Origin of the sequence: Curtobacterium phoenicis (genome assembly GCF_047238015.1) — a bacterium.
GTDB lineage: Bacteria > Actinomycetota > Actinomycetes > Actinomycetales > Microbacteriaceae > Curtobacterium.
The window spans coordinates 1,707,776-1,763,914 of sequence record NZ_JBDFLZ010000002.1 but is presented as its reverse complement, the minus strand read 5'-3'; the positions used below and the strand labels follow the sequence as shown (position 1 = coordinate 1,763,914).

Below are 56,139 nucleotides of genomic sequence, written 5' to 3'. Positions count from 1 at the left end.
GGCACCGGCCGTCAGCGCCACGGCGGTCAGGAGCAGCAGCACCTTCGCACGGTCCGGTCGGAGGCCGAGCGCCGAGGCGACCTCGTCACCGAGGGCGAGCACCGTCAGACGGGACGACTGCACGAGCGCGAGCGCCATGAGCACGACGAACGCGATGCCGAGCACTCCGACGAGGTCCCGGTCGACGGCGTTCAGGCTGCCCGAGAGCCACAGGAGCGCGGTGCCCGCCTGCGTCACGGTGCCGCTGGTCAGCATCCAGCCCGTCACCGCCAGGCAGATCGCGGCGACGCCGATGCCGACCAGGACCACCCGGTTCCCGGTGATCCCCCGCTGCCAGGACAGCGCCGCGACCACGAGCGACACCACGATGGCCCCGAGGAGCACGGAGCCGAACAGCACGGTGCCGGACGCCCCGAACAGCACGATCGCGGTGATGCCGGCGGCGCTCGCCCCCGAGGTGATGCCGATGACGTCCGGGCTCGCGATCGGGTTCCGCACCACGCTCTGCACGATCGCTCCGGCGACACCGAGGGCGGCGCCGACGAACACCGCGCCGAACACCCGGGGGCCGCGGAGCTGGCCGATCACGAAGTCCGCGATCGCGTCCCCGTGCCCGAACGCCGCGGCGGCGACCTGCACGGGCGACAGCGGGATCTCGCCGACACCGAGGCCGGTGAGCACGAGCGCGACGAGCACGACGAGCAGCACACCGAGCACGAGCAGCTCGCGGCGTGCTCCGACGAGCCGGCGGTTCCGGGACTCCACGGCCGTCACAGTCCCCGCACCGCCCGGGACCGGACGAGCGCGATGAACACCGGCGCACCGATGAGCGCCGTGACGATGCCGACCTGCAGCTCCCCCGGGTACGCGACGACGCGACCGATCACGTCGGCGGCGAGCAGGAGGGCAGGCGCGACGAGCGCGGAGAGCAGGATCGTCCACCGGTTGTCGGGTCCGGTCAGGCGTCGGACGGCGTGCGGGACGGCGAGGCCGACGAACGCGATCGGTCCGGCGGCGGCCACGGCCGAGCCGGCGAGCAGCACGGTCACGACGCCGCCGACGACCCGGACGAGCACGACCCGCTGCCCGAGCGACGCCGCGAGCTCGTCGCCGAGCGCGAGGGTGTTGAGCGACCGACCGAGGCCGACCGCGACGACGAGGCCGACGAGCACCGGGACGACGATGACCCCGGCGGTGCCGAGGTCCTTCCCGGCGAGCGCGCCGACCTGCCAGAACCGGAGCTGGTCGAGCAGGGACTGGTTCGTCACGAGGACCGCGGTCGTCACCGAGGACAGCGCCGCGGCCACCACTGCCCCGGACAGGGCGAGCCCGACCGGTGAGAGCCCGCGCCGGGCGACCGCGGCGATCCCGTAGACGAGCAGCGCCGCGAGTCCGGCGCCGACGAACGCGAACGGCAGGTACGCGCCGGTGCCGCTGATGCCGAACACCGCGATCCCGGTCACCACCGCGAGGGACGCCCCGGAGTTGATGCCGAGCACGCTCGGGTCGGCGAGCGGGTTCCGGGTGACGCCCTGCATCACGGCACCGGCGACCCCGAGGGCGGCGCCGGCGAGGAGCCCGACGACGGTGCGGGGCACGCGGTTGCCGAGGACGATGAGGCCGATCTCGTCGCGGCGTCCGGGGTGCAGGACGGTGTCGAGGACGGTCCCGAGCGGGATCGGCCGCGAACCGAACGCCACGGACAGCGCGACCGCGACCCCGAGGACCACGACCGCCAGCGCGGTGGCGCGGACGAGCCGGCCGACGGAGCTGGGCGCGGGAGCGAGGACGGGAGCTGCCATGGGGTGCAGCAACCCTAACGCGCAGGCCTCCGCGCCGGACGTCCGGGCGTTCGGCGGTCCCCGAGCCAGTCGTGAGCGTGCGCAGTGCTCGTTCATAGGGTCTCCTTGGGGAACGGGCCTGTACTGGCATCCATCGACGCCCGACCGGGCCGTCGAGGACGACCGGAGAGCACCGATGAACGAGACCCCGAACCCTGACGTCACCCCTGACGGGACGAACGGCGCGACGACCGACGGCCCCGACGCCCGCACGCAGGGCGGCTGGGAGGCACCGCACGCCGACCGGTCGACCCTCCGCCCGGCCTACGCGTTCGACGGCAGCGGGCCGTACCTGTACGCACCCGACGGGTCCGGTCCCTACGCCTACACGCACGACGGCCGCGGCCCGTACCTGGTCGGCAGCCCCGCCCTCGACGGGCAGCACTGGTCGAACGGGCAGGCGTGGTCGAACGGGCACGGCTGGTCGAACGCACAGGGCTGGGCGACCGGCGCCGCTGCCGCGAACCACGGCGGGTACGGCGCCGCGCCGGCGAAGCGGTCCCGACGCCTCGGACTGGTGATCGGTTCCGGCATCGCGGCGCTCGCGATCCTCGGTGCCGCTGGTGGGACGGCCCTCGGGCTCTCCTCGCAGCACACCTCGACGACGTCGAGCCAGTCGCAGGGCACCACCACGCTCCCCGGCTCCGGCGCCGGCAGCACCGACGGCAGCGGCACGAACGGCTTCACGGTGCCCGGCAACGGCAACGGCACCGGCACCAGCGACGGCAGCGACGGCACGAGCACGCAGTCCGCCGCCTCCGCCGCGACCGCCGCCCAGAAGAAGGGCGTCGTCACGATCAACACGGTGCTGAACTACGACGAGTCGTCGCAGGCCGCCGGCACGGGGATGATCCTCAGCTCGAACGGCACGGTCCTGACGAACAACCACGTCGTGCAGGGCGCGACGAGCATCGTCGTCACCGACGAGACGACCGGCAAGCAGTACAAGGCGGACGTCGTCGGCACGGACGCCACCCACGACGTCGCGGTGCTGAAGCTGGAGGACGCGTCCGGGCTGTCGACCGTGACGCTCGACGACGACGGCGGCGCGAAGACGGGCGACTCGGTCACCGACGTCGGCAACGCCGAGGGAACGGGCAACCTCGTCGCCGCGGAGGGCACCGTCACCGCGACCGACCAGGACATCCAGGTGCAGAGCGACTCGGGCTCCGGCACCGAGTCCCTCACGGGCATGATCCAGGTCGCCGCGGACATCGTCTCCGGCGACTCGGGTGGCCCGGTGCTCGACAGCGAGGGCGAGGTCGTCGGCATGGCGACCGCGGCGTCCTCGGGTTCGGCGGACGTCACGGGCTTCGCGATCCCGATCTCGACCGCGAAGTCGATCGCGGACCAGATCCTCGCGGGTGAGTCGTCGTCGACGATCACGATCGGGCTGCCCGCGTTCCTCGGTGTCGAGGTGAGCGGGACCGCCACGACCGGCGGCGTCGCGGTGGCCGGGACCGTCGAGGGTTCGGGCGCGGCGAAGGCGGGCCTCGGCGCCGGTGACGTGATCACGGCGCTCGACGGCACCGCCGTGTCGACCTCGGACGCGCTGACGAAGGCGATCCAGGCGCACAGCGTCGGTGACCGGGTGACCGTGACCTACACGGACAGCGTCGGGACCTCCCACACGGTGACGATCACGCTGACCGCCGGGCCGGCCGCCTAGCCGCCGCGGGGCTCAGGCCCCGAGCACCGCCCGCACCACCGACCGGAACACGTTGGCCGGAGCGTCCGCCGAGAAGGTGGTCGCTCCGGCTTCCGTGCGCCCGACCCGGGCGAAGCCGTGCCCGTCGGCGTGGACGATCGTCACGGGGTGCTGCGCCCCCGGTCGCCGCAGGTGCGAGACCGTCCAGGGCGCTGCCCAGAACCGCGCGAGGCGCGGGTCGCCCTCGACGAGGTCCGACGGCAGGTCCGGAGCGGTGTCGCCGCCGTCCAGGCGGCGTGCCACCAGGTCTGCCCGGACCGCACCCGTGCGGAACGGGAAGGTCCACACCGGGCGGACACCGAGCCTCCCGGCCATCAGCGCGACCACCTGCTCGGCCGGGACGGCGGCGACCACCTGCTCGGCCGTCCCGTCGACGACGGTGCCGCCCCAGGCCTGGAGGCGCGACTCGCCGCTGTCGGGCAGCCGCTGTTCCAGGGTGGTCGGCTGGGTGTCCTCGGCCCAGGGGCCGAGGAGGGACTGCGTGGCCTCCGGCAGCGTGCCGAGGCGTCCGACCAATCCGGCGTCGATGAGCTCGCGGCCGGCGGGGCTGCGGAGGAGGCCGGGGTTCCAGCGTCGTCCGGCGAGGCTCCGGAGGGTCGTGACGGCCTCGGGGGTGAGTCGTGGGCCGTCGAGTCCGGCGGCAGCGTGAGCGTCCGGGAGGGTCTCGAGGTCACGACGCGGGCGTGCCTCGGTCGGCTCGGTCGCACGGACGGTGTCGAGCACGGCGAACACGAGGTCGTCCGTCGCGAGCATGCGGGCGAGCGGCCGCTCGATCGTGAGGTCGACTCGGTGTCGTCCGGTGACGAACACGAGGTGTGCTCCGGCGACGGCGCCGTCCTCGTCGGGCCGGACGTACTCCACGAGCCGTGCGGGAGCGGCGGCGGTCGTCCAGACGTCGACGCCGACGAGCAGCAGGCCGTCGACCGAACCGGGGAGGCGCTCGAGGAGGCTCGTGTGCTCCTCGGCGATGGTGCGGTCGCTCGGGCGGGAGCGGACGGTGAGCACCACGTCGTCGCCGGCGACCCGGAGGTCGGCCTGCGGGGCGTCCTCGCGGCGCCAGGCGTCCGGCCGGCGGAGCGTGAGGCGTGCCGTGCGGTCCTCGGTGCCGAGCGGGACGGGGACTGCCATGCCTCCGAGGCTACGGGGGCGTCCCCGGGAGGTCGGGTGCGGCGCGCCGGGCGCAGGCCGCAGCGACACGCTGCGCGCGGTCGCGCGCTCGCGTTCAGCGGCGTCGGGCGGGCGGGGGCGGCACGGGCTTCGCGGCCACGACGTCGGCGAGCGCCACCTCGACGGCGCCGCGGCGGGTGTCGATCGTCACCGTGGTGTCCGTCCTCCCGACCAGCTCGCCGAGGGCGTCCCGCGCGCCGTCCTCGTGGTGCGCGCGGACGACGAGCCGGTCGCCGAGCTCGGCGTCGTGCAGCACACCGAGCGCGAGGGCGCGTGCGAGGGCGGCGGGGTCGGTGGTCACGCTGCCCAGGGTAGGGCGGGCGCGGCGTCGTAGGGTGTCGGGATGGAGAAGGCACGGGTCGACAGCTGGATCTGGGCGGTCCGCATCACCAAGACCCGCTCCGCCGCCACGGCCGCGTGCAAGGCCGGCCACGTCCGGGTGAACGGGGAGCGTGCGAAGCCCGCGCAGCCGATCGGCCCCGGCGACGAGGTCCGGGTGCGCCAGAACGGCTTCGACCGCATCGTCGTGGTGCGCGGGATCATCCTCAAGCGGACGAGCGCCCCCGAGGCGGCGAAGCACTTCGACGACAGGACCCCGCCGCGACTCCCCCGCGAGGAGGCCGGGTTCGTGCCGCAGCGCGACCGGGGTGCCGGACGGCCGAGCAAGCGGGAGCGCCGCGACCTCGAGAAGCTCCGCGGCTACTGACGCCTGCCGCTGCTCAGACGAAGCGGACGGTCTGCTGCAGGCGGTCGCGGACGTCGAACACGTCGACCGACCCGACGGGCGAGAGGGCGCCGGAGAGCACGTACGCCAGGGCGCTGCGCTTGACGACGAACGCGGTGGGCTTCCGCTGCGAGCCGACGAGCTGGACGTCCTCGTCGACCGCGGAGTCCGGCACGACGAGGATGCGGCCGGTGAAGCGCACGCGGGTCTGCTTCTGCACGGCACGGGCGGCGCGGACGAGTTCCTTGACGGGGCGCTCTCCCGGCGCGAGGGTCTCGCCGACGATCTCGCCGCCGTCGACCTGCACGGGGCCGCCCCAGTCGATGGACTCGAGCGCCCACAGTCCGGAGCTCGTGAGCACGGCGTGGTCGAGCTTGCCATCGGGTCCGGCGTCGAGGTCGTGCCAGACGGTGACGCCGATGCCCATGTCCGCGACGATCGACGCCGTCGCCTCCTCCGCGAGCGCCTCCGCGAGCAGCCGTCGGATGTGCCGGGGTGCGGAGCGGATGAGCGCGGGGTCGTACGGGTCCTCGATGGGGTCCCCCAGGCCGACCCACTCGCGTTCGGCCTGCAGGAAGACCTCGCGCGACCGGCCGCCGGGGTGTCCGTGGGAGCGGGCACGGGGGCGGGAGTCCCGACGAGCCGACGGGGGTGCGTAGGCGTCGCGCGGCGATCCGTGCCTCCAGGCCGAGGAGCCGGATGCTGCCGATCCGGCCTCGTGCGTCGGGGCGGAGCCCGGGCGGGAGCCGGCGTCGTAGGCGCGGCGGGCGGCGGGGGTGCCGATGCGTTCCCAGGCGAGCTGGACGCGTCGGAAGGACTGGGGGTCGCCGCCGAGGTCGGGGTGGGACGCGCGGGCAGCCTTCCGGTAGGCGCGGCGGAGCTCGTCGTCGTCGGCGGTGGCGGGGACGCCGAGGACCTCGTACGGGGTGGCGTCGGCCGGGCTGTCGGTCATGGCCCTGCGACATTACCCGAGGGAGCGTCGGGGTCAGCCGCACACGCGCTACGTGCTGGCTGGGGACCGCGGGCCCACCCGGGCGCGCGGTGCGGGTCAGGCGACGGCGAACGTCACCGGGGCGCCGAGCCAGCGAGCGTACCGGTCGGCGGCGGCCTCGAGCGAGCGGACCGCTGCAGGGTCGAGCGGGGCGAACGGGGTGACCGTCACGCGGACGCCGGAGGAGCGCTCCGCCCGGGTCCACGTCCCCACGACGACGCCGCGGACGACGGCCATCGGCAGGAAGATGCCGTTGCCGCCCGGCACGACGCGGTCCTGGTGCGCGACGGGCAGCTGTGCGGAGCGGTCCGCGTAGCCGAGCAGGTACTCGTCGAACCCGGGGAGCAGGTGACCGGTGGGGACACCGCCGACGGACGGGCGGTCGGCGAGGGCGAGGAACCCTCCGCCGAGGTGCTCGACGGCGTCCCCGGCGGCCGCGATGCCACGGCGGACGTCCCCGAGCGGGAGCTTCGTCCACGCGGCCGTGTCGGTCTCGGTGACCGGTCCCCGTCCTCGCAGGTGCCCGGTGACGACCCGACGGAGGGCCTCGTCGCGGTCGGGCACCGGTTCGGTCGCCGGTGCCCACTCGTCGAGCAGCACGATGCCCTGGCCGACCCGGGCGGTGGGGCCCCAGACGACCAGTCCGTCGAGGGCGAGGCGCAGCAGGAGGTGGTAGCCGCGGCCTCCGGCGGGGTCGATGCCGACGGCGCGCCAGTGGTCGAAGAGCTCGTCGCGGACGAGGGAGCGGCCACCGCCGAGTGCGCCGACGGTGGCGTCCCGGGCCGTGCTGACGAGTGCTTCGTCGATCCCCAGCTCGGCGGCGCGGCGGACGATCGAGCGGACGGTGCGGTCGGCCGTGAGCGAGGCGATCAGCCGGAGGTCTTCCGGGCGGAGGGCGTGCAGGGTGCCGCGCATCGGCCAACCCCGGACGAGCTCGCCGCGGTCGAAGGCGGCCCGGACGTCCTCGCGGGTGCTCCCCGGTGCGCGGACCCCGATCGCCCAGAGCACCTGACCGAGGTCCTGCCCCTGCACGGCCGTCATGCGTGCGACCGCGGCCGTCGGCGTCCTGCCGGGGACGCCGATGCCCTGCGCGGCCAGACGTTCGGCCCGGAGTCGCGCAGGGGTCGGCGTCACGGACACGAGCGGCAGCGCTTCTCCGTGGTCAGGCGACCGCGGCGGCGATCACTTCCGCGTGCTCCTCGATGAACGCCACGTCGGCGCGGTAGAGCTCGACGTGCCCGTGCGCCAGGTCGCTGACGAACTTCGGGTCGCCGGCCGCGGCCTCGGTCTCGATGGTGGTCACGAGTGCCACGAGCGAGGACACCATGGTGTCGACGAGGACCGACCGTGAACGCGCGTCGAGGCCGTACGCCCGGCAGAACTCGGCGGCCCTCCCGAGCCGGAGGTCGAGCGACGCCGTGCCTCCCTCGACGATCCCGGTCGTGAACGGCGCGAAGCGGTACACGGCACTCGCGACGTCCCAGACCCGAGGGCCGGGGTGCGCCGTGTCGAAGTCGATGATGCCGACGGCCGCGATGCCGTCGTAGACGCAGTTGTAGGGCGCGAAGTCACCGTGCACGATCGTCTCGACGGGGGCGCGCTCCGCCTGGGACCACACGTCGGCGTCGCTGCGGGGGAAGTCGGCCGCGGCGTCGTGGTAGTGCCGGAGCATGCGGGCCGTGGTGACGAGCGCGGCCTCGCTCGCAATGTCCTGGGTCCAGGGGTAGTCCCCCGCGGTGCCCGGGACGAACGACACCGTCTCGAGGGCGTCCCCGAGGGAGATCGGCTCCGGCACACCCACGAACCCGTGCCCGTGCACGTGTTCGAGCAGCCGGTGGACGGTGGGCGTCCACGGGCCCGCCGGGCGGTGGACCCGGTCGTCTGCCCTGGTGATGCGTTCCATCAGGGAACCTCCTGTCGGACGTCGTCGTTGACGTCGGGGCCAGCGTATCGGCGGAGTCCGAGGCGCGCCGCAATCGATGTCGGGCCGTCACGGGACCGTCATCCGCTCGAAATGCGTGCAGCGTTGCATGCAAGGCGTAGTCTGAGTGACCGTGACGTCTCCGATCAGCACCGCGGCCGCGTCCGACCGCGCCTACGACCACGTCAAGCGCGCCGTCATCCGCGGCGACCTCCCCGGCGGGGCCGCGATCAGTGAGAACGCGCTCTGCCAGGAGATCGGCGTGTCGCGGACACCGGTGCACGAGGCGTTCCTGCGCCTCGCCGCCGAGGGCCTCATCACCCTCGAGTCCCGGAAGGGTGCCGTCGTGCGCCCGATGTCCCCGAACGAGGCGGTCGACGTGCTCGAGATGCGGGAGGCGATCGAGTCGACCGCCGCGACCCGGGTCGTCACCGACGGTCGTGCGGCGGAGGTCCTGCCGAGGCTGCGGTCGATGCTCGCCGAGCAGGAGGACGCGGTCGCCGCCGGTGACGTGGACCACTTCGTCGAGGTGGACGCCGAGTTCCACGGGGCGGTCATCGAGGCCTCGCGGAACGGGATCGCGATCATGTTCGCGCGGACCCTGCGCGACCGCCAACAGCGGCTCCGGCACCACCTCATGCGGCTCCGGCCCGAACAGCTGCAGGCGTCGCTCGACGACCACCGCGCCCTCGCCGCCGCGCTCGGCGCCGGCGACGCCACCGGGTACGCCGAGGTCCTGAGCGCCCACGTCGCGTCACACCGGGGCGCCCTGTGAGCACGGCCGACGCGACCACCGGCAGCGTGCCCACCACCGGCAGCGTGCCCACCGCCCGCAGCGCGCCGACCACCGGGTCGGTCGCCCAGCCGCGGGAGCGCAGTCGCGTCCTGCCGTGGGTCGCCGCCTGGGGTGCCGTGTTCGTGTGTTCCTGGGGCGGCAACCAGTTCTCGCCGCTGCTGCTCATGTACGAGCAGCGGCAGCACTACTCGTCCGTGCTCGTGAACGTGTTCCTCGGCGTCTACGTCCTCGGGCTCGCCCCGGCGCTGCTCGTCGCGGGATCGCTGTCCGACCGGCACGGCCGCCGTCCGCTCCTGCTCGTGGGCATCGGCACCGCCGTCTTCGGGAGCGGACTCCTGGCACTCGGGCCGTTCGGTCCCGCGTTCCTCGCCGCCGGGAGGCTCTTCTCCGGCGTCACGGTCGGCATCGCGATGGCGGTCGGCAACAGCTGGGTGAAGGAGCTCTCGCAGGGCCGCTTCGACACCCGCGCGGACGCCGGCGCCGGAGCCCGACGCGCCTCGCTCGCGTTCACCCTGGGGTCCGCGTCCGGAGCGCTCGTCGCCGGGGTCATCGCCCAGTGGGGTCCGATCCCGGAGGTCCTGCCGTTCCTCGTGCACATCGCGGTCGCCGTGCCGTTCGCCGTCATCGTCTGGCGCGTCCCGGAGACGAACACGACCGGAGGGCTCCCCGGTCCCTGGTGGCGCCAGCTGCGCGTCCCGAGCGCGGGTCACCGTCGCTTCACCCGCGTCGTGCTCGTCGCGGCGCCGTGGATCTTCGGCTCTGCGGCGATCGGCTACGGCTACCTCCCGACGCAGCTCGCCGACGCGACCGGCACGTGGGGGCTCGTGTTCGCCACCGCCGCGACCGTCGTCGCCCTCGGCGTCTCGAGCGCGGTACAGCCGGTCGCGAAGCGCGTGCACTCCGTGACGTCCGCGCGGGGCCTCGTCGTGGCCCTGGCGCTCATGACGGTCGGCATCGCGGTCGTCGCCCTCGCGATCGTCCGGCAGTCGGTCTGGATCGGGCTCGGCGCGAACGTCGTCATCGGCGCGGGCATCGGTCTCGCGCTCGTGTCGTCACTGCTCGAGGTCCAGCGGATCGCCGGCCCGCGCGACCTCGCCGGGTTGACCGGGGTCTTCTACGCTGCGGCGTACGCGGGCTTCCTCGTGCCCGCCGTGATCGCCGCGGTCGCGGGGTTCGTGGCCGTCCCGGTGGTCCTCGCCGTGGTCGTCGTGCTCGGCGTGGTCTCGTGGGTCGCGATCGCGGTGTCGTCCGGGAGGCACGTCCCGGCCTGAGCACGCCGACCCGCGCCGGCGGTCGGTCACCGACACAGCCGCGGCAGTACCGGGACGCCGTCTTGCGTTCCGCAGGTGGCGGTTCCGGTGGGCGATCCCCGTGCTCCGCCCACCGGGACTGCCCCGCCCCGTACACCCCCGCGGTCCTCCAGCGGGTCGCGACACGGACGGCTGCTGACGCGGCCGACACATGCCCTCTTCTTCGCGAGTGGCCGATCCGGTGCACGATCTCCGGGGTTCGTGCACTGGATCGGCCACGGCGCAGAGCGGAGTCGCGTCCGCACCGTCCCGGCCTGCCGAGCCGTGCGTCGCGACGACCCACGATGGGGCGGCGCGCTGCGGAGCGACAGGGGCCGGCGCAGCCTTCGCCGGGGCGACACGCGGCGGGTCAGTCCCGTGGGGGGATCGGCAGGCCAGTGCCGCGGGCGGATCGGCAGGCCAGTGCCGCGGGCGGATCGGCAGGCCAGTGCCGCGGGCGGATCGGCAGGCCAGTGCCGCAGGTCGGTGCGTCCGGTCAGCACGGCACGTCAGCGCGACCGGCCGACGCGACCGACCGACGCGGTTCGTCAGCGCAGTGCGTCAGCGCGGCAGCGCGTCCCGCAGCCACGCCGGGCCGCGGACACCCGCGCCGAGCGCCGCGACGCGGGAGCGCAGCTCCCGGTCCGCCGTCACGACGACCACGGGCGCGTCGCCCGCCGCGAGTGCCTGCTCGGTCGCGCCGACGATCGCGTCGTCACCCGACGCCGGTGCGCGCACCACCTCGACGGGTCGGGGGGCCGTGTCGGGGGTGGGTCGTGCCTCCCGGGCGTCTCCTTCGAGCACCACAGTCCATCGCGGCCACCAGCGGGCGAACGGGAGGTCGAGCTCGTCCGAGGCGACGCCGTCCGCGGCGAGCGCCGCGACGCCGTCGACGAGGCGGGCCGCGGCGCCGGCGCGGTCCTTCCACCAACCGTCGGGTCGGCTGCCGACGACGTTCGCGGCGTCGACGACGACCCGTGGCGTGGTGTCGAGGGACGCGCGGAGCGCCGGCCACGAGGCACCGAAGCCGGGGTGGAGCGGCAGGTCGCCGACCTCGTCGACGGGGACCCAGGACAGCGCGAGGCTCTCGCGGTCGGCGATCACCGGCTCGAACGGCCGGGAGGCGCGCCCCACGACGGTCGTGTAGGTCCAGAACCCGAGGTCGAGCACCGCGGTGTGGCGGAGGTCGATGCCGTCCTCGGGGACGCCCGCCTCCTCCGCGGACTCGCGGAGTGCTCCGGTGACGGCGTCCTCGCCCTGGTGTCGGGCGCCGCCGGGGATGCCCCAGGTACCACCGTGGTGGCTCCACTCGACGCGGTGCTGCAGGAGCACCCGACCGGAGCCGTCGTCGACGAGGAGGCCCGCTGCGCCGAAGCGACCCCACGCCTTGGTGCCGTCGGGGCCGATCGCCCACGCGTCCCCAGGGTCACGAGGGCCCGGCGGCGGCCCGGGCGGCGTCGAGCCGTCCGCACCGGGGAGGCGGTTCACACCAGGGTCTTCGGGCACCGTCCCACCTTCCCACACGGGCCTGTCCGTGTGACCGCTCCGGGTCACGGAGCGTCGTGTACGGTGACGATCGAGACACGGGGTGCCGCGACCGCGGCTGAGATCACACCCGTCGAACCTGCTCGAGCTCGTACTCGCGAAGGGATCGTCCATGCGCACTGCTGCGCCCGTACCCACCACCGCTGCGCCGGACCTCGTGCTCTGGTGCGCCGACCTGCTCGAGGCCGTCCGCGCCCGGGCACCGCTCGTCCAGTGCGTCACGAACACCGTGGTGCAGAACGTGACGGCGAACGTGCTCCTCGCCGTCGGGGCCTCCCCCGCCATGGTCGACGTCCGCACCGAGGCCGGCCCGTTCGCCCGGGTCGCCGACGCGCTGCTCGTGAACACCGGCACGCCGCACGAGGAGGCCGCGGACGCCGCCGTCGAGGCAGCGACCGCGGCCGCCGGCACCGGGACGCCCTGGGTGCTCGACCCCGTGGCGGTCGGATCGCTCCCCGTCCGGACGGCCCTCGCGCGTGCGCTGCTGGCGCTCCGGCCGACCGTCCTGCGGGGGAACGCCTCGGAGGTGCTCGCCCTGCTCGACGGCACGACAGGTGGCCGCGGGACCGACGCCACGGCAGCCGCGGACGACGCGAGGGCCGCCTGCCGCGGATCGGCCGGGAGGCACGCCGGGGCCATCGCCGTGTCGGGTCCGGTCGACCTGGTGGTCACCCCCGACGGGACCGCCGTCCGGGTGGCGAACGGCACCGACCTGCTGACCCGGATCACGGGCGGCGGGTGTGCGCTCGGTGCGGTGGTCGCCGCGTTCGCGTCGGTGACCGTCGACCCCGGTGACGCCGCCGTGGCCGCGACCGTGGCGTACACGGTGGCAGCCGAACTCGCCGCGCGGGACGCCGGCGGTCCGGGGACGTTCCAGCCGCTGTTCCTCGACCGGCTCGCGTCCCTCACCCCGGAGGACGTCGTCGAACGGTCCCGTGTGCGCGTCGAGGACGGCACGGCCGCGGCCGACCCCAGCGCTGCCGGGCCGGCTCGGAGCGTCCGGTGATCCCGGCTGCTCACACGGCTCGGGACGGCCTCGGGGTGTACCTTGTGACGGACACCGTGCTGGCCGGTCGACACGGCCGCGGGGTCCTGGGTGTCGTCCGGGCCGCGGTCGACGCCGGGGTCCGCACTGTGCAGGTGCGGGACAAGCACGCGTCGGCGCGGGAGCTCCTCGGTCTGGCGGCCGCCGTGGCCGACGCCGTGGGTGACCGGGCGACGGTGGTGGTCGACGACCGGCTCGACGTGGTGCTCGCCGCACGACACGCCGGACACCGCGTCGCGGGCGTCCACCTCGGCCAGTCGGACGTGCCGGTGGGAGTCGCACGCGCCCTGCTCGGACCTGCGGCGCACGTGGGTCTGACCGCGAACACGCCGGAGCACCTCGCGGCCGTCGGTGCCCTGCCGGCCGGCACGGTCGACCTGCTCGGTGTGGGCGTCGTGCACCCCACCACGACGAAGACCGACCACCCCGCGCCGCTCGGCGTCGACGGGTTCGGCCGGATCGCCGCCGCCACCGATCTGCCGTGCGTCGCGATCGGCGGCGTCGGCCTCGACGACGTCCCGTCGCTCCGCGCCGCCGGAGCGGCGGGGGTGGCCGTCGTGTCCGGCATCTGCGCGGCCGCCGACCCCGGGGCGGCCGCTGCCGCATACGTGACCGCGTGGCGGACCGCAGCGGACCAGCCGGCTGCACCGCGCCTCCAGGGAGGTGTCCGATGACCGTCCCGAGGGTCCTGACGATCGCCGGGACCGACCCGACGGGCGGCGCCGGACTCCAGGCGGACCTCAAGGCGATCGCCGCCCACGACGGCTACGGCATGGGCGTCGTGACCGCGCTCGTCGCGCAGAACACCACCGGCGTCCGCGCCGTCCACTTGCCGGCGACGACGTTCCTGCGCGAACAGCTCGACGCCGTGTCGGACGACGTGACGATCGACGCCGTCAAGGTCGGGATGCTCGGGACCGCCGAGGTCGTGTCGACGGTCACGACGTGGCTCGCCGAGCACCGGCCGCCGGTCGTCGTGGTGGACCCCGTGATGGTGGCCACGAGCGGCGACCGGTTGCTCTCCGTCGACGCCGAGACCGCGCTCGCGGGGCTCTTCGCGCACGCCGACCTGCTCACGCCGAACCGGGCGGAGCTCGGTGTGCTCGCCGACCTCGCACGGCGGACGTCCGGCGCGGGTGCGACCGCCGCCGAGGGCGACACACCCGACCTCGCGGCGGGCGACGGGCCCGGTGGCGGTGTGCTCGGGGACGCGGCGCTCGTCGCCCGGGCCTGGGAGGTGCTCGTGCTCGCGAAGGGCGGCCACGACGACGGCCCGACCTCGGACGACGTGCTCGTCGGCCCGGACGGGCGCTCGCGGGTGTTCCGCGGACCGCGGGTCCGGACGGCGAACACCCACGGCACCGGCTGCTCCCTGTCGAGCGCGATCGCCACGCTCGCCGCACGGCACGGTGACTGGGAGCTCGCGGTCGGGGTGGCCAAGCGGTGGCTCACGACCGCGCTCGAGCACGCCGACGCGCTCGACGTCGGCGCCGGCAACGGTCCCGTCGACCACGGTGCCGCGGTGCGAGCCGCACTGCCGCGCGTCCCGTGGACCGCGACGTGGTGGGAGGACGTCGCCGACGTGCGCGAGGCGACCCTGGACGGTGCGTTCCTCCGTCGCCTGGCCGACGGGACCCTGTCGTCCGCCGTGTTCGACGCGTACCTCGCACAGGACGTGCACTACCTCCGGGCGTACCAGCGTCACCTCGCGACCCTGGCCGACCGGTCGTCCGGACCGGCAGCAGCGTTCTGGCGCACTGCCGCCGAGGGGTGCGCGGCCGAGGCACGCGACCTGCACCACCGGCGTCTCGGGGACACGCACGCGGACGATCCGGTGCACCCCGTGTGCGCCGGCTACCTCGCGCACCTGCAGGACGCGGCGGACTCCGGCTCGACCGCCGTGCTCGCGGCCGCCGTGCTGCCCTGCTTCCGTGTCTACGCCTGGGTCGGGACGCGGTTGGGCATCGCGCCCGCGGACCACCCCTACGCGGACTGGGTCACGGCGTACGGCGACCCGGGCTTCGCCGCGGCGAGCGCCGAGGCCACCGAGCAGGTGGAACGCCTGGCCGCTGCGGCGACACCCGAGGAACGCGGGCGGATGGCGCGTGCCCACCGTCGGTCGACCGCGTGGGAGGAGGCGTTCTTCCGGATGGCGGTGTGACCGTCGACGGCCGGGCCGCGACCGTCGACGCCCGGCGCCGTCAGCGCGGGGGCAGTCGGACGAGCTCGACGGTCAGCTCCCGGCCGTCGACCGTCCCGCGCATCCACGTGTGGTCCGGCTGGCGGCGGCGGTCGGTCGGCGAGCCGGGGTTGAGCAGGCGGAGTCCGGTGTCCGCGACGGTGTCCCAGGGGATGTGCGAGTGGCCGAACACCAACACGTCGACGTCCGGGAACGCGGCGGCGGCGCGGCGCTCCCGACCGGTCGCGGCGCCGGTCTCGTGCACGGCCGCGAAGCGGAGGTCCTCGACGGCGAAGCGGGCCACGAGCGGGAGCCGGTCGTCGAACTCGGGGCCGTCGTTGTTGCCGCGGACCCCGACGAACCGTCGGGACCGGCCGGCGACGGCGTCGAGGGTCGCCAGGTCCACCCAGTCCCCCGCGTGCACGACGAGGTCCGCTGCGTCGATGTCGTCCCAGAGCCCTGCCGGGAGGTCCTTCGCGCGCTTCGGGAGGTGGGTGTCGGACAGCAGGACGAACGCGGTCGTCACGACGATTCGCCGCGCGCCGGCATCGGCAGGCCCGCCTCGTCGGCGGTGCCGAGGCGTTCGAGCAGTCCGGCGAGCAGGGCGATGTCGTCGTCGGACCAATCGGCGAGGCGTTCCTCGAGGGCGTCGCGGTGCAGTCGGACCGACCGCTCGAGTGCGGCGCAGCCGGCCTCGGTCGCGACGAGCGGCTTCGCGTTGCCGGTGCCGCCGTCGGTCGTCCGCACGAGGCCCGCCGCCAGGAGCCCGGAGAGCTGCCGGGAGATCGTCGACCGGTTCAGTCGCAGGTAGCGGGCGATGTCGATGGCCATGCAGCCGGGGTGCTCGACGATGAAGTCCACGAGGGACTGGTCCACGATGCTGAGCACCTTGTCCGACCCGCGCGCCCGGATGCTGGCCCGCCTGGTGATGCGGGAGAGCTCGGTGTAGGCGCGTCCGACGTCGGCGTTCCGGACATCGGACCTCGGGTGGTCCATGGTGGCTCCTGCCTCTCGAGGCCCTCTCGCACCGGCTCGTCCCGGTACCGTGCGGTCAGAGGATACCGATCGGTCGCTGACCGGCCGTCCAGGCCCCGCCGTCCGCCGGTCCGGACGAGGGCAGCCCCGCCGTCTCAGCTACCGGCGGCCGCGGCCTGCAGCGCCGCGATGTCGAGCTTCCGCATCTGCATCATGGCCTGGTACACGCGGGCGTTCGCGGACGGGTCGCCCGAGCCGGTCATGAGCTCGCCCATCATCGAGGGGGTGACCTGCCACGCCACACCCCACCGGTCGAAGAGCCAGCCGCACATCGACGGCCGTCCACCGTCGGCGAGCAGCGCGTCCCACACCCGGTCGAGCTCCTCCTGCGTGTCGACGTCGACCTGGAACGACACCGCATCGCTGTGCGGGTGTCCGGGGCCGCCGTTCATCGCACGGAACCCCCGACCGAGCAGCGTGAACTCGACCACGAGCGCGTCGCCGTCAGGGGTCTCGGCGACGCTGTCGATCCGCGAGTCGGGGAACAGCGACACGTACAGCTCGGCCGCCTGTCGGGCCTGGTCGTCGTACCAGAGGAACGGGGTGATCGCCGTCACGGTCTGCTCCTGCTCTCGGTGCCGTCCGGTCCGGTCAGTCCGCGACGCCGCGGCTGAGGAGGTCCGCTCGTTCCGGGTGTTCGTCGAACCACTGCCCGACGAACCAACACATCGGGACGACGCGCTTGTCGGTGGTCCGCTCGACCTCGTCGATCGTGTGCGCGACGAGTGCCGCCGCGTAGCCGTGTCCCCGGTGCTTCGGCACGGTGTACGTGTGCGGGAAGGCGATCGCGTCGCCGTTCTCGCGGTAGTCGAGGACGCTGACGAGCTCGCCGTCGACGTACATGGCGTAGCGTTTCTCGTCGGCCTCGTGGCGGAACTCCTCGGTCATGCCGCCATCATGCTCCACCGACGGCGTCCTGCCCGCTCTGCTGCGGTCCAGCGTGGGAATGCGTCCCGTCGCCGCGCGTTGCGTCCTGCATGACCACGATCGGCATCATTGGAGCAGGCAACATCGGATCCCAGCTGGCACGCCTCGCCGTGCAGCACGGCCACGAGGTGGTGATCGCCAACTCTCGCGGCCCGGAGACCCTCACGGACCTCGTGGACGAGCTCGGCCCGACGGCCAGGGCAGCCACCCGCGACGAGGCTGCGGCCGCCGGCGACATCGTCGTCGTCACGGTCCCGCTCGCCGCGATCGAGACGATCCCCGCCGAGCCGCTCGCCGGCAAGGTCGTCATCGACACGAACAACTACTACCCGCAGCGGGACGGGCACATCGCCGAGCTCGACGACGAGACCACGACGACCGCGGAGATGCTCCAGGCGCACCTGCCCTCGTCGCACGTCGTCAAGGCGTTCAACCACATCGGTGCGGCCGACCTCACCGGACACGCGAGCCCGTCCGGCACCCCCGACCGCCGCGCACTCGTGATCGCGGGCGACGACGAGGACGCCAAGCGCACCGTCACGGACCTCATCGACGCGTTCGGGTTCGACGTCGTCGACGCCGGTCCGCTCGCCGAGGGCTGGCGGATCCAGCGGGACACCCCCGGCTACGGACCGCGGCTGACCGCGGCGGAGCTCCGCGAGGCGCTCGCGTCCGCGAAGCGCTACCGCGACATGTAGGCGGTCGCCACCTGACGGACCGGAGGCTCGGTGCCAGCTGGCACCGAGCCTCCGGTCCGTCGTCCGCTCGCGTCACGGACGCGGCGACGCGCCGTCGAAGATCACCGTCATCTCGGCCACGTCGTCCTCGGAGGGCGACCACGCCGTCCCGGCCTCCGCGTTCTGCGTGATCTGCTCCGGCTTCGTGGCACCGGCGATCACGCTCGACAGGCCCGGCTGCGCGAGGAGCCACGCGAAGGTGCCCTGCAGCATCGTGACGCCGCGCGCGTCGCAGAACCGCTGGAACTCGTCGAGCACGTCCCACGGCGCGTCCGCGAGCAGCTGCGGCTTCGCGGTGCTGAGGCGCCCGTCCGCAGGGCCGCCCGCCTTCGTGTACTTGCCGGTGAGCAGGCCGTTGTACAGCGGGAAGTACGGCAGGAACCCGAGCGCGTAGGCCCGGACCGCCGGCAGCACCTCGTCCTCGACGGCACGGGCGAGCGGGCTGTACTCGTTCTGCGCGGACACGAACGGCGTCGTGCCGGCGATCGATGCGGTGAGCTCGGCCTCGGCGATCTGCCACCCCGCGAAGTTCGAGTGGCCGACGTAGCGGATCTTGCCCTCGCGGACGAGGTCGTCGAGGACGGAGAGCGTCTCCTCGATCGGGGTCACCGGGTCCGGGCGGTGCATCTGGTAGAGGTCGATCCAGTCCGTCCCGAGGCGCCGGAGCGACGACTCCACCGCGAGCCGCACGTACCGCCGGGAGCCGCGCACGCCCCAGTCCGGCCCGTTCGCGCCCTGCATGTCGAGGCCGAACTTCGTCGCGAGCACGATCTCGTCGCGGCGCCCGGCGACGGCCTTCCCGAGCATCTCCTCGCTGAGGCCGGGCCGTCCGCCGTAGACGTCGGCGGTGTCGAAGAGGGTGATCCCCGCGTCCAGGGCGGCACCGACCACGGCGTCCGTCCCCTCCTGCGACTCGGAGGCGGTGCCCGGCCGCCCGAAGTTGTTGCAGCCGAGGCCGACGGTGGACACGACGAGCCCAGAGGGCCCGAGCGGACGGTGTTCGATTCCGGTCATGCCCCGACCGTACCGACCGCTCCCGTCCGCGGCCCCGAACTGGGGATGCGCTCGGCCGGGAGGGTCCCGATACAACTGACGATGGATCAGACCAGCGGAGGGAGCAGCAGTGGCGTCGCATCGCATGCCGGATTCGGACCGGCCACGGCGGCCGGTCCCCGCCTGGGTCACCGCGCAACCGGAGGACGCCCTGGAGGCACGCCCCGCCTCCGCCACGTCGGCCGATGCCGAGCGGGTGGCCGCGTCCACGGCCGCGGTCGTCGCGGAGGCCGCGCCGGGCAGCGTCGCGGCCGCACCCGCCGCCGCTGCGGCAGCGCCGGGCGCGACCGTCATCGCGCCGGGCACGCCGGTCGCCGCGCCCGGCACGCCGGTCACCGCGCCGGGCACGACCGCCCTCGGGCAGGACACGCACGTCCTCGGGAAGAGCGTGCCGGCAGCCACGGACGCCCGGCCGGACCACGTCGCCGCTGTCGACGCGCCGGCTGCGCACCCCGACTCCTCGGGATCTCCGCTCGCCGCCGTCGTCGTGCCGGACTTCCCGCCGGACGAGGACCTCCTGCCGCCGGCGCCGACGTCCCCCGCGGTGCACACCCTCCCCTTCGACCAGCTCGTGCGCCCGACGACCGCCCCCGTGTCGCCGGTCGACGCCGCCCCGCTCACGCCGCCCGCGGCCGCAGCGCCCGCGGCGCCACCGGCACCGGCGGTCCCGGTGGTCGGACAACCGCGGTTCTCGGTGCCCGGGCTGGAACACGTCGTCGTGGCGGGCAGCGAGCCGGCCCCGATCGGCCCCGTCGGGTACCGCACCCCGGCACGCTTCGCGCAGCGCCAGGCCGTCGCAGCCCCCACGCCGGCCGCGCACGCACCGGTCGCACCGTCGCCGTCCGCGCCGTCGCCGTCCGGATCCGTGCCTGCGGCGGCGGGGTCGACCGCAGCCGACGCGCGGACGCGGGACGCCTCCCCCACCGTCGCCGCGCCCGTGGTGCGCGAACCCGCCCCGACCGAGCCGCTCCTCCAGGTCGGCGGAGCCCGCACGGAACCGGCCACGGGAGCGACGACGGACGCGACGGCAGGCGACCGGCCCGCTGCGCGCCGCATCGGGGCGACGCCCGGCGCGGCCCTCGGTGCCGTCGCCGGCATCGCGACCCTCGGCCTGGCGGCGTGGTGGTTCACCGCGCCCGGCGCCGTGCACGGGGTCGGCCTCGTGCTCGGTGTGCTCGCGCTCCTGCTGTCGGTGGCCGTGCTCCGCGACCGGTCCGCGACGTGGCAGCGCTCGGTCGCGGTGCTCGGAGCCGTGCTCGGCGGCGTCGGGACCCTGGTGCTGCTGTGGGCGGTGGCGTCAGCGCTGCTGCCGGCGGCCGGGGTGACGCTCCCCGACCTCACGGGGACCGGCACCGTCCCGACGCTCGCGCCGTAGCGGCCGCGTCGCGCGCGGTGGCATCCCGCGTGGGCGCGTCGCGCGGTCGGGTCCCGCGCGGCCGGGTCGCTCGCGGTCGGGTCGCTCGCGGCCGGGTCGCTCGCGGCCGGTCTGGCGCGGTCGGGCGTTCAGACCGCTCGGATCACGCCCCGGGACAGGATCGCGTTCGTCAGGGCGTCGACCGGTTCGTGCTGCGTCGTCGGGTTCGCGATGAGGACGTAGTCCACCGCGGGGAGGTCGGGGAGCGCCAGCCGCTGCGACACCTTCACGAGGTCGGCCGGGATGAGCGAGTGCGGGAACACCGCCACCCCGATCCCCGCCCGGACCGCCGCGAGCACCCCGTTCACGTCGCGAGTGTTGCAGGTGATCCGCCACGTGCGGCCCGCAGCCTCGAGAGCGTCGATCGCCATCTGCCGGCTGATGCTCGGCGCCTGGTAGACGATGAGCGGCACGGGCTCGCCGTCCTCGAGCGCGATGCCGTCCTGCGCCATCCACACCATCTGGTCCGTCGCGACCCGGGTTCCCTCGGCCGACTCCCCCGCGGTCTGCTTGATGAACACGAGGTCGAGCTGGCCCGCGTGCACGCGACGGAGCAGCGGCGCGGACTGGTTCACCGTGAGCTCGAGGTTCACGTGCGGGTGGAGTCGTCGGAAGTCCCGCAAGATCCGCGGGAGCTGCGTGATCGCGAGGTCGTCCGCCGCGCCGAACCGGAGCCGACCACGGGTCGCCGCCCCGGAGAAGTACGCGTCCGCGGTCGCGTGCGCCGCGAGGATCGTCCGGGCGAACCCGGCCATCGCGTCCCCGTTGTCGGTGAGCGTGACGCCCCGGGTGTCCCGCGCGACGAGGGTCCTGGCGACCGCACCCTCGAGTCGGCGCACGTGCTGCGAGACCGTGGGCTGGCTGATGCCGAGGCGCACGCCGGCAGCCGTGAAGCTCCGGGTCTCCGCGACCGCGAGGAACGTCCGCAGCAGCACCGGGTCGAGCACGATGGACTCCCTCATTCGTCATCGCAATGGAGTGATCACGACCATACCGGGATCGAATGGGCAGCGGACAAGTAGTTTCGCATGGGTACCGTTCCGCCCCCGACGTCCGGAGACCCCAGCCGTGAGTGCGTCATCGACGACCCTCCCCCCGCCCACCGAACCCCTCCCCGTCGTCACCGAGCGCCCGCCGTGGCGGCACACCCTCATCGCCCTCTCGGTGCCGAACTTCCGGATCTTCACCGCGACGAACCTCGTGGCGATGACCGCCGGGTGGATGCAGCGGATCGCGCAGGACTGGCTCGTCCTGCAGCTCACCGGGTCGGTTGCGCAGGTCGGCATCACGGTGGCGTGCCAGTTCGCCCCCATGCTGTTCTTCGGCCTGTTCGGCGGGGTCATCGTCGACCGGTTCTCGAAGCGCGCGCTCATGATGCTCACGCAGGGCGCGTTCGCCGCCCTGTCGCTCGTGCTCGCGGTGCTCACCCTGACCGGCGTCGTGCAGGCATGGCACATCTGGGCGATCGCGTTCCTCGTCGGCATGGTGACGGTGATCGACAACCCGGCGCGACAGGTGTTCGTCACCGAGATCGTCGGGCACCAGCACCTGCGGAACGCGATCAGCGTCAACTCGAGCGTGTTCCAGCTCGGCGGCATGATCGGCCCCGCGCTCTCCGGTGCGCTCCTGGTGGCGGTCGGCGCGGGCTGGTCGTTCGGGGTGAACGCCATCGCGTGCGCCGGGGTCGTCGTGACGCTCGGCTTCCTCCGGGTGTCCGAGCTGCACCGCACCCCACCGGCTCCGCGCACCAAGGGGCAGCTCGTCGAGGGTCTCCGCTACGCCCTGCACAAGCCGACGATCCTCGTGCCGGTGGTGCTCATGGCGTTCTTCTCGGTGTTCGCCCTGACGATGCCGGTGCTCCTGTCGGCCTTCGCGTCCGAGGTGTACGACGTCGGCGCCGGTGGCTACGGCGTGTTCAACTCCGCCGTCGCGATCGGCGCACTCGCCGGGGCGCTGCTCTCCACCCGACGCGCCACGGTCCGGCTCCGCACGATCGTCGGGGGCGTGTTCTGGACCGGCGTGCTGCTCGTCGCCACCGGGGCCGTCCCGGTCATCGCGCCGTTCACCGTCGCACTCGTCGCGGTCGGGATGAGCCAGCTGCTGTTCATGACGGCGTCGAACTCGCTCGTGCAGCTGTCGTCGAACGTCGCGATCCGCGGTCGAGTGATGTCGCTCTACGTCCTCGTGCTGCTCGGCGGCCAGGCGATCGGCGGCCCGATCACGGGCCAGGTCGTCGATCACTTCGGCGCGCACGTCGGGATGGTCGTCGCCGGAGGCGTCCCGGCGGTGGCAGCCGCCGTCGTGGGGCTCGTGCTCGCCCGGCGCGGTGGGCTGCACCTCGCTGTGCGGATGCGGCACCACGTGCCGATGCCCGCGATCGTCGGGCAGCGCTGACGCGCGCGCGTGGTTGCGTCCGCGGCCGCGGCGCGAGACGAACCACGAAAGCGACATCGAACCGGGCCCGAGACCTGGTTCGATGTCGCTTTCGTGGTGCGGGACGGACTGGAGGCCCGTGGCGGGTCGCCGCGGGCCTCCAGTCCGGTACCGGGTCGCGTCTAGTACGCGACGCCGAAGCGCGCCCGGTGGTGCGCCGGCGTGACGATCTCGTCGACGAACGCGATGGCGAAGTCCTCGCCGGAGATGTCCGAGTTGCCGTCGGCGTCGGTGAGGAGCACGTCGTCGGTGGTGCGGTAGGTGCCCTTCCGCTCGCCCGGGTTGTAGCTGCCGAAGGCCGCCGCCGGGCTCACGTAGAACCAGTCGACCTCGGTGTCCGACGCCTTGAGCGCGTCGAGGATCGCGGCGTGGCTCTTGGCCTCCCCCTTGAAGGCGTCCGGGAACTCCGGGGTGTCGAAGAGGCGCGGGCCGCCCTCCGCGACGAACAGCGATCCGGCGCCGCCGACGATCCCGAGTCGAGCACCGGCCGCAGCGGCAGCGTCGACGAAGTGCTGGAAGCGGTCCTTCAGCTCCGAGCCGTCGGCCTGGACGGCGTGGAGCGCGACGACGACCACGTCAGCACCCTTCGTGACCTCGGCGACGAAGCCCTCGTCGAACGCGTCGCCCTGCGCGAGGGTGAGGCCGTCCGCCGGCTCGAGCTTCGAGGTGTCGCGCGCGACGGCGGTGACGGTGATGCCGCGCGAGAGCGCCTCGCGGGTGATGGCGGAGCCGGCGTACCCGGTGCCTCCGAAGACGACGATGCTGGTCATGGCGGTCCTTTCGTGGAGCGGTTGCCCTTCATGACTCACTGTACGGGTGTTACTCTCCATCGGTAAGTAGGCACCTCGCAGTGCGTAAGGGAGGCCAGCGTGTCCGCTCTCGAGTACACCCCCTACGCGGCGGACTGTCCGTCGCGGCAGCTCCTCGACCGCATCGGCGACCGGTGGAGCGTCCTGACGATCGGCTCGCTCGTCGACGGTCCCCAGCGGTACTCGGCCGTCGCGAACCGGGTCCAGGGCGTCTCGCAGAAGATGCTCACGCAGACGCTCCGCGCCCTCGAGCGGGACGGGCTCGTCACCCGGACCGTCTTCCCCGAGATCCCGCCGCGGGTCGAGTACGAACTCACGGAGCGGGGCCGGTCCCTCCGCGCCGTGCTCGAGCCGCTCGAACGCTGGGCGACCGAGCACATGGACGAGGTCGCGGGCTCGCGCGAGACGTACGACGCCCGACAGCGCTGACCACCTCGGCAGCCGCGTCTGGAACCGCGCTGGAATCGTCGGCGGTCGTCGGTGGTTGCCTGGGGGCATGCGATCAGTCGTCTACTCGAAGCCCGGTGACTCGTCCGTCCTGACCCTCGAGGAGCGCCCGCTCCCGGAGCCCGGCCCCGGCGAGGTCCGCGTCCGCGTCGTCGTCTCCGGGGTCAACCCGACCGACTGGAAGGCCCGCGCCGGCGGCACCTACGGCGACGGTCTGCCGTTCCCCGAGATCACGCCGAACCAGGACGGATCGGGCGTCGTCGACGCGGTCGGCGAGGGCGTCGGCCACCTGGCGGTCGGCGACCGCGTCTGGCTGTTCATGGCCGCCTCCGGTCGCCCGACCGGCACCGCGCAGGAGTACACCGTCGTCCCCGCCGAGCGAGCCGTGCCGCTGCCCGACGGCACCGGCCACGACGTCGGCGCTTCGCTCGGCGTCCCGGCGATGACCGCGCACCGCGCCCTCACCACGCACGAGCACGGTCCGGACCGACTCGCTCCCGGGGCGCTGGACGGCAGGACCGTCCTGGTGGCGGGCGGCGCCGGAGCGGTCGGGCACGCCGCCATCCAGCTCGCGCGGTGGGCCGGCGCGACGGTCGTGTCGACGATCAGCTCCGACGAGAAGGCCGCCCTGGCGACCGCGGCGGGCGCGCACCACACGGTGAACTACCGCGACGACGACGCTGCCGACCAGATCCGGCGGATCGCTCCCGACGGCGTCGACATCGTCGTCGAGGTGTCGATCCCGCAGAACGCCCGGCTCGTCGCCGAGGTCCTCGCGAACCACGGCGTCGTGTCCATCTACGCGAACAACGGCGGCGACGACGCGACGCTGCCGATCCGCCCGAACATGAGCGTCAACGCGCGCTACCAGTTCGTGCTGCTCTACACGATCGGCGACGAAGCCCTCGCCGCGGCGGCCGAGGACGTGACCGCGGCACTCCGAGACGGAGCCCTGCCGGTGGGCGAGGACGCCGGCCTTCCGCTGACCCGCTTCTCGCTCGAGCAGACGGCGGCAGCGCACGACGCGGTCGAGGGCGACGCCGTCGGCAAGGTGCTCATCGACGTCAGCGGGGAGTGAGCCCCGGATCTGCACCGCGAACGGAGCGCTGCACCCACCGTGGTCCGGATGGGTGCAGCGCTCCGTTCGTCGGTCGGTGGTCGTCCAGCGGTCAGCGGGCGAGCGCTGCGGCGAGCCGAGCCTCGAAGCGCCGGCGGGCAGCGACCCGCTCGCGCTCGATGTTCGCGGCGATGACGGCGCGGTCCTCGTAGTCGGCGTCGGTGGTGTCGTCGGTCCAGTTGGGGGTGTACACCCGGGACCGACCGAAGGGCTTCGGTTCGGGGGTCACGATGGTCATGCGGGGATCGTACGTCGAGCGTCCGACAAATCGTGTGCGCATCACGGGCCTTTCCGGTGGTTGCGATCGCGGTCCGGGAACGGGGACGCGAGCGAGAACGCGACGGCCATGAACGAGGCCATCAGGGCGATGTACTTCGCGTCGAGGTCGGTGAACGCGTCCGGTGCGGGCGAGTCCACGGTGAGCATGCCGAACGAGTACTCCTCGGAGCGGATGACGACCGAGACGTACGAGCGGTAGCGGGGTTCGAAGCCGGGCAGGTCCTCGTCGACGTCGACGTCGGCCGCTCGGTCACCGACCACGCGCGGGCCGCCCCCGACGAGGACCCAGTCGAGGTTCCGATCGCCGTAGGGCGTCCCGGCCCGGAAGACCCCCGCGGTGTCCTCCGCACCCCCGTGCCCGATCGGCTCGAGCGCCCGGAGGTCCGCGGACAGCTGGTACACGTTCGCTCGGACGTCGGGGACACCCGGCAGCAGGTAGAACGCCAACGCCACGGCGACCCGGTCGGCGAAACCCGGAAGCTCCTGCCGGCGCTCGTGCCGCCGGAGTTCCGCGAACCGGGTGAGCCTCGACGCGAGCTGGCCGAACGCGTACCGGACGGCCGTGCCCTGCTCGAGCTCGGTCGACCGGGCGACGGCGGCGGCTGCGGCCACGGCGGTCGCAGCCCGACGAGCGCGGACGACCTGCACGACCACCGCCGCGAGCAGCACCAGGAGACCGAACACGACGAGGGACACCTTCAGCCCAGGAGCGGCGACGAGGTTCGGCAGCTGGAACGCGGCGGTGGGCGCGGTCGCAACGACGATCGGCCAGCCGACCGCACCGGCACGGCGCCGCCGACGGTCGACCCCACTCCGTTCCCGTGTCATGCCCACGACGGTAGGACACCCCACCGACGTCGGAGGGGTTGTCCACAGGGCGCCGGGCGAGGGTACGAATGTTGTCCCCTGCAACGCCGACTTGCCCCCCGAACGAGGGCAGGAAGAGCATCATCCCCATGCAGCAGCGACTCAAGACCAGAGCAACGGCGCTCCTCGCGACCGCCGCCATCGTCCTCCTCGGCGGCACCTTCGGGGCCTCCGCGGCGAACGCCGCCACCGTCTCCCCGCAGGTGATCGGCGGCGAACAGGCACCCAGCACGCCGTGGGAGGTGCAGCTCGTCTTCCAGCAGGGCGGCTCCGGCACCTACGGATGCACGGGCGAGCAGATCAACGCTTCGTGGGTGCTCACCGCCAACCACTGCGTCGACGGCACCACGGCCATGAACGTCTACCACTCGAACAGCACCACCAACCGCGGGACGGCGACCGCCGCCGATCGCCTGTACTCGGCGCCGTCCGGCGACATCGCCCTGGTGCACCTCCGCACCGCGAAGACGCTCTCGTCGTACGCGTTGCTCGACCTCGCCTACACGACGAAGTCGTCGGGCACGGGCACGATCATGGGCTACGGCAACCGCGCGAACAGCGTCCCGAGCACCGGCCTGTACCAGGCGTCGGTCAACCTGACCGGTCGTTCGGTCGACGCGTACAACGGCACCGCGCAGCACGTGACGGGCGTCTCGGGAGCCTCGAACCACGGTGACTCGGGCGGCCCGCTCCTCGTGAACGGCAGGGTCGTCGGCGTGTGCTCCACCGGCGACGTGGCCGATCCGGGGGCGAACACGCACGCGGGTTCGAACTACGCGGTGCTGACGCAGAGCGCCAGCTGGATCCGCAGCACGGCGGGCGTCTGACCGACGCCGCCCTGTCCGACGGGAGGCCCGTGGCGACGCCGCCACGGGCCTCCCGTCCGTCCCTACCCGCCTCTCCTGCACACGCGGACCTGAGCGGTTCGGCGTCCACAGGCCGCGCGCCGCGGCCCGTCAGGGCTGGCGCGGTTGGTAAGCATGACCCATGACCGACGTCTCGACACCCGTCCCCGGCACCCGCGCACTCGTCCTCGGAGGCGGCGGCGTCGCCGGCATCGCCTGGGAACTCGGCGTGCTCACCGCCCTCCAGGAAGCCGGGGTCGACCTCGACGCCGCGGACCTCGTGGTCGGGTCGAGCGCCGGCAGCGTCGTCGGGACGTTCGTGCGCGCCGGAGCGGTCGCCGATGCGTACGCGCAGCAGCACGCACCGCTGCCCTCGACGTACGAGGAGCCCCCGGTCATCCCGTCGGAGGACTACCAGACCCGCCTCGAGCAGGTCCTCGCGGGCGCACGTGACGACCAGGACGCCCGTGCCCGGCTCGGCGCGGTGGCACAGCAGTCGGTCGGCGGTCAGACCGACGAGGAACGCATCGCGACCTTCGAGCAGACCATCCCCGGCACCGAGTGGCCGTCGAAGCCGCTCGGCGCGACGACCATCGACGCCACCGACGGCACGTTCCGGGTGCTCACCGCCGACTCCGGCGTGCCGCTCGCCCGTGCGGTCGCGGCGAGCTGCTCGGTACCGTTCGTCTGGACACCGGTGTCGATCGACGGGGTCCCCCACATCGACGGCGGGCTGCGGTCGGCCACGAACGCCGACGTCGCCGCCGGGTACGAGCGGGTGCTCGTCGTCGCCTGCGGTCCCGAGGGCCCGTCGCCGCTCGGGCCGTGGCTCGACGTCGCGGTCGAGAGCCTCCGGGCCGGCGGCAGCTCGGTCGAGACCGTCGTGGCGGACAGCGCCTCGCAGCACGCCTTCGGGACGAACTCGCTCGCCCTGTCCACGCAGGCGCCCTCGGCCGAGCAGGGGCACCGCCAGGGATCGACCGTCGCGGAGCAGATCGCCGCGTTCTGGGCGTAGGTCCCCGCCGTGTCACCGGACGTCGCTAGCGTGGGGTCATGACGACGCCGTTCTCCGACCTCGACCAGTTCACCGCCCTCCCCCGAGTCGACGGCATCGCGGTCGCTCCCGACGGCTCGCGGGTGGTCCTCACCGTCAGCGCCCTCGACGACGACCGGACGGGGTACCGCCGCTCGGTCTGGAGCGTCCCCGCCGACGGCTCCGGCACCCCCGTCCGGCTGACCCGCTCCGCGAAGGGCGAGGGCGGCGTCGCGGTCACCCGGTCCGGTGACGTCCTGTTCGTCTCCGGCCGGCCCGACGAGTCCGGGTCCGACGACGCGCCGCAGCTCTGGCTGCTCCCCGCGGCGGGTGGCGAGGCACGTCCGGTCACCGCCCTGCCGGGAGGCGCGGGTGGCGTCCTCGCGACGGCCGCCGGTGCCGACGTGGTCGCGCTCACCGCGTCGCTGCTGCCGGGCGCCCAGGCATCGACCGACGCTCCGGCGTCGTTCCTCGCGGCCGACGGAGCGCTCCGGAAGCGCCGGAAGGACCAGAAGGTCGGCGCGATCCTGCACGAGACCTACCCGGTGCGCTTCTGGGACCACGACCTCGGCCCGGACGAGCCGCACGTGCTCGCACTCGAGCTGGGCGGCCTGCGCGAGCGGGACGATGCCGACCGCCCGGCTCCCGGCGAGGACGCCCCCGACTACCCGGCGCACCTGCCGCTCCCGGTCGACCTCACCCCGGCGCCGGCCCGCACGCTCGACCACGTCGACGGCGCGCTGACCCCCGACGGCCGGACCCTGATCGCGTCCGTCGGCGTGCAGGAAGCCCGGGGGTTCCGCACCGCGCTCGTCACCATCGACGTCGCCACCGGCACCCGCACCACGCTCTTCGACGAGCCGGACGTCGACCACGAGATGCCCCGGATCAGTCACGACGGGCGCACCGTCGCGTGGGTCCGCACGGAGCGCTCGACCCCGGCCGGTGCGCACGAGCAAGAGGTCTGGACGGCCGGGATCACCGCGGACGGCACGGTCGACGTCGCCGGCGCCCGACGGATCGCGGCCGACTGGGACCGCTGGCCGAGTGAGCTCGTCTTCGAGCACGGTGACGGCGCGCTCCTCGCCACCGCCGACCAGGACGGCCGGGCACCGGTGTTCCGGATCCCGCTCGACGGCGGCGCGGTCGAGCAGCTGACCCACGACGACTGGGCGTACTCGAACCTGCGCGTGGCGGCCGCGACCGGTGAGATCGTGGCGCTCCGTGCCTCCTGGCAGGCGCCGCTCCACCCGGTCCGGATCGCCGCCGACGGTTCGGTGACCGTCCTCGCGACCCCGGCGCCGCTCCCTGACGTGCCCAGCACGATCGAGGACGTCGAGACCACCGCCCCGGACGGCACGCGCGTCCGCGGATGGCTCGTCCTGCCCGAGGGCGACGGGCCGCACCCGCTGCTCCTCTGGATCCACGGCGGGCCGCTCAACTCCTGGAACCAGTGGTCGTGGCGGTGGAGCCCGCAGCTCATGGCCGCGCGCGGGTACGCCGTGCTCCTCCCCGACCCCGCCCTGTCGACCGGGTACGGGCTCGACTTCGTCAACCGCGGGTGGAACGCGTGGGGGCAGGCGCCGTACACCGACCTCATGGCCATCACCGACGCGGTCGAGGCCCGCGACGACATCGACGAGACCCGCACCGCGGCGATGGGCGGGTCCTTCGGCGGGTACATGGCGAACTGGGTCGCCGGGCACACCGATCGATTCCGAGCGATCGTGACGCACGCGAGCCTCTGGGCGCTCGAGCAGTTCAACGGCACGACGGACATGTCGCAGTACTGGCAGTCGATCTTCGATGCCGAGGGCATGCGCGAGAACGACCCACACCGGTTCGTGGCCGACATCACGTCACCGATGCTCGTCATCCACGGTGACAAGGACTACCGGGTGCCGATCGGTGAGGGGCTGCGGCTGTGGTCCGAGCTCGCCGAGCACCACGCGGCCGAGGACGGGACGATGCCGCACCGGTTCCTGTACTTCCCGGACGAGAACCACTGGGTGCTGAAGCCACAGCACGCGAAGGTCTGGTACGAGACCGTGTTCGCGTTCCTCGCGCAGCACGTCCTCGGTGAGGAGTGGGAGCGGCCGGAGCTGCTCGGGTAGACCGCGGGCCGGGCCAGGCCCGACCGGGGCAGGGCACCCGGCGATGGTTCCTCGAAACGCGCGCGGTTCGACGAACCACCCGTCGATCGTCCGGTGGTTCGTCGGACCATGCACGAGCACCGCGTGCCGCGCAGCTCGTGCGACGGTGCACGTGTCGATCGACGCGTGCGCCGTCGCTCGGGCGTGGTGCGCACCCGCGTCGCGCCTGCCGCGGCTGTCGAACGACGCGATCGACGTCGCACGACGACCACCGCGTCGCTCCCCCGCCCGCGCAACTGGTGCGCACGCGGGCAACGACACGACCGATGCCACATGACGACCACCGCGTCGCTCTTCCGCTCCCGCAACTGTTGCAGGAGCAAGCAACGACGCGGCCGATGTCGTCCGACACCGGCCGCGCCCGTCCGCAGCGACACCCGAAGTCGCACACGGAACCGGCCGGAGCAGCTGCGCGAGCGCCGCGCTCCGGCCGAGCCTCAGCCCCTCACACGAACGCTGCCTGCCCCGTGATCGCGCGCCCGACGATGAGGGTGTTCACCTCGCGGGTGCCCTCGTAGGAGTAGATCGCCTCGGCGTCGGCGAAGAACCGGGCGACACCCTTCTGCAGCACGATCCCGTTCCCGCCCTGGACCTCACGGCACCAGGCCACCGTCTCGCGCATCTTCGCCGTCGCGAATGCCTTCGCCATCGCCGAGTGTTCGTCCCCACCGATCCCAGCGTCCTGCATGGCAGAGGCCTGCGTGCAGAGCGCGATCGATGCGGTGATGTTCGCGAGTGACTTCACGAGGAGGTCCTGCACCATCTGGTGCGACGCGATCGGCTTGCCGAACTGGATGCGCGTGCGTGCGTACTCGAGCGCGGCCTCGTACGCGCCGACCGCGATGCCGATCGCCTGCCACGCGACCTCGGTGCGGGTGAGCCGCAGCACCTCGGCCGTCGCACGGAACGAGTCAGCGCGCTGCAACCGACGGGCCTCCGGGACGCGGACGCCCGTCATCGTGATGTCGGCGTTCTGCACCCCGCGGAGGGCGATCTTGTCCTCGATCTTCGTCGCAGTGAAGCCGGGGCTGTCCGTCGTGACGAGGAAGCCCTTCACCTGGTCGTCGGCGACGTCCTTCGCCCAGATGACGACGACGTCGGCGAACGTGGCGTTGCCGATCCAGCGCTTCTCGCCGTCGAGCACCCACTCGTCGCCCTCACGCCGGGCCGTCGTCCGGAGCCCACGCGCCGAATCGCTGCCGGACAGCGGTTCGGTGAGTCCGAACGCCCCGACGAGCTCGCCCCGGGCCATGGGCGGCAGCCACTCCTGCTGCTGCTCAACGCTCCCGGCGACCGCGATCGAGTTCATCGCGAGGCCGGACTGTACGCCGATGAACGTCGCCACGCTCGCGTCGACGCGCCCGAGCTCGAGCGCCGCCCAGCCGCGGTAGACGGCCGAGTTCTCGAACCGGCGCACGAGTGGGACGCCTGGTCCGTACATGCCGAGTTCGGCGAGCGGCGCGATGACCTGCATCGGGAACTCGGCGCGAGCCCAGTAGTCGTCGGCGATGGGGCGGACCTCTGCCTCGAGGTACGCCCGCAGCTGGCCGAGCGAGTCACGCTCCCGCTCGGTCAACCCGGCCTGGAAGCCGTAGAAGTCCGATTCGAGGAGGGGCGTGGTGGCTGCCGTCGTTGACATACGTCCGATCGTGCATCATTCTCGGAAACGTTGCAAGGGAGGGATGCATGTACACATCGAACTCTGCGCTGCGCGCCTTCCGGGAGGCCCGCCACACCTTCATCGACGGCTCGCGGATCGACATGGGGACCCTGGCAGCGTCGCTCGGCGTGGACCGGACGTCCCTCTTCCGGTGGGTGGGCAACCGGGACCGGCTGCTGTCCGAGGTGCTGTGGTCCCTGGCCGTCCCGACGCTCGACGGCGCTGCCGCAGCGGCTGCTCCGTCGGGTGCCGCACGCATCATCGACGTCCTCGACCGGTTCACCGCCGACCTCATCCGTGCGCCCTACTTCCGGGCGTTCCTCACCCGGGAACCGGCACGGGCACTCCGACTCCTGACGACGTCGGAGAGTGACGTGCAGCGCCGGTTCGTCGAACGGGTCACCGCGCTGATCGACGTCGAGCGGGCTTCCGGCGCGTTCGATCCCTCGCCGCTGCCGAGCGAGGAGTTGGCGCGACTGCTCGTGCGCATCTCGGAGTCGTTCACGTACGCCGACCTCATCTCGGGCGAGACGCCCGACGCAGCCCGCGCTCGGGCGACGTTCGAGTACGTGCTCCGCCCCGCCGCCGTCCCGGCACCGGTCGACTGAGGCCTGACGGTGACGGCGTCAGCCCTTCGCGGCGGTGAACTCCAGGTTGATGTCGTCGGGGTCCTGGACGGACAGGATCACGATGCCCGCGTCCCCGAGGTCCGTCACCGCACCGTGCTCGATGCCCGCGCCGTCCAGGCGAGCAGCAGCCTCGTGGAGCGCCTCGACCGAGCCCACGGTGAAGCTCACGTGATCGAGCCCGACCGTGTCCGGGTCGAACCGCTGCCCGTGCGGCGCGACGGGTCGGAGCCCGAAGAGCTGGTCCCCCAGCGGGAAGATGCAGCCACCGTAGAGCCGCTCGCGGTCCTGCTCGATCCCCGGTTCGTCGGCGTGCTCGCTGAAGTCCATCGCGGGGGCGACGCCGAGCAGCTGCTCGTAGAACGCCTTGCTCCGGTGGATGTCGGTCACGGTCACCCGGACGTGGGCGAGCGCGGTGGGGTGGGCGAAGGACTCGGTCACGGCAGGGTGCTCCTCGTGGTGCGTCGGGCGGCCGACGATCGCCGGCACACGTCGAGGCAACGCCGACGGCCTGACGAGCACCCGGACGGCGCGGTGACCGGACAGCGCACGTCGATCAGCGGAAGCCGCGGGTCTCCAGCAGGTGCTGCGGGATGCCGTGTCCCCGGCACCGGTCCCGACGACGGACACCACGCATCACGTCACGGACGTGGTCGCCGCAGCCCGTCCACGAGGACTTGCCGCACACCGGACACTGGACCGACTCGCACATGTCGGCCACGGTACGGACGGCGCCCTGAACAGACGGCTGCCGCACTGTACCCGCTCGACCCCATGACGGATTCCGGACTCCCGGACATCAGACGACACGGAGCAGCAGCCGACTACGGTCGGTCCGGCCCCTGCCCCGGCGCCGGCCAACGCCGACGCCACGGCCACGCCCGCGGGGTCAGCCGAGCCGCGCAACCGATCGGAGACCGATGAGCATCGACGAGTACCCGTTCACCCGCACCTACCCCACGCGGTGGAACGACAACGACATGTTCGGGCACGTCAACAACACGATCTACTACTCCGCGATGGACAACGCGGCCACGTACTGGTTCCGCGAGGTCGCCGGGCTCGACCCGTTCTCGTCGGAGTGGATCGCCGTGCTCGTCTCCTCGAGCTGTCACTTCGTCCAGTCGGCGGTCTGGCCGGACGTCATCGAGGTCGGGATGCGGTCGAAGCGCGTCGGCACCACGAGCATGGCGTGGGAGTTCGGTCTGTTCCGTGCCTCCGACCGCGCCCTGCTCGCGACGGGCGAGTTCGTCCACGTCGTCATCGATCGCGAGGGCGCCCGCCGCCCCGTGCCGGTGCCGCCCGAACTCCGCGAACTCGTCTCCCGCACGATGACCGTGCCCGCCTGACCAGTGCACAACCGAAGGCGGCTCGAACCACGGGATCCCCTGGTTCGAGCCGCCTTCGGTTGTGCGAACGCCGCGTCGGGTCGATCGCACACCCGAACGCCCCTTCGCGCCGAAGCGAGCGCGCGCCCGGGCGAGCGCCGCTAGATCAGCGCATCCGTCAGGTGGTTCGGCGTGCCGAAGCGGTGCGCCGTGATGGACACCGCCTGCTCCCGGAGGAACGGCAACACCTCGAGCCGCCCGGCCTCGGTGATGGGCTCGGCGTAGACCGCCACGTCCGGACGCCCACCGATCGCCGTGTACAGCGCCGAGACGTCACCGCCGATGAGCCGCACCCGGGTGGAGGGACCGTCCGCGATCCGAGCCGCGAACGTCGCATCGGTCTCCTCGTCCCGGAGCGACCGCACGATCGACAGCGACTGCAGTGCGGAGCGCACGGCGGCCGGCAGTGCGCCGGCGACCGACACGTCGATGGTCGTCCCCGCGCGGAGCGCAGCCGCGACGACCCGGACGAGCGCCTCGACGTCGAGCGCCGAACCGTCGAGCACCGAACCGTCGACCGTCGAGCCGTCGTCCGAGGCCAGCCGCACCTGCACGCCCGGGTAGGGCAGGTAGCGCGCGATGTTCCGCTCGGCGGTCAATCCCGAGACGTCGGTCGCGGTGCCGAACAACGACGCCCACGCCTGCTGGTCCGACGCGAGCGAGCGGTCGAGCGACTCCGACGCCACCCCGGCAGCGCGGACGAAGGACGCCACCGGCGCGGACACCGCCGCACCGGCGCCGGCGGGCGCGGACGACCACGAACCGAGCCCGAGCAGGTAGTTGAGCCCACCGGCCTTCGTCCCCGCGCCGACGGCCGACTTCTTCCACCCGCCGAACGGCTGCCGACGGACGATCGCGCCGGTGATCCCGCGGTTCACGTAGAGGTTTCCCGCCTCGATGCGGTCGAGCCAGGTGCCGATCTCCGCCGGGTCGAGCGAGTGCAGCCCCGAGGTCAGGCCGTAGTCGACCTCGTTGACGATGTCGATCGCCTCGTCGAGGGTGCGCGCGGTCATGATCCCGAGGATCGGGCCGAAGTACTCGGTGCGGTGGAACGCCGAGCCGCGGGCGACACCGTCGCGGACGCCGGGGCTCCAGAGCTTCCCCGAGTCGTCCAGGCGCGCGGGCTGCACGGCCCAGGTCTCTCCCGCGCCGAGCTTCGTCAGGCCGTCGAGCAGCTTGCCCGCGGCCGGCTCGATGACCGGCCCCATCTGCGTCGTGGCGTCGGTCGGGTAGCCCACCGTCAGCGAGGACACCGCGTCGACGAGCTGCGACCGGAAGCGCCGCGACGTGGCGACCGACCCGACGAGGACCACGAGGGAGGCCGCGGAGCACTTCTGGCCCGCGTGCCCGAACGCCGAGGCGACGACGTCCTTCACGGCGAGGTCGAGGTCGGCGGACGGCGTGACGATGATCGCGTTCTTGCCGGAGGTCTCGGCGAGGAGCGGCAGGTCGGGACGGAACGACCGGAAGAGCTCGGCGGTCTCGTACGCGCCGGTGAGGATCACCCGGTCGACGAGCGGCGACGACACGAGCTGCTTCCCGAGGTCGTTCTCGGACACCTGGAGGAACGCGAGCACGTCCGCCGGGGCACCGTGCAGGTCGAGCGCGGTCTCGATGATCGACGCGAGGACGGCGCCCGAGCGCTCGGCCGGCGGCGCGGGCTTCAGGACGACGGCGGAGCCTGCCGCGAGGGCAGCGAGCGTCGAACCGGCGGGGATGGCGACCGGGAAGTTCCACGGCGGCGCGACGAGCGTCAGCGCGGCGGGCGTGAACGTCGCGCCGTCCACCTCGTCGAGTTCTGCTGCGAGCTCCGCGTAGAAGTGCGCGAAGTCGATCGCCTCCGACACCTCGGGGTCGGCCTGGTCGATGGTCTTGCCGGTCTCGGACGCCATGACCTCGACGAGCGCCGCCCGGTTGGCCTCGAGCGCGTCGCCGACCGCGTGCAGGACGGCTCCGCGGGAGGCTCCCGACCACGTGGCCCACTCGGCGCCCGCGGCGCGGACGCGACCGAGGACAGAGTCGAGCGTCGCGGCGGAGTCGACCCGTGCCTCCTGGACGGCCCTGGTGCCCAGCGTCGAGGACGCGACGCGCGCGGTGATCTCGGCACCCCACTGCCGGAACTCCGCGACCGACGGGTCGGTGTCCGGGGTGTTCTCGAAGTGCCCGGCCACGGGACGCCCCACCGCCGCGTAGCGGTCGGCCACACGGTGCGATGCCGGAGCGAGGAGCCCCTCCGGAGTGGCGAGGGGCTCCAGGGACGAGCGGAAGCGGTCCTCTTCACGAGCGAAGAGCTCGGGCGACGAGGCGAGCGAGAACACCGCGGACATGAAGTTCTCCTGCGACGCCCCTTCCTCCAGGCGACGGATCAGGTACGCGATCGCCACGTCGAACTCGCCGGGGTGCACGACCGGCGTGTAGAGCAGCAGCGACCCGACGGTGCGGCGGACGGCCTCGGCCTGCCCCTGCGCCATGCCGAGCAGCATCTCGAACTCGATGCCGTCGCGGACGCCCCGCTGGCCGGCGAGCAGCCAGGCGTGCGCCACGTCGAAGAGGTTGTGCCCCGCCACACCGACGCGGACGTTCTCGATGCGCGACGGCGTGAGCGCCCAGTCCAGCACCCGCTTGTAGTTCGTGTCGGAGTCCTGCTTGGTGTGCCAGGTGGCGAGCGGCCAGCCGTGGACCGATGCCTCCACCTGCTCCATCGGCAGGTTCGCGCCCTTCACGAGGCGGACCTTGATGTCGGCACCCCCGCGGGCACGACGAGCAGCGGACCACTCCTGGAGGTGCTGCATCGCGGCGAGCGCGTCGGGGAGGTAGGCCTGGAGCACGATGCCGGCCTCGAGCGTCGTGAACTCGGGCTCGTCGAGGAGCTTCGTGAAGACCGCGATGGTGAGGTCGAGGTCCTTGTACTCCTCCATGTCGAGGTTGATGAACTTGTTCGGCGAGGCGGCAGCGGCACGGCGGAACAGCGGCCGGAGCTTCTCGATGATGTCCTCGACGGCGTGGTCGAACGCCCACGGCGAGTGCGGGTGCACGGTCGAGGAGACCTTGATCGACACGTAGTCGACGTCGTCGCGGGCGAGCAACTTCTCCGTGCCCGCGAGCCGACGCGCGGCCTCCTTCTCGCCGAGGACCGCCTCGCCGAGCAGGTTGACGTTGAGCCGGACGCCCTCGCGCTTGATCTTGGCGATCGCGGGGCCGAGCTTGGCGTCCGTGGCGTCGACGATGAGGTGCCCCACCATCTCCCGCAGCACGCGGCGGGCGATCGGTACGACGACGCCGGGCAGCACGGGCGCCATGCCGCCGCCGAGCCGGACGAGCCCCCGGAGCGCCGCGGGCAGGAACCCGGGGGCGTTCGGCGCGATGGCGCGGAGCTTCCGTGCGGCGACACCGAGGTCCTCCGGGCGGACGACGCCGTCGACGAAGCCGACCGCGAAGTCGAGGCCGGCCGGGTCGGCGAGCACGCCCGCGAGCTGCTTCGCGGAGCCGTCGACCGGGTAGGTCTCGGCCTCGGCGAGCCACTGGCGGACGAGCGCGACGGACTCGTCGGCGAGGTCGCCGGGTCCGGTGGGCTGGGAGGCGGCAGCGGGGTGCTCGTGCACGGTCGTCATGGGATCAGTGTGGAGCCGCCGAAGCATCAGCGGAAGCAACCTTTCCTGACGAGTACCGTGCAGTTCTCCTAAACTGATGCCATGCTCGACGTCCGCCGTCTCGTCCTCCTCCGTGAGCTGTCCATCCGGGGCACGATCGCCGCCGTCGCCGAGGCCGTGAACTTCACTCCGTCGGCCGTCTCACAGCAGCTCGCGGCCCTCGAACGCGAGGCCGGCGTCCCCCTCCTGCGCAAGGCCGGCAGGCGGCTCCAGCTCACCCCGCAGGCCGAGGTGCTCGTCCAGGCGGCCGGGCACGTCCTCGACGTCCTGGAGCAGGCGCAGTCCGAGGTCGAGGGCTCGATGCCGACCGTCCAGGGCCGTGTCCGGGTCGCGGTGTTCCAGTCCGCGGCGCTCGCGCTCATGCCGAACGCCCTGCACGCGATGGCGACCGCCCACCCGGACGTGCGGATCGAGATGGTCCAGCGTGAGCCGGAGACCGCGCTGCACGAGACCTGGATCCGGGACTTCGACATGGTCATCGCCGAGCAGTACCCGGCGCACGCGGCGCCGCGGTTGCCGGGGCTCCAGCGCGAGGACCTCACCACCGACGCAGTCCGCCTGGCACTCCCCCCGGTCGACACCGCGCTCGCGTCGGTCTCGTCGATCGCGGACGCCGAGGCCCTGCCGTGGGTGATGGAGCCGCGCGGCACGGCGTCACGGCACTTCGCGGAGCAGGTCTGCCGCCGGCACGGGTTCGAACCCGACGTCCGCTACGAGACCGCCGACCTGCAGACGCAGATCCGGCTCGTCGAGTCCGGCAACGCGGTGAGTCTCATGCCCGACCTCATGTGGACCGGTCGAACGACGACGTGCCGACTCGTCGAGCTCCCGGAGCGACCACGGCGGACGATCTTCACGGTGGTCCGGTCGGCGGGGTCGTCCTCGCCGGCAGTCACCGCCCTGCGTGCGGAGCTGGAGCGGGCCGCAGCGGTCGTCGCAGCCTGATCGAGCACTGTTACCGGACCGAGACCGAGACGCCGTCAGGCTCCCGGTCCTCGCGACACCCCTGGACGAGGGCACGTCCCGTGCCCGTCGACAACCAGGGGGATCTCATGCAGCAGTCCTGCCCACGCCGACTCCGTCCCGGCGCCGTGATCGGCGCGGCCGTCGCCGTCGTCACCGCGTCGTCCGCCTTCGGCATCGGTGCCACCGCGGCGTTCGCCGACGACGTCCCGACCGCGACACCGACGGCCACGACCGGCACGACCGGCACGTCGGTCGCCACCACCGGCGATCAGCCGGGAGGCCCGGCACCCGACACGACGTCGGCCCACCCCGACGAGACGACCACCCCGCCGCACGCGGTCGGCCCCGACGAGACGGTGGCCCCGGCCGGGACGGCCGGCCCCGACGAGACGGTCACCCCGGCCGGGACGGCCGGCCACGTAGGCGTGGCAAAGCGCGACGAGCCAGGCACACCGGGCTCGTCCGCCGACCCCCGCGCGTCCGTCCCGGCCGCCACCTCCCCCGCCGGTCCCGCTCCCGCCGAGCAGCGCGCCGGCCTCGCGTTCCCCGTCGGGACGACCGCGGGCGCGCCGCTCGTCCTCGAGGTCGCCGCGGGCGACACCGTCGACCGGACCTTCACGGCGACCGGCGGGACCGACCCGGTCACGTACGAACTCCGCGGGACCGGTGGTGAGCCGGTCGTCGGCGACGGCTCGTTCGACAACGACTACGCGCTCGACGGGGCGACCGGACGACTCTCCGGCACCGCCCGGCTCGCCACCACGTACGACTTCCAGGTCGTCGCGACGAGCGGCTCCGAGCGTGCGGTCGAGTACGTGCGGCTCACCGTCCGCCCGGGGGTCCCGGTCGGGGTCACCTTCTCGGTGTCGAGCACCGACGGCGACGGCACGTGGCAGGTCGAGACGGACGGCACGATCTGGGAGCAGGCGGCGGGCCGGGGGCGCGTGCGCGTCGTTCCGGAGGTCCCGGTCACCGAGGGGTCGCCCCTCGTGCTCGCCGGCCTCGCGGTCGACGCGTACGGCAACCGCACGACGCCGGGCGGCGACGACGACCCGTATCCGAGGTCGACCGTCACGAGCACCGTCGCCTCCGACCGGGTCGTGTGGTCCGACGCCGGGTCCAACTCGGTCTCCTTCACCGAGACCGGCTCGCGCACCCTGACGGTCTCGGAGGGTGGCGCCTCGACCTCGTTCACGGTCGACGTCAGCGCCGCGACGGAGTCGTTCGGGTTCACCCCGGGCACGGAGAGCCGGTTCACGGCAGCAGCCGGCGAGGCGTTCTCGGCCGAGTTCCCGGTGACCGGCGGCGGCGACGACCTGCGGTACGAGCTCCGCTCCCCGGACGGATCACCGTACGAGGGACAGGACGGCCTGGACGTCCGCATCGATCCCCGCACCGGCTCGCTCACCGGCAGCGGCACGGTGGCGGGGACGTACCACCTCCGGGTGGTCGCGGCGGGTGGCGGCGTGGAAGCCGTCCTCCCCGTCGAGCTCACCGTGACGCCGGCAGCGTTCGACCACTTCGACGTCAGCGTGCGTCAGGCCGACGCCGGGGACACCAAGGACTGGTGGTACGTCGAGGGTGACACCGTGGAACACGTCCACGGTGACCCCGTGGGCGAGCGCGTCGACGCCGTCCCTGCGCGACAGGGTGACCGGATGGTCGTCTTCACCGTCGCCGAGGACCGGTTCGGCAACGTCCTGGACCACCTCGTCGACCGCACCCTCACGAGCGACGTCGCGAGCGACCGGTTCGCCCTCGACCCCCTCAGCGGCGGCACGACGGTCACCTTCGAGCACGCCTCCCGGCACGTCGTCACGGTCGGCTACGAGGGCGGTTCCCAGGCGATCCCGTTCGACGTCTCGCCCGACGCCGGAGCCTCGGCCGGGCACGACGCGACGGGCACCCTGGCGTACACGGGGTCGGACACCTCGGGGCCGCTCGGGTGGGCGCTCGGCCTGCTCGCCGCCGGCGGCGGTCTGCTGCTGCACCGCCTCCGTCGCCGTCGCGCCTGACGCGACCGACAGCGCCCGGGAGGCGCGGGGCGAGCCCGCACCACGCCTCCCGTCCGCTCGTTTGGGTTGCTGTGGAAAACCCCAGGTCAGATGCTGTGTGAACCGGAATGGTTCCGTGATGGAACCGCAACGTCGAATCCACTCGCAGGCCCCGGGGAAGCCGTAACGTCAGCGTCGACAGGAGCGGATGGCCGCCCTGCGACCCAGGACCTCCCAGGGGGGAAATCCATGCGTACCACCACCTTCTCGCCGCGCCGTCGTGCCGGTCTCGTCGCGGCGACCGCGATCGCGATCGTCACCGTCGGTTCCGGAGCGGCGTTCGGCGTCTCCGCGGCGAACGCGGCGACCGACACGGCGACGTCGACGTCGACCGCAGCGCCCGCCGCCGGATCGACGACGACCGGGTCGACCTCGACCGGCTCGACCTCGACCGGGTCGACCTCGACCCCGACCGGCACGACCTCGACCGGGTCGGCCTCGACTGGCTCGACCCCGGCCGCGAGCACGCCGCTCGCGTTCACGGAGCCGTCGACCAAGGCTGACCCGCTCGCGCTCAGCGCGACCGTCGGCACCCCGTTCAGCCACACCTTCCACACCACGGGTGGCGACGGCACCGTCGCGTACGCGATCCAGGACGCACCGTCGAGCGCCTGGACCGTGAACGTCGAGACGGGCGTGCTGAGCACGACCCCGACCACGCCCGGCACCTACGACTTCGAGGTCGTCGCACTGAGCGGTGGCACGCAGGTCACCGAGTACGTGCGGGTCACGGTCGCCCCGTCACCCGTGTCCTTCACCGAGCCGTCCACGAAGGCGAAGCCGCTCGCGCTGACCGCGACCGCCGGGGCGACGTTCACCCACACCTTCCAGGTCGTCGGGGGCTCCGGCTCCACCGCGTACGCGATCCAGGACGCCCCCTCGTCGAAGTTCACCGTCAACGTGTCCACCGGCGTGCTGACGAGCACCGAGACCACGGCGGGCACCTACGACTTCGAGGTCGTCGCCCTCCGCGGGACGGCGACGGCGACGGAGTACGTCCGACTCACGGTGCGCCCCGCCGCGCCGGTCGGTGTCTCGACGATCGTCGGGGACGGGAACCCGGACCACGGCGCATACGCGATCGATCCCGCCGGGGTGATCGAGTCGTTCAGCGCCACCGGGAAGGACCTCGGACGGGTGACGTCGATCCCCGCGAAGCAGGGTGGCACGCTGCGCGTCACGGGCCTCGCCGTCGACCGGTTCGGGAACCTGACGTCGCTCGGCACGGTCGGCCACCAGCCGATCGGGACGGTGACGAGTTCGATCGCGTCCGACCAGATCGTGCCCGTCCCCGCGGACGACTACGTCCGCGTCACGTTCCCCCACGCGTCGCAGCACCGCCTGACCGTCGCGCAGGACGGGGTCTCGACATCGTTCGTCGTCACGGTGCAGCCGATCGCGACCACCGCCGTCGCGACCTCGGCGACCGGCACGGGGGCGACCCTCGCGTACACGGGTGCCGACGAGCGCGGTCCGATCGCATGGGGTGCGGGCCTCCTCGCCGCGGGCGCGACGCTCCTCGGGTTCCGGCTGCGTCGGCGCCGCCTCTGAGCAGCTCCCTCCGCCGATGACGCGGGTCCGGTGCCGATCGGCACCGGACCCGCGCCGGTTTCCGCACGGTTCCCCCCAACCCTGGTCACATTTCGGCGTCGAGCCTTCGTGTCCGTTCAGCGCGGCCCTACGATCCGAGAGCCGAAACTCTCGGCGAACTCTTACGATCCGGCACCCGACCGGACCTGGACCCTGGGGGAGAACGTGCGTCGAAGCACTTCCACCGTCCGACGCGCCTGCGCGCTCGGCACCACCGCCGCGCTCGTCGTCCTGACGACCGGCCTCGGCATCATGACCGCGACGGCGGCGAACGCCGCACCGGCGGACACGGACGGCTCGACGTCCGCGCCGACCGATCCGACGCAGACGTCGGCCCCGACGACCACGCCGTCGCCGACCGACACACCCGCCCCGACGACGACCCCGTCGGCCACGTCGACGGCCGCGCCGACCGGTGGGTCGACGCCCACGAAGTCGACCGCGCCGACGTTCCCGCTGCTGCCGCACTCGCGCTCCTCGGCTCCGGCTGCCGGTGACGCCACTGATGCGGGCACCACCGCTGCGGTCGCCGCCCCGACCGTGACGATCACGGGCGACGCGAAGGTCGGCTCCACGCTCACCGCCAGCTGGGACGGCTTCGACGCCGACGGCTCGTTCAAGTACCAGTGGCTCGACGCGACCGGTGCTCCGATCTACAAGGCGCAGTCCCAGACCTGGAAGGTCGACGCCGCGTACGCGGGCACGAAGGTCTCCGTCGAGGTGACCGGCGATGTCTCCGGCGTCGTCACCGGCCCGGTCGAGTCGGAGCAGTCGGCCGAGATCACGCAGGACCCGGTGTTCGTCGACGAGTCGGGCACGCCGCTCGACAGCGGCACCGAAGCCGACGAGGACACCTACTACCTCCCGCAGGACGCGACCGCCGGTGAGGTGTTCTCCTACACGTTCCGCGCCGAGGGCTACCCCGCGCCGACGTACCAGCTCGCCTGGTACTACGACGACGAGGAGGACTCGATCGACAACGTCGAGTCGAACCAGGCACAGGCCCAGGCGGACTCGACGCTCGGCTTCGGCTGGGAGGAGGACGGCGACGTCAACGGTGACGGGGAGTACACCCCGGAGGACCAGCTGCCGAAGGGCATCACGTTCGACCCCGCCACGGGTGAGCTGAGCGGCACCGCGACCGAGGCGTCGACGTACGACTTCGCCGTGACCGCCACGAACGGCGACGTCACGACCACGGTCTACGCCGAGCTGACCATCGACCCGGCTGCGGCCTACGGCCTCGCAGCGCAGGCGCTCGACGCCGGCCTCCTCGACGGCGAGAAGGGCTCGGTGTACATCATCCGTCCGGACGGCAGCGTCGTCGGCGTCACCATCGACCCCGACAGCGACGGCTTCTTCGCCGACGACTCCGACCTGGTCGACCACGTCTCGGTCAAGCAGGGCGGCACCCTCCTCGTCTACGGCACACCGGTCGACCGGTTCGGGAACGACATCGACTCGACCGACGACGACGGGAACCCGACCGTCAAGGCGACCGTCACGTCGAACGTCGCGAGCGACGTCGTCAAGCCGTACACCGTGGACGGCGCCGGCGACTTCGGCGTGACGAGCGTCACCTTCCCGCACGCCTCGACGCACCGCCTGACCGTCTCCGCCGAAGCGCTCCAGCCGGTCTCGTTCGACGTCGAGGTCACCCCGACGGTCGCCCCGGCCGTGGCCGTCACGCCGACGGCGACGGGCACCGCCACCCGCGACCAGCTCGCATACACCGGCTCCGACGCGACCGGAGCCCTGCCCTGGGCCCTCGGCCTCGTGCTCGCCGGCGCCGGCCTGATCGGCGCGCGCGCCCTGCGCCGCCGTCACGCCCAGCGCTGACACAGGACGTCTCCCGTCGGTCGCGTGCCCGCGTGACCGACGGGAGGCCCACCCCGGCCCCGTCCCGCCCCTCACGGCGCGACGGGGCCACTTCCGTCACACGGCGGTGTCGCGTCGGTAGCGTGGACGCATGCCGACGCTGCTGCACATCGACTCCTCCGCGGACCTCGCCCACTCCCGATCCCGCGCACTGACCGCGGCGTTCGCCGATGCGTGGCGAGCACGCGGCCCCGAGTACACCGTCGTCCGGCGGGACCTGCACGTCGAGCCGCTGCCCCACCTCGAGAACTCGGCCCTGCACTGGGCAGCGCACGACCGCACCGCGGACGAGGTCGTGGCCCCCGAGGCGGAGGCGCTCCGCCAGGCGATCATCGACGAACTCCTCGCCGCGGACGTCCTGCTCGTCGGCTCGCCGCTCTACAACTACACGGTCCCGTCCACGCTGAAGGCCTGGCTCGACCGCGTGCACATCCCGGGCGTGCTCGTCGGCGATGTGCAGCCCCTCGCCGGCCGCCCGGTCGTCACCGTGGTCAGCCGCGGCGGCACGTACGACGCAGACACCCCCACCGAGGGATGGGACCACGGCTCCCCCGTGCTGCAGATCATCCTCGGCACGGCCCTCGGCATGAAGCACTACCCGGTGACGGTGAGCGCCACCCTCGCCGACCGACTCCCGGACCTCGCTCCGCTGGCCGACCACGCCGCCGCCGAGTTCGCCGACGCGAAGACCACCCTGGAGCGCCTCGCCACCACCGTCGTCTGACCTTCCGGGCGCACCGCGTCACGTCCCGCATCGATCAGGCGGGACGCACCTCGCCCGCGCGCCCGAGCAACGCCGCGTGGTACGCCGTCTGCGTCAGAGCGCTCGCGAGCAGGAACCCCGTCATCGACCCGATCCCGCCGCTGAACGGCACCCGCGCCGCGACCTCGAACAGCGTCGGCTCGTGCAGGGCGTCGAGTGCCTCGGCGACGTGGCGCGAGCGCTCTTCGCGGTGCCGTGCCAGCGTCCGGGCGCGGGCGACGACGTCCCGGAAGCGGTACTCGTGGCCGGGGCAGACCTCGAGGCCGGCGTACCGGTCGAGCCTGCGGAGCGACGCCAGGTAGTCGCCGAGCGGGTTCGAGGCGGTCCGTCCGCCGAGCCCGATCCCGGAGTTGATCCTCGGCAGGGCGTGATCGCCCGTGAAGAGCAGGCCGTCCCCCTCGTCGACGAAGCAGCAGTGGCCGGCGGTGTGTCCAGGGGTGTGCAGCGTGCGGATGTCCCGACCGGCGACGGGCAGAGCGTCGCCGTCCTCCAGCAGCAGATCGGCGTACGGCTCCGTCGTGCGACCGAGTCCGATCCGTCGTCCGCTCCCCCATGCGGCCACGACGCCGGCACGGAGGTCGTCGGGCAGCCCCCACGACGCGATGTCGGCATCGTTCGCGGCGGCGTCGGCACGTTCGTGGCGGAGCGCCTCGACCTCGGCCCCGTGCATGGCGATCCGGGCGCCGGTCGCCCGCCGTACGGCCGCGGCGGCACCGAGGTGGTCGGCGTGCAGGTGCGTGACCACGACGAGCCCGACGTCGTCGAGCGAGCGCCCGATCGCGGCCAGTCCCTCGCGGAGCACGGTGAGGTCGTCGTCGGCGGACCACCCCGGGTCGATCAGGGTCAGCACGCCGTCGGTTCCTTCGACGACGTAGACGAGGGTGGCGTCCGGCACACCGAAGCGGAACGGGACAGCGAGGGTCCAGACGCCGGGGCGGATCTCCTCGGCCGGGGGCAGGACGCCGTCGCGGAGCGCCGCGGCCTGCACGGGACTGGTCGGTTCCGGTGCCGGCGCTGCCGGCGGGGGCACGGTCGTCACGCGCCCACCCTAGCGACGGGCGCCGTCGCGCCGGAGCCGCACCGTGCCTCCAGGCCGGAGCGTCACGCGACGAGGTCGCGGAGCCGGCGCTCCGTGTCGTCGTCAGCCGGCGTGAAGACCACGAGGCGGGTGCCGACGGCGGGGCTCAGCCACGAGGTGGCGAGTTCGAAGTCGAGGCGGCCGACGTCCGAGTTGAGGACCTGCTTGCGCTCGGTCACCGCCTCGGTGACGTCGCGGGAGTCCCACAGGCGGGCGAACTCCTCGGAGGCCGCCCTGAGTCGCTCCACGAAGGCGCGCCAGGCGGGATCGTCCCGGTGCTCGGGCCAGCGTGACCGGAGGCGCGCGACGGACTGGCGGGCCAGCCGGTCCCGGTCGACGAGCGCGGCCTGCCAGTCGGGGTCGGTGAACATCAGCCACACCGAGTTGCGGTCGAGGGGCGGGACGCGGTCGAGGTCGCCGATGAGCCTGCCGTACCCGCGGTTCCAGGCGAGGACGTCGAAGCGGGCGTTCTGCACGCAGGCGGGCCACGGCTCGACGGCGTGCACCAGGCGCAGCGTCGCGGCGTCGACGGCGTGCTCCTCCGCTCCCGTCGGCAGGGACGCACCGGCGAGCGTGAAGAGGTGCGCCCGCTCGTGCCGGTCGAGGCGGAGGGTCCGGGCGACGGCCTGCAGCACCTGCTCGGAGACGTTGATGGGTCGGCCCTGTTCGAGCCAGGTGTACCAGGTCGCACTGATGCCGGCGAGCTGGGCGACCTCCTCGCGGCGGAGTCCCGGTGTGCGCCGCCGTGCCCCGTCCGGGAGACCGACGTCGGCCGGTGTGACGCGGGCTCGCCGCGAGCGGAGGAAGGCACCGAGTTCCACGGCGTCGAGCCTGGTGGTGTCGGTACTGGTGTCAGCAGTGGTCTGGTACCCGGATGTCACGAGCGCGACGCTACTCCCATGACGACCGCGACAGCACCCCGCACGCAGGCTCCCGACACGATCCGGGCCGGCGGCATCCTCGTCCTCCTCGTCGGCCCGTTCCTCGCCGGCCTCGACTTCTTCATCGTCAACGTCGCGCTGCCGACCATCCGCCGCGACCTCGGACCCTCCCCCGCGGCCCTCGGACTCGTGGTCGCCGGGTACGGCACCGCGTACGCCGTCCTGCTCGTGCTCGGCGGGCGGTTGGGCGACGAGTACGGCCGCCGCCGCCTCTTCGTCGTCGGCCTCGCAGCGTTCACCGTGACCTCGCTCGCCGCCGGTCTCGCGCCGACCACCGGGGCGCTGCTCGCGGCGAGGATCATGCAGGGAGCATCCGCCGCACTCATGGTGCCGCAGACCCTCGCGACGTTCCGCGCGGTGATGACGGGGACGGCACGCGGTCGGGCGGTCGCGCTGTACACCGCCGCCGGAGGGGTGTCCTCCATCGTGGGGCAGCTGCTCGGTGGTCTGCTCGTGTCCACGCTGTCGTGGCGGGCGGTGTTCCTCGTGAACGTGCCCGTGGGGCTCGTCGCGCTCCTGTTCGTCCGGCGGGCGGTCCCCCGCTCGCGGTCGGCCGTGCGGGTCGGAGCGGACGTCCGTGGCACCGTCGCGTTCGCGGTCGCACTCGGTGCCCTGCTGGTCGCCCTGGCCGAGGGCCCGGCGAACGGCTGGCCGTGGTGGACCTGGACCGCGCTCGGTGTCTCGGTCGTCGCGGGCGTCGTGCTCGTGCGGTGGTCGGTCGTCGCCGCCCGCCGCGGCGTGTCACCGTTCCTGCCGGTGGACCTCATCCGCGGGGCGGCGTCGATGCGACGCGGACTCCCGACGCTCGTGGTGTTCTTCGTGCTGTTCGGCACGTTCATGTTCGCCTTCTCGATCGTGGCGCAGGACGGGCTCCGGCTCGGTCCGCTCGCCGCCGGGGTCGCGATCTCGCCGGTGATGATCGCGTACGTCGTGTCCTCGGCACGGGTACCAGCGCTCCTGGCCCGCTCCGGCCGCGCGGTGCTCGTCGGCGGGCTCGTCGTCGAGGCCGTGGGGCTCGCGGTCGTGCTGGCCGTCCTGACGTGGGGCTGGCGTGCGCTGAGCTTGCTCGGGACGACGGGTGCGCGTCCCGGACCGGTCGTGCTGCTCGTCGTGCTCGGGGTCGGACTGGCACTCGTGGGGTGCGGGCAGGCGCTCGGCGTCGGGTGCCTCTTCCGGTCGGTCCTCAGCGAGGTACCCGAGGCTTCCGCGGGCGTGGGCGGCGGAGTGCTCGTGTCGGCGCAGCAGACCGCCATCGCGCTCGGGGTCGCAGGGCTCGGCTCGTGCTTCTCGGCGGTGTCGGGCGGCGCCGGCGTGCAGACCGGCGCGGTCGTCATCGGCGTCGTGCTCGTCGTCGGCACCGCGGCGCTCGTCCCGCAGGCACTCCGCCTGCCGACCCCGTGACCGCGAGCGTGGTCCGCCGGACCCGCACCGTGCCTCCAGGCCGGCCGCGCACGCGCCCGCGCGTGGTCCGCCGGACCCGCACCGTGCCTCCAGGCGGACCGCGACCGCGTCTGGGCGCCGGAAGCACACGCAGCGGGACGTCGATCCTGCCGGTGGCCGATCCGCTGCGCGATCCCCGGGGATCGCGCACCGGATCGGCCACGGAACGAACCGATCACTCGGCCCCGCGCGAGTAGACAGGCCGCATGGACACCGCACCGATGCTCGCGAAGGCCGTCCCGACCGTGCCCGAGCCGGACAGCGTGCGGGGCGGCCTGCGATACGAACCGAAGTGGGACGGCTTCCGCGGGATCGTCACGGTCGAGGGCGACGACGTCGAGATCGGCAGCCGCGGCGCCAAGCCCCTCACCCGCTACTTCCCGGAGCTCGTCGAGGCGTTCCGCGAGCAACTCGGCGGGCGGGACCACCCGGTGGTGCTCGACGGCGAGGTGGTCCTGCGCTCCGGCGGCCCCGGCGCCGAGCACCTCGACTGGGATGCCCTGTCGCAGCGCATCCACCCCGCGGAGTCCCGCATCGCGAAGCTCAGCAGGGAGACGCCGGCCCAGTTCGTCGCGTTCGACCTGCTCGCGGTCGACGGTGAGGACCTCACCGACCGATCGTTCGACGAACGGCGGAACCGGCTGGAACAGCTCGGCCGTGACCTGTCCGATCCGCTCTTCGTCACCCGGACGACGCTCGACGTCGACCTCGCCCGCGAGTGGTTCACCACCTTCGAGGGCGCCGGACTCGACGGCGTCGTGGCGAAGCCCCGCGCGCGACCGTACGAGCCCGGCAAGCGGACGATGCTCAAGGTCAAGCACCACCGGACGGCTGACGTCGTCGCCATCGGCTACCGCGTCCACAAGAGCGGGCGCGGGGTCGGATCGCTCCTCGTCGGGCTGTACGACAGCGACGGGGAACTCCGACAGGTGGGCGGCGTCTCCGCCTTCTCGGACCGACGGCGGGTCGAGTTGGTCGAGGAGCTCGAGCCGGTGGTCGTCAGGGACGCGGACGGGAGGCCCGTCACCGGTGACGGGGAACGGTCGCGGTTCTCGTCGGGTCGCGACACGTCGTTCGTCCGGCTGGAGCCGACGCTCGTGCTGGAGGTGCGGTACGACCAGATGGAGGGCGACCGTTTCCGGCACACCGTGCAGTTCGAGCGGTGGCGACCGGACCGCGATCCGGAGTCGTGCGGACACGACCAGCTCGACGTCCCCGTCGCCTGGGATCTCCGAGCAGTCCTCGAGTAACGGTTGTCCTGTCCGATCTCCGCTCCTATGCTCGACTTAGTTAGGCTACCTAGTAACCTCGGGGGCAAGGAGGACACCATGGTCATCGACGGCATCAGCGAAACGCACCGCGGCACGTGGTCGCGCCTGACGCGGCTCAACACGGCGAGCGTCAGCTTGCCGATGCGGACGACGCGGGTGGACGACAGCGCACCGGTCGTCGACGAGCGGAACTAGTCCTTCTCGGTGTTCTTCGCGCGCGACGGTTGGACGCGCGGCGGCTCCCCCGGCATCTTCGGGAAGTCCGGCGGGAACGGCAGTTCGCCCAGTCCGTCGGCTCGGTCCCGCTCCCACCACTCCAGCAGTGGTGCCACATCGCCGGGCTCCTCGTGCATGGTCTTCCACGGGTCGCCGTGCTCGCGCAGCCGCTCCGGTACCGAGCGCACCGTGAACGCCGTCGGATCGACGGAGTCGAGCTCCTCCCACGTGATCGGAGTCGACACACTCGCGTGCGGCAGCGCCCGCGGGCTGTAGGCGCCGGCCATCGTGCGGTCGCGGTTGGCCTGGTTGAAGTCCACGAACACCCGTTGCCCGCGCTCCTCCTTCCACCACGCCGTCGTCACCCGGTCCGGCATCCGCCGCTCGAGTTCCCGTGCGGCGGCGATCACGGCGTGCCGCACGTCGAGGAACTCGTACTCGGGTCGAACCGGCGCGAACACGTGCAGACCGCGGTTGCCGCTCGTCTTGATCCACGCGGTCAGCCCGACCTCGGCCAGCACCTTCCGGAGCTCGTGCGCGACCGGGACGGTGTCGCGGAAGTCCGTCCCGGGCTGTGGGTCGAGGTCGATGCGGAGCTGGTCGGGGTGGTCGGGATCCTCGGCGCGGGAGGCCCACGGGTGGAAGACGACGGTGTTCATCTGCGCCGCCCACACGGCGACGGCCGGCTCGTCGACCACGAGCTGCGGGTGCTGCCGCCCGCTCGGGTACGTGACCTCGACGTCGCGGACGTACGGCGGCGCGCCCTTCGGCGGGTTCTTCGAGAAGAAGTCCTCGCCGTCGACGCCGCCCGGGAACCGCTGCAGCGAGATCGGTCGGTCGCCGTTCGCCCGGACGAACGCGTCCCCGACCGCGACGAGGTACTCCGCGAGCTCGAGCTTCGTGATCCCCGGCTCGGCCCAGAGCACCCTCGAGGGGCTGCTGATCCGCACCTCGCGGTCGCCGTCCGGCCCCGGGACCGTCAGCGTCGTCGCCTCGCTCGCCATGCAGCGGACCGTACACGGAGCAGGATGGGACCGTGACGGCGTACCTCGGGGTGGACCTGGCGTGGGGGCTCGGCTCGGAGCGGAAGCCCGCGAACGAGACCGGCCTGGTGGCGATGGGAGCCGACGGCAGGATCACCGACGCCGGCTGGGCGCGCGGGGTCGACGCCGTGACCGAGTGGGTCGCAGCGCACCTCGGTCCCCGAACGCTCATCGCCGTCGACGCCTCCCTCGTCGTGACGAACGCCACCGGCATCCGCGAGGCCGAACGGCAGGTCGGGCAGCGCTACGGACGGTGGAAGGTCGCCGCGAACCCGACGAACCTCGCGTCCGCGGCGAGCGCCGGCGCCCGGCTGCTCGAACGGCTGACGACGCTCGGCGTCGGGTACGTCGACAGCACGGCGTCGATGCGGGAGCGCACGGGTCCGGCGGTGTTCGAGTGCTACCCGTACACGACCCTCGTCGGCGTGGAGGAGCTCGGCCACGACGACGAACGGCCCCGGTACAAGCGCCTCGACACGCGGATCCCGGCGGCAGAGGCCCGGGCCCGACGCGCGGTGGCGTTCGACGCTCTCGTGCACCGGCTCCGCACGACACCGCTCGACCCGCCCCTGCTGCTCGACTCGCACCCGCTGACGGCCGGGCTGGCCGAGCCCTCGGGGGTGCACGGGCCGACGCACAAGCACCGGGAGGACCTGCTCGACGGCGCCCTGTGCGCCTGGACGGCCGCGTTCTGGGAGCGGCACGGCGACGGGCGGGTGCAGGTGCTGGGACGTGATCCGGGCCTCCCGGTCGACCCGGCGGAGCCGCCGGACGAGGCGGGCCGCCGGCCCGTCGTGGTGGCGCCCGCCCGCGCGTCCCAGCGGCGCCCCGTCGGTAGGCTGGACGGGTGACGACCACCACCGATCCCCTGCGCATCGGGCTGGTGTCGCTGCACACCTCCCCCGGCGACGAGCCGGGTTCCGGCGAGGTCGGCGGCATGAACGTCGTCGTCCGGCACCAGGCCGAGGCCCTGGCCGACCGCGGGCACCACGTCGAGATCGTCACGCGGCGCTCGTCGCCGACGCAGCCGGACTCGGTGTCGCTCGTGCCCGGGGTGTGCCTGCGCTTCCTCTCCGCGGGGCCGGCCGAACCGGTGCCGAAGGGCGAGCACGACGCGTTCATCGAGCCCTTCCGCGAGGGGCTCGCCCACCTCGGTCCCTACGACGTCCTGCACTCGCACCACTGGTTCTCGGGCGCCGCGGCGCTCCCGGTGGCCCGCGACCGAGGCATCCCGCACGTGCAGTCCTTCCACTCGATCGCTGCCGCCTCGGACACCCCGTTGTCCGAGGGTGAGCGTCCGGAGTCCGCGGGCCGCCCCGCCGGCGAGCAGCTGCTCGCCCGGGAGTCCGACGCGGTGGTCGTGGTGTCGTCGGCCGAGGCGGAGACCGTCCGCGACCGCCTCGGCGGCGACCCCGGCCGGGTCTGGATCGTCCCACCGGGCGTCGACGGCTCGGTGTTCCGACCGGCCGCTGCGGGTGCGCGACGCGCGGACGTCCCGTACGTGGTCGCGGCCGCCCGCGTCCAGCCGCTGAAGGGGCTCGACCTGGCGATCGAGGCGATCGCGGGCATCGACCGGGAGGCCCGCCCCACCCTCGTCATCGCGGGGGACGCCTCGAGCGAGGCGGGCGACTACGTGGCAGAGCTGCGCCGGCTCGCGTCCGAGCACGGCATCGCCGACCGGGTCACGTTCGTCGGTCCGCAGTCCCGGGCCGACCTCGCGTTCCTGTTCCGTGGCGCGGCAGCCGTGCTCGTCCCGTCGCACTCGGAGACGTACGGCCTCGTGGCGCTCGAGGGATCCGCGTCCGGGGTGCCCGTCGTGGCCGCCGCTGCCGGGGGCCTCCGGGAGGCCGTGGTGGACGGCGAGACCGGGGTCGTGCTCGAGTCGCGCGACCCGGGGGTCTGGGCTGCGGAGATCGCGCGCATCCTGACCGACTCCGGGTACGCGGCGTCGCTGGCGGCCGCGGGTCGGGAGCACGCGGAGCGGCTGAGCTGGGAGCGGTCGGCGGCCGGCCTCGAGCAGGTGTACCGCCGGGTCCTCGGGCGGGCGTAGCCCTGTGGCCATGTCGGGCACTCCGGACGGGTCGGGCGCTTCAGGCGCGTGGGGCGCGCCGGGCGTTCCACGGGCGCGGTGCGAGGTTTCGCGCGTCGTGCGGGGGCTTCGGCGTCGCACCGTGCGTGCAACCCCGCGCCGTCGGACGCGCGCGTCGCACGGTGCGAGGTGTTCGTGAACGACGGCGCTCCGTTCGACCGGTTCTGGGCGGCGCTCGACGCGGTACCGGTGGCCCCGGACGCCGAGGCCCTGTACGACGTGGGGACCGCTGCCGGTCGGTTGCGTCGGGCGAACCTCGCCACGTACCTCGACACCGTCGGGCGCTCGGCGACGATGCTGCTCGTCGCCGAGGCTCCCGGGTGGCGTGGCATGACGAACACGGGCGTGCCGTTCACGAGCATGCGGGAGCTCGGGCCGGAGTACCTCGTGCCTCCGGAGCCGAGCGCGCCGTGGGAGGCGTCGTCGCGCGTGGTGCAGGCGGTCCTCGCGGAGTGGACGGGGCCGCTGCCGCTGGCGTGGGCGGTGTTCCCGCACCACCCGTTCGCGGCGCCGGACCGGCTGACGAACCGGACGCCGCGGCCGGCGGAGGTCCGCGCGGGGGCGCCCGTCGCGCTCGCGCTGCTCGATGCCCTGCGGTCGCTCCGGGCGACGCGCGCGGACGCGAGGGCGGGCGGTTCCGGTGCCGGTGTTGGTGCCGACGCGGCCGGGGTTGCGGCCGGGAGTGACGTGCGCGTCGTCGCCGTCGGGCGGAAGGCGCAGGGGGCGTTGGCGCTCGCGGGGATCGACGCCGTCGCCGTCCGGCACCCGGCGCAGGGCGGTGCCGCGCAGTTCACCGCGGAGATGCGGGCGCTCCGCGACGGTTGACGGCGCCCGCTCGTCGCTCGACGGCGACGGCGACGGCGGCGACGAGCGCGCGGGGCGGACCCGCGCGCCGCCGCGCGTCAGGCGGAGCGGACCTCGACGTCCTTCGCGGCGAACGCGTCGGCGACGTGCGCGGGCAGCGGTGCGGCGGCGTACACGACCTCGAGGGCGGGGAGCTCGAGCAGGTCGTCCCAGTTCTGCACGTCGTAGCGGTCGTCGGACCCGTCCCACCCGGGGTGCACGTCCTGGAGCACCTCGAGGTCGGTGTCGACGGTCAGCTCGGTGACCAGCGCGAGGTGCGACGGCAGGAGGTCGAGGTCGTCGTAGTACTCGCGTGCCCGGTCGTCCTGGCCGTCGACCCCGAGGTCCTCGTCGGTCTCCCCCTCGACGTCGCCGTCGTACGGCTCGAGCACGCCGAGGTCGTAGCAGAGCACGTCGAGCACGAGCAGCTTCGCGGCGAAGTCGGCGAACTCGACGGGTTCTTCGGTGGTGTTCGTCTCGGCGTCCATGGACCGGAGCGTAGCGATCGGGTGCCGATCAGGTGTCCGATCGGCGTGGGTCGCACAGGACACGGGCGTGTTGCGATCAGCGGGGAGAACCCTGTGAGACTGGACAGGGTGGTGTCCCCCGGAAGATGGTGGTGCATGGCCACCACCACGAAGGACCGCCCCGCCGCGGAGCAGACCGAGCTCCGGCGGGTCATCGGCCCGAAACTGCTGCTGCTGTTCATCGTCGGCGACATCCTCGGCACGGGTGTCTACGCGCTCACCGGTCAGGTCGCGGCGGAGGTGGGCGGAGCGGCGTGGCTCCCCTTCCTCATCGCGTTCGCGGTGGCGCTCCTGACGGCGTTCTCGTACCTCGAGCTCGTCACGAAGTACCCGCAGACCGCGGGCGCCGCCCTCTACGTCCACAAGGCGTTCGGCGTCCACTTCCTCACGTTCATCGTCACCTTCATCGTGATGTGCTCCGGGATCACCTCGGCGTCGACCGCGTCCCGCGCGTTCGCGGCGAACCTCGGTGCCGGGTTCGGCCTCGAGTTGCCGAACGCCGTCGTGATGCTCATCGGCATGGGCTTCATGCTCCTGGTGATGGCGGTGAACTTCCGCGGCGTCAGTGAGAGCGTGAAGACCAACGTCGTGCTGACGCTCGTGGAGCTGTCCGGTCTCGTCATGGTGATCCTCATCGGGTTCTGGGCGATCGCCGGGGGCAACGCGGACTTCTCGCGCGTCGTGATGTTCGACACCCCGGAGGACAAGACGCTGCTCCTCTCAATCTCGACCGCGACGTCGCTGGCCTTCTTCGCGATGGTCGGCTTCGAGGACTCGGTGAACATGGCCGAGGAGACGAAGGACCCGTCCCGGATCTTCCCGAAGGTGATGCTCACGGGCCTCGGCATCACGGCCGTGATCTACGTGCTCGTCTCGATCTGCGCCGTCGCCGTCGTGCCCATCGGGGAGCTCGCCGGCAACGAGACGCCCCTCGTGACCGTGGTGCAGACCGCGGCCCCCGGCTTCCCGATCGCCGCACTGTTGCCGTTCATCTCGATGTTCGCGGTCGCCAACACGGCGCTGATCAACATGATGATGGCGTCCCGCCTGCTCTACGGCATGAGCAAGCAGGGTGTGCTCCCCGGGTTCCTCTCCCGTGTCTCCCCGGCTCGCCGCACCCCGTCGACCGCGATCGTGTTCACGACGCTCATCTCGCTCGCGCTCATCGGCTGGGTGTCACTCAACCCGGACTCCCCGATCGTGGTGGTGCTCGGCGGGACGACGTCGCTGCTCCTCCTCTCGGTGTTCGCGGTCGTCAACCTGTCGGTGCTCGTGCTCCGACGCGACAGGGTCGACCACCGGCACTTCCGGGCGGGCGTGGTCGTCCCCGTGATCGGCGTGGTCACCTGTGTCTGGCTCGTGCTGCCGTGGTCGTCCGGTCGTGACCCGCAGCAGTACGAGATCGCGGGCGGCCTGCTCGCGCTCGGCATCGTGCTGTGGCTCGTGACGTGGTTCACGCACGGACGCAAGCAGGCCGAGAAGGCACCGACCGGTCTCGTGACCGAGCCGACCGCCGTGCAGCACCAGCCCGACGACGCCCACGACCGTCGGGAGCGCTGACCCGCCGTCCGGACGACACCCGATCGGGCGGGTGCGGTTCTCCAGGAGGTGCACGTACCCTCGTCATGCTCCGAACCGCCCCGCCCGAGAGGACCCCGTCATGCGCCGCGTCGGCATCACGCTCGCGTCGGTGTTCGGCGCGGGCGTCGTCGCCGCGTTCGTCGGCGTCGTGGTGCTCGTCGTCGTCGCGGTGAACTCGCT

At 73.3% G+C, this 56,139-nt stretch carries 54 protein-coding genes and 1 riboswitch (2 of these 55 only partly in view); of the genes, 30 read left to right on the top strand and 24 right to left on the bottom strand.

Annotation, left to right across the window (positions count from 1 at the left end; all coding sequences use genetic code 11):
- Both ABC270_RS08645 and ABC270_RS08640 read right to left on the bottom strand, forming a co-directional pair.
- Window positions 1-765, bottom strand: the 5' portion of a protein-coding gene (locus tag ABC270_RS08645; protein WP_412880410.1) for a FecCD family ABC transporter permease. The gene continues 237 nt to the left of window position 1, outside the view; the window shows 765 of its 1,002 coding nt (coding positions 1-765); its start codon is at window positions 763-765; its stop codon lies beyond the left edge, outside the window.
- Between the two features lie 5 nt (window positions 766-770).
- Window positions 771-1,802 carry a FecCD family ABC transporter permease gene (locus tag ABC270_RS08640; RefSeq protein ID WP_412880409.1) on the bottom strand — a complete coding sequence of 344 codons (1,032 nt, stop codon included), beginning with the start codon at window positions 1,800-1,802 and terminating at the stop codon, window positions 771-773.
- A 175-nt stretch (window positions 1,803-1,977) separates the two neighbouring features.
- Here ABC270_RS08640 and ABC270_RS08635 point away from each other — a divergent pair, with 175 nt between their 5' ends.
- Window positions 1,978-3,510 (top strand): S1C family serine protease, encoded by a 1,533-nt coding sequence (locus tag ABC270_RS08635; RefSeq protein ID WP_412880408.1) that lies wholly within the window; start codon window positions 1,978-1,980, stop codon window positions 3,508-3,510.
- A gap of 12 nt (window positions 3,511-3,522) precedes the next feature.
- Here ABC270_RS08635 and ABC270_RS08630 read toward each other — a convergent pair whose 3' ends face one another.
- A complete protein-coding gene (locus tag ABC270_RS08630; protein ID WP_412880407.1) occupies window positions 3,523-4,677 on the bottom strand; it encodes a hypothetical protein in 1,155 nt (384 codons plus the stop codon).
- 94 nt (window positions 4,678-4,771) lie between these two features.
- Entirely contained in the window at window positions 4,772-5,017 is a 246-nt protein-coding gene (locus ABC270_RS08625; RefSeq protein WP_412880406.1) for a hypothetical protein, read from the bottom strand.
- Window positions 5,018-5,059: 42 nt separating this feature from the next.
- Between ABC270_RS08625 and ABC270_RS08620 the strand changes: the two genes are divergently transcribed.
- On the top strand, window positions 5,060-5,422 hold the full coding sequence (locus ABC270_RS08620) for an RNA-binding S4 domain-containing protein (RefSeq protein WP_412880405.1): 363 nt from the start codon (window positions 5,060-5,062) through the stop codon (window positions 5,420-5,422).
- Between the two features lie 13 nt (window positions 5,423-5,435).
- On the opposite strand, the gene ABC270_RS08615 is transcribed toward ABC270_RS08620, so the two are convergent.
- From ABC270_RS08615 to ABC270_RS08605, 3 genes are all read right to left on the bottom strand, one after another.
- Entirely contained in the window at window positions 5,436-6,392 is a 957-nt protein-coding gene (locus ABC270_RS08615; RefSeq protein WP_412880404.1) for a J domain-containing protein, read from the bottom strand.
- Between the two features lie 96 nt (window positions 6,393-6,488).
- On the bottom strand, window positions 6,489-7,565 hold the full coding sequence (locus ABC270_RS08610; RefSeq protein ID WP_412880403.1) for a winged helix DNA-binding domain-containing protein: 1,077 nt from the start codon (window positions 7,563-7,565) through the stop codon (window positions 6,489-6,491).
- Between the two features lie 28 nt (window positions 7,566-7,593).
- A complete protein-coding gene (locus tag ABC270_RS08605) occupies window positions 7,594-8,334 on the bottom strand; it encodes a phosphotransferase enzyme family protein (RefSeq protein ID WP_412880402.1) in 741 nt (246 codons plus the stop codon).
- A 151-nt stretch (window positions 8,335-8,485) separates the two neighbouring features.
- Here ABC270_RS08605 and ABC270_RS08600 point away from each other — a divergent pair, with 151 nt between their 5' ends.
- Complete coding sequence (locus tag ABC270_RS08600; RefSeq protein ID WP_412880401.1) at window positions 8,486-9,127, top strand: GntR family transcriptional regulator; 642 nt, start codon at window positions 8,486-8,488, stop codon at window positions 9,125-9,127.
- Complete coding sequence (locus ABC270_RS08595; protein WP_412880400.1) at window positions 9,124-10,419, top strand: MFS transporter; 1,296 nt, start codon at window positions 9,124-9,126, stop codon at window positions 10,417-10,419. Before ABC270_RS08600 ends, ABC270_RS08595 begins: the two co-directional genes overlap by 4 nt.
- A 579-nt stretch (window positions 10,420-10,998) precedes the next feature.
- Here the strand turns inward: ABC270_RS08595 and ABC270_RS08590 are convergent.
- Entirely contained in the window at window positions 10,999-11,943 is a 945-nt protein-coding gene (locus ABC270_RS08590; RefSeq protein WP_412880399.1) for an NUDIX domain-containing protein, read from the bottom strand.
- A 68-nt stretch (window positions 11,944-12,011) separates the two neighbouring features.
- Window positions 12,012-12,106, top strand: a riboswitch (TPP riboswitch).
- Here ABC270_RS08590 and thiM point away from each other — a divergent pair.
- The 3 genes from thiM (at window position 12,095) to ABC270_RS08575 (ending at window position 15,188) form a co-directional block, all read left to right on the top strand.
- Complete coding sequence (gene thiM, locus ABC270_RS08585; protein ID WP_412880398.1) at window positions 12,095-12,988, top strand: hydroxyethylthiazole kinase; 894 nt, start codon at window positions 12,095-12,097, stop codon at window positions 12,986-12,988. Its footprint overlaps the riboswitch before it by 12 nt.
- Window positions 12,985-13,701, top strand: coding sequence for a thiamine phosphate synthase (gene thiE / locus ABC270_RS08580; protein ID WP_412880397.1), 717 nt, complete (start codon window positions 12,985-12,987; stop codon window positions 13,699-13,701). Before thiM ends, thiE begins: the two co-directional genes overlap by 4 nt.
- Window positions 13,698-15,188: a bifunctional hydroxymethylpyrimidine kinase/phosphomethylpyrimidine kinase gene (locus ABC270_RS08575; RefSeq protein ID WP_412880396.1), complete on the top strand. Its 1,491-nt coding sequence runs from the start codon at window positions 13,698-13,700 to the stop codon at window positions 15,186-15,188. The genes thiE and ABC270_RS08575 overlap by 4 nt, the downstream gene beginning before the upstream one ends.
- Before the next feature lie 40 nt (window positions 15,189-15,228).
- Here ABC270_RS08575 and ABC270_RS08570 read toward each other — a convergent pair whose 3' ends face one another.
- The 4 genes from ABC270_RS08570 to ABC270_RS08555 all read right to left on the bottom strand — a co-directional run bounded on the left by ABC270_RS08570 (window position 15,229) and on the right by ABC270_RS08555 (window position 17,129).
- A complete protein-coding gene (locus ABC270_RS08570) occupies window positions 15,229-15,732 on the bottom strand; it encodes a metallophosphoesterase family protein (RefSeq protein ID WP_412880395.1) in 504 nt (167 codons plus the stop codon).
- Window positions 15,729-16,202 (bottom strand): MarR family winged helix-turn-helix transcriptional regulator, encoded by a 474-nt coding sequence (locus tag ABC270_RS08565; RefSeq protein WP_412880394.1) that lies wholly within the window; start codon window positions 16,200-16,202, stop codon window positions 15,729-15,731. Before ABC270_RS08565 ends, ABC270_RS08570 begins: the two co-directional genes overlap by 4 nt.
- Window positions 16,203-16,336: 134 nt before the next feature.
- Window positions 16,337-16,798, bottom strand: a complete 462-nt coding sequence (locus tag ABC270_RS08560) for a VOC family protein (RefSeq protein ID WP_412880393.1) — start codon at window positions 16,796-16,798, stop codon at window positions 16,337-16,339.
- A 34-nt stretch (window positions 16,799-16,832) separates the two neighbouring features.
- Complete coding sequence (locus tag ABC270_RS08555; protein ID WP_412880392.1) at window positions 16,833-17,129, bottom strand: GNAT family N-acetyltransferase; 297 nt, start codon at window positions 17,127-17,129, stop codon at window positions 16,833-16,835.
- 89 nt (window positions 17,130-17,218) lie between these two features.
- Between ABC270_RS08555 and ABC270_RS08550 the strand changes: the two genes are divergently transcribed.
- On the top strand, window positions 17,219-17,866 hold the full coding sequence (locus tag ABC270_RS08550) for an NADPH-dependent F420 reductase (protein WP_412880391.1): 648 nt from the start codon (window positions 17,219-17,221) through the stop codon (window positions 17,864-17,866).
- Between the two features lie 72 nt (window positions 17,867-17,938).
- On the opposite strand, the gene ABC270_RS08545 is transcribed toward ABC270_RS08550, so the two are convergent.
- Window positions 17,939-18,919, bottom strand: coding sequence for an aldo/keto reductase (locus ABC270_RS08545; protein ID WP_412880390.1), 981 nt, complete (start codon window positions 18,917-18,919; stop codon window positions 17,939-17,941).
- 124 nt (window positions 18,920-19,043) lie between these two features.
- Here ABC270_RS08545 and ABC270_RS08540 point away from each other — a divergent pair, with 124 nt between their 5' ends.
- Window positions 19,044-20,333, top strand: a complete 1,290-nt coding sequence (locus ABC270_RS08540) for a hypothetical protein (RefSeq protein ID WP_412880389.1) — start codon at window positions 19,044-19,046, stop codon at window positions 20,331-20,333.
- A gap of 128 nt (window positions 20,334-20,461) precedes the next feature.
- On the opposite strand, the gene ABC270_RS08535 is transcribed toward ABC270_RS08540, so the two are convergent.
- A complete protein-coding gene (locus ABC270_RS08535) occupies window positions 20,462-21,319 on the bottom strand; it encodes a LysR substrate-binding domain-containing protein (protein ID WP_412882060.1) in 858 nt (285 codons plus the stop codon).
- Window positions 21,320-21,440: 121 nt separating this feature from the next.
- Here ABC270_RS08535 and ABC270_RS08530 point away from each other — a divergent pair, with 121 nt between their 5' ends.
- The gene (locus ABC270_RS08530) at window positions 21,441-22,766 is read left to right on the top strand and encodes an MFS transporter (RefSeq protein WP_412880388.1); all 1,326 of its coding nucleotides are present in this window, start codon (window positions 21,441-21,443) and stop codon (window positions 22,764-22,766) included.
- Between the two features lie 161 nt (window positions 22,767-22,927).
- Here ABC270_RS08530 and ABC270_RS08525 read toward each other — a convergent pair whose 3' ends face one another.
- Window positions 22,928-23,575 carry an NAD(P)-dependent oxidoreductase gene (locus tag ABC270_RS08525; RefSeq protein ID WP_412880387.1) on the bottom strand — a complete coding sequence of 216 codons (648 nt, stop codon included), beginning with the start codon at window positions 23,573-23,575 and terminating at the stop codon, window positions 22,928-22,930.
- Between the two features lie 99 nt (window positions 23,576-23,674).
- Between ABC270_RS08525 and ABC270_RS08520 the strand changes: the two genes are divergently transcribed.
- Together ABC270_RS08520 and ABC270_RS08515 are read left to right on the top strand one after the other, a co-directional pair.
- Window positions 23,675-24,043: a winged helix-turn-helix transcriptional regulator gene (locus ABC270_RS08520; RefSeq protein WP_412880386.1), complete on the top strand. Its 369-nt coding sequence runs from the start codon at window positions 23,675-23,677 to the stop codon at window positions 24,041-24,043.
- A 67-nt stretch (window positions 24,044-24,110) separates the two neighbouring features.
- On the top strand, window positions 24,111-25,139 hold the full coding sequence (locus ABC270_RS08515; RefSeq protein WP_412880385.1) for an NADPH:quinone reductase: 1,029 nt from the start codon (window positions 24,111-24,113) through the stop codon (window positions 25,137-25,139).
- A gap of 91 nt (window positions 25,140-25,230) precedes the next feature.
- On the opposite strand, the gene ABC270_RS08510 is transcribed toward ABC270_RS08515, so the two are convergent.
- Both ABC270_RS08510 and ABC270_RS08505 read right to left on the bottom strand, forming a co-directional pair.
- Complete coding sequence (locus ABC270_RS08510) at window positions 25,231-25,416, bottom strand: hypothetical protein (protein ID WP_290132156.1); 186 nt, start codon at window positions 25,414-25,416, stop codon at window positions 25,231-25,233.
- 41 nt (window positions 25,417-25,457) lie between these two features.
- Window positions 25,458-26,285: a hypothetical protein gene (locus ABC270_RS08505; RefSeq protein ID WP_412880384.1), complete on the bottom strand. Its 828-nt coding sequence runs from the start codon at window positions 26,283-26,285 to the stop codon at window positions 25,458-25,460.
- Between the two features lie 128 nt (window positions 26,286-26,413).
- Here ABC270_RS08505 and ABC270_RS08500 point away from each other — a divergent pair, with 128 nt between their 5' ends.
- From ABC270_RS08500 to ABC270_RS08490, 3 genes are all read left to right on the top strand, one after another.
- Window positions 26,414-27,151 (top strand): S1 family peptidase, encoded by a 738-nt coding sequence (locus ABC270_RS08500; protein ID WP_412880383.1) that lies wholly within the window; start codon window positions 26,414-26,416, stop codon window positions 27,149-27,151.
- 160 nt (window positions 27,152-27,311) lie between these two features.
- Window positions 27,312-28,184: a patatin-like phospholipase family protein gene (locus ABC270_RS08495; RefSeq protein WP_412880382.1), complete on the top strand. Its 873-nt coding sequence runs from the start codon at window positions 27,312-27,314 to the stop codon at window positions 28,182-28,184.
- 38 nt (window positions 28,185-28,222) lie between these two features.
- Window positions 28,223-30,316: a S9 family peptidase gene (locus ABC270_RS08490; RefSeq protein WP_412880381.1), complete on the top strand. Its 2,094-nt coding sequence runs from the start codon at window positions 28,223-28,225 to the stop codon at window positions 30,314-30,316.
- A 484-nt stretch (window positions 30,317-30,800) separates the two neighbouring features.
- On the opposite strand, the gene ABC270_RS08485 is transcribed toward ABC270_RS08490, so the two are convergent.
- Window positions 30,801-31,994 carry an acyl-CoA dehydrogenase family protein gene (locus ABC270_RS08485; protein ID WP_412880380.1) on the bottom strand — a complete coding sequence of 398 codons (1,194 nt, stop codon included), beginning with the start codon at window positions 31,992-31,994 and terminating at the stop codon, window positions 30,801-30,803.
- A gap of 47 nt (window positions 31,995-32,041) precedes the next feature.
- Here ABC270_RS08485 and ABC270_RS08480 point away from each other — a divergent pair, with 47 nt between their 5' ends.
- Entirely contained in the window at window positions 32,042-32,623 is a 582-nt protein-coding gene (locus ABC270_RS08480; protein WP_412880379.1) for a QsdR family transcriptional regulator, read from the top strand.
- An 18-nt stretch (window positions 32,624-32,641) separates the two neighbouring features.
- Here the strand turns inward: ABC270_RS08480 and ABC270_RS08475 are convergent, their stop codons facing one another.
- Window positions 32,642-33,082, bottom strand: coding sequence for a VOC family protein (locus tag ABC270_RS08475; RefSeq protein ID WP_412880378.1), 441 nt, complete (start codon window positions 33,080-33,082; stop codon window positions 32,642-32,644).
- Window positions 33,083-33,561: 479 nt separating this feature from the next.
- Here ABC270_RS08475 and ABC270_RS08470 point away from each other — a divergent pair, with 479 nt between their 5' ends.
- A complete protein-coding gene (locus ABC270_RS08470) occupies window positions 33,562-33,990 on the top strand; it encodes an acyl-CoA thioesterase (RefSeq protein WP_412880377.1) in 429 nt (142 codons plus the stop codon).
- 140 nt (window positions 33,991-34,130) lie between these two features.
- On the opposite strand, the gene ABC270_RS08465 is transcribed toward ABC270_RS08470, so the two are convergent.
- Window positions 34,131-37,640 carry a proline dehydrogenase family protein gene (locus ABC270_RS08465; protein WP_412880376.1) on the bottom strand — a complete coding sequence of 1,170 codons (3,510 nt, stop codon included), beginning with the start codon at window positions 37,638-37,640 and terminating at the stop codon, window positions 34,131-34,133.
- An 81-nt stretch (window positions 37,641-37,721) separates the two neighbouring features.
- On the opposite strand from ABC270_RS08465, the gene ABC270_RS08460 reads away from it, so the two are divergent.
- The 5 genes from ABC270_RS08460 (at window position 37,722) to ABC270_RS08440 (ending at window position 44,891) form a co-directional block, all read left to right on the top strand.
- The gene (locus ABC270_RS08460; RefSeq protein WP_058725901.1) at window positions 37,722-38,624 is read left to right on the top strand and encodes a LysR family transcriptional regulator; all 903 of its coding nucleotides are present in this window, start codon (window positions 37,722-37,724) and stop codon (window positions 38,622-38,624) included.
- Between the two features lie 107 nt (window positions 38,625-38,731).
- The gene (locus tag ABC270_RS08455) at window positions 38,732-40,660 is read left to right on the top strand and encodes a hypothetical protein (RefSeq protein ID WP_412880375.1); all 1,929 of its coding nucleotides are present in this window, start codon (window positions 38,732-38,734) and stop codon (window positions 40,658-40,660) included.
- Window positions 40,661-40,888: 228 nt separating this feature from the next.
- The gene (locus tag ABC270_RS08450) at window positions 40,889-42,250 is read left to right on the top strand and encodes a hypothetical protein (protein WP_412880374.1); all 1,362 of its coding nucleotides are present in this window, start codon (window positions 40,889-40,891) and stop codon (window positions 42,248-42,250) included.
- A 204-nt stretch (window positions 42,251-42,454) separates the two neighbouring features.
- Entirely contained in the window at window positions 42,455-44,128 is a 1,674-nt protein-coding gene (locus ABC270_RS08445; RefSeq protein WP_412880373.1) for a putative Ig domain-containing protein, read from the top strand.
- A 130-nt stretch (window positions 44,129-44,258) separates the two neighbouring features.
- Window positions 44,259-44,891 (top strand): FMN-dependent NADH-azoreductase, encoded by a 633-nt coding sequence (locus ABC270_RS08440; RefSeq protein WP_412880372.1) that lies wholly within the window; start codon window positions 44,259-44,261, stop codon window positions 44,889-44,891.
- 34 nt (window positions 44,892-44,925) lie between these two features.
- On the opposite strand, the gene ABC270_RS08435 is transcribed toward ABC270_RS08440, so the two are convergent.
- Window positions 44,926-45,969, bottom strand: coding sequence for an MBL fold metallo-hydrolase (locus tag ABC270_RS08435; protein WP_412880371.1), 1,044 nt, complete (start codon window positions 45,967-45,969; stop codon window positions 44,926-44,928).
- Window positions 45,970-46,031: 62 nt separating this feature from the next.
- Window positions 46,032-46,889: a helix-turn-helix transcriptional regulator gene (locus ABC270_RS08430; RefSeq protein WP_412880370.1), complete on the bottom strand. Its 858-nt coding sequence runs from the start codon at window positions 46,887-46,889 to the stop codon at window positions 46,032-46,034.
- Between the two features lie 18 nt (window positions 46,890-46,907).
- Between ABC270_RS08430 and ABC270_RS08425 the strand changes: the two genes are divergently transcribed.
- From ABC270_RS08425 to ABC270_RS08415, 3 genes are all read left to right on the top strand, one after another.
- Window positions 46,908-48,350 (top strand): MFS transporter, encoded by a 1,443-nt coding sequence (locus tag ABC270_RS08425; protein WP_412880369.1) that lies wholly within the window; start codon window positions 46,908-46,910, stop codon window positions 48,348-48,350.
- Between the two features lie 245 nt (window positions 48,351-48,595).
- The gene (locus ABC270_RS08420) at window positions 48,596-49,639 is read left to right on the top strand and encodes an ATP-dependent DNA ligase (RefSeq protein ID WP_412880368.1); all 1,044 of its coding nucleotides are present in this window, start codon (window positions 48,596-48,598) and stop codon (window positions 49,637-49,639) included.
- A gap of 78 nt (window positions 49,640-49,717) precedes the next feature.
- Window positions 49,718-49,855, top strand: coding sequence for a hypothetical protein (locus ABC270_RS08415; protein WP_412880367.1), 138 nt, complete (start codon window positions 49,718-49,720; stop codon window positions 49,853-49,855).
- Here ABC270_RS08415 and ligD read toward each other — a convergent pair.
- Window positions 49,852-50,880 carry a non-homologous end-joining DNA ligase gene (ligD, locus tag ABC270_RS08410; protein ID WP_412880366.1) on the bottom strand — a complete coding sequence of 343 codons (1,029 nt, stop codon included), beginning with the start codon at window positions 50,878-50,880 and terminating at the stop codon, window positions 49,852-49,854. The two genes, ABC270_RS08415 and ligD, sit on opposite strands and share 4 nt — an antisense overlap.
- Window positions 50,881-50,912: 32 nt before the next feature.
- On the opposite strand from ligD, the gene ABC270_RS08405 reads away from it, so the two are divergent.
- The 3 genes from ABC270_RS08405 to ABC270_RS08395 all read left to right on the top strand — a co-directional run bounded on the left by ABC270_RS08405 (window position 50,913) and on the right by ABC270_RS08395 (window position 53,833).
- Window positions 50,913-51,770: a DUF429 domain-containing protein gene (locus tag ABC270_RS08405; RefSeq protein ID WP_412880365.1), complete on the top strand. Its 858-nt coding sequence runs from the start codon at window positions 50,913-50,915 to the stop codon at window positions 51,768-51,770.
- Window positions 51,767-52,969: a glycosyltransferase gene (locus ABC270_RS08400; protein WP_412880364.1), complete on the top strand. Its 1,203-nt coding sequence runs from the start codon at window positions 51,767-51,769 to the stop codon at window positions 52,967-52,969. The genes ABC270_RS08405 and ABC270_RS08400 overlap by 4 nt, the downstream gene beginning before the upstream one ends.
- 168 nt (window positions 52,970-53,137) lie before the next feature.
- Window positions 53,138-53,833, top strand: coding sequence for a uracil-DNA glycosylase (locus ABC270_RS08395; protein ID WP_412880363.1), 696 nt, complete (start codon window positions 53,138-53,140; stop codon window positions 53,831-53,833).
- Window positions 53,834-53,910: 77 nt separating this feature from the next.
- On the opposite strand, the gene ABC270_RS08390 is transcribed toward ABC270_RS08395, so the two are convergent.
- Window positions 53,911-54,339: a DUF6892 domain-containing protein gene (locus ABC270_RS08390; protein WP_412880362.1), complete on the bottom strand. Its 429-nt coding sequence runs from the start codon at window positions 54,337-54,339 to the stop codon at window positions 53,911-53,913.
- 135 nt (window positions 54,340-54,474) lie between these two features.
- Here ABC270_RS08390 and ABC270_RS08385 point away from each other — a divergent pair, with 135 nt between their 5' ends.
- Both ABC270_RS08385 and ABC270_RS08380 read left to right on the top strand, forming a co-directional pair.
- Complete coding sequence (locus tag ABC270_RS08385; protein WP_412880361.1) at window positions 54,475-55,938, top strand: APC family permease; 1,464 nt, start codon at window positions 54,475-54,477, stop codon at window positions 55,936-55,938.
- A gap of 100 nt (window positions 55,939-56,038) precedes the next feature.
- Window positions 56,039-56,139, top strand: the start of a protein-coding gene (locus ABC270_RS08380; RefSeq protein ID WP_412880360.1) for a hypothetical protein. The gene runs 517 nt beyond the window's last position; the window shows 101 of its 618 coding nt (coding positions 1-101); it begins with the start codon at window positions 56,039-56,041; its stop codon lies off the right edge, out of view.

Bases quoted from the DNA above. Each gene is read 5' to 3' on its own strand.
- ABC270_RS08640 (WP_412880409.1), bottom strand. From the start codon at position 1,802: ATGGCAGCTCCCGTCCTCGCTCCCGCGCCCAGCTCCGTCGGCCGGCTC.
- ABC270_RS08635 (WP_412880408.1), top strand. From the start codon at position 1,978: ATGAACGAGACCCCGAACCCTGACGTCACCCCTGACGGGACGAACGGC.
- ABC270_RS08630 (WP_412880407.1), bottom strand. From the start codon at position 4,677: ATGGCAGTCCCCGTCCCGCTCGGCACCGAGGACCGCACGGCACGCCTC.
- ABC270_RS08620 (WP_412880405.1), top strand. From the start codon at position 5,060: ATGGAGAAGGCACGGGTCGACAGCTGGATCTGGGCGGTCCGCATCACC.
- ABC270_RS08615 (WP_412880404.1), bottom strand. From the start codon at position 6,392: ATGACCGACAGCCCGGCCGACGCCACCCCGTACGAGGTCCTCGGCGTC.
- ABC270_RS08605 (WP_412880402.1), bottom strand. From the start codon at position 8,334: ATGGAACGCATCACCAGGGCAGACGACCGGGTCCACCGCCCGGCGGGC.
- thiM (WP_412880398.1), top strand. From the start codon at position 12,095: ATGCGCACTGCTGCGCCCGTACCCACCACCGCTGCGCCGGACCTCGTG.
- ABC270_RS08575 (WP_412880396.1), top strand. From the start codon at position 13,698: ATGACCGTCCCGAGGGTCCTGACGATCGCCGGGACCGACCCGACGGGC.
- ABC270_RS08565 (WP_412880394.1), bottom strand. From the start codon at position 16,202: ATGGACCACCCGAGGTCCGATGTCCGGAACGCCGACGTCGGACGCGCC.
- ABC270_RS08555 (WP_412880392.1), bottom strand. From the start codon at position 17,129: ATGACCGAGGAGTTCCGCCACGAGGCCGACGAGAAACGCTACGCCATG.
- ABC270_RS08550 (WP_412880391.1), top strand. From the start codon at position 17,219: ATGACCACGATCGGCATCATTGGAGCAGGCAACATCGGATCCCAGCTG.
- ABC270_RS08545 (WP_412880390.1), bottom strand. From the start codon at position 18,919: ATGACCGGAATCGAACACCGTCCGCTCGGGCCCTCTGGGCTCGTCGTG.
- ABC270_RS08540 (WP_412880389.1), top strand. From the start codon at position 19,044: ATGCCGGATTCGGACCGGCCACGGCGGCCGGTCCCCGCCTGGGTCACC.
- ABC270_RS08525 (WP_412880387.1), bottom strand. From the start codon at position 23,575: ATGACCAGCATCGTCGTCTTCGGAGGCACCGGGTACGCCGGCTCCGCC.
- ABC270_RS08515 (WP_412880385.1), top strand. From the start codon at position 24,111: ATGCGATCAGTCGTCTACTCGAAGCCCGGTGACTCGTCCGTCCTGACC.
- ABC270_RS08510 (WP_290132156.1), bottom strand. From the start codon at position 25,416: ATGACCATCGTGACCCCCGAACCGAAGCCCTTCGGTCGGTCCCGGGTG.
- ABC270_RS08505 (WP_412880384.1), bottom strand. From the start codon at position 26,285: ATGACACGGGAACGGAGTGGGGTCGACCGTCGGCGGCGCCGTGCCGGT.
- ABC270_RS08500 (WP_412880383.1), top strand. From the start codon at position 26,414: ATGCAGCAGCGACTCAAGACCAGAGCAACGGCGCTCCTCGCGACCGCC.
- ABC270_RS08495 (WP_412880382.1), top strand. From the start codon at position 27,312: ATGACCGACGTCTCGACACCCGTCCCCGGCACCCGCGCACTCGTCCTC.
- ABC270_RS08490 (WP_412880381.1), top strand. From the start codon at position 28,223: ATGACGACGCCGTTCTCCGACCTCGACCAGTTCACCGCCCTCCCCCGA.
- ABC270_RS08485 (WP_412880380.1), bottom strand. From the start codon at position 31,994: ATGTCAACGACGGCAGCCACCACGCCCCTCCTCGAATCGGACTTCTAC.
- ABC270_RS08480 (WP_412880379.1), top strand. From the start codon at position 32,042: ATGTACACATCGAACTCTGCGCTGCGCGCCTTCCGGGAGGCCCGCCAC.
- ABC270_RS08470 (WP_412880377.1), top strand. From the start codon at position 33,562: ATGAGCATCGACGAGTACCCGTTCACCCGCACCTACCCCACGCGGTGG.
- ABC270_RS08465 (WP_412880376.1), bottom strand. From the start codon at position 37,640: ATGACGACCGTGCACGAGCACCCCGCTGCCGCCTCCCAGCCCACCGGA.
- ABC270_RS08460 (WP_058725901.1), top strand. From the start codon at position 37,722: ATGCTCGACGTCCGCCGTCTCGTCCTCCTCCGTGAGCTGTCCATCCGG.
- ABC270_RS08455 (WP_412880375.1), top strand. From the start codon at position 38,732: ATGCAGCAGTCCTGCCCACGCCGACTCCGTCCCGGCGCCGTGATCGGC.
- ABC270_RS08450 (WP_412880374.1), top strand. From the start codon at position 40,889: ATGCGTACCACCACCTTCTCGCCGCGCCGTCGTGCCGGTCTCGTCGCG.
- ABC270_RS08440 (WP_412880372.1), top strand. From the start codon at position 44,259: ATGCCGACGCTGCTGCACATCGACTCCTCCGCGGACCTCGCCCACTCC.
- ABC270_RS08425 (WP_412880369.1), top strand. From the start codon at position 46,908: ATGACGACCGCGACAGCACCCCGCACGCAGGCTCCCGACACGATCCGG.
- ABC270_RS08420 (WP_412880368.1), top strand. From the start codon at position 48,596: ATGGACACCGCACCGATGCTCGCGAAGGCCGTCCCGACCGTGCCCGAG.
- ABC270_RS08415 (WP_412880367.1), top strand. From the start codon at position 49,718: ATGGTCATCGACGGCATCAGCGAAACGCACCGCGGCACGTGGTCGCGC.
- ligD (WP_412880366.1), bottom strand. From the start codon at position 50,880: ATGGCGAGCGAGGCGACGACGCTGACGGTCCCGGGGCCGGACGGCGAC.
- ABC270_RS08390 (WP_412880362.1), bottom strand. From the start codon at position 54,339: ATGGACGCCGAGACGAACACCACCGAAGAACCCGTCGAGTTCGCCGAC.
- ABC270_RS08385 (WP_412880361.1), top strand. From the start codon at position 54,475: ATGGCCACCACCACGAAGGACCGCCCCGCCGCGGAGCAGACCGAGCTC.